At 39.3% G+C, this 57,671-nt stretch carries 59 protein-coding genes, 1 tRNA gene and 1 pseudogene; 50 read left to right on the top strand and 11 right to left on the bottom strand.

Translation table 11 applies throughout. The features are described from left to right. The first annotated feature begins 211 nt into the window (after window positions 1-211). Window positions 212-1,024, top strand: coding sequence for a YheC/YheD family protein (locus tag ACH8E3_RS11880; RefSeq protein WP_458632854.1), 813 nt, complete (start codon window positions 212-214; stop codon window positions 1,022-1,024). A gap of 59 nt (window positions 1,025-1,083) precedes the next feature. Here the strand turns inward: ACH8E3_RS11880 and gyrB are convergent, their stop codons facing one another. The 6 genes from gyrB to dnaA all read right to left on the bottom strand — a co-directional run bounded on the left by gyrB (window position 1,084) and on the right by dnaA (window position 7,407). Further along, entirely contained in the window at window positions 1,084-2,994 is a 1,911-nt protein-coding gene (gene gyrB / locus ACH8E3_RS11875; protein ID WP_458632853.1) for a DNA topoisomerase (ATP-hydrolyzing) subunit B, read from the bottom strand. A gap of 38 nt (window positions 2,995-3,032) precedes the next feature. After that, a complete protein-coding gene (remB, locus tag ACH8E3_RS11870) occupies window positions 3,033-3,284 on the bottom strand; it encodes an extracellular matrix regulator RemB (RefSeq protein WP_458632852.1) in 252 nt (83 codons plus the stop codon). A 17-nt stretch (window positions 3,285-3,301) separates the two neighbouring features. Next, on the bottom strand, window positions 3,302-4,414 hold the full coding sequence (recF, locus tag ACH8E3_RS11865; protein WP_458632851.1) for a DNA replication/repair protein RecF: 1,113 nt from the start codon (window positions 4,412-4,414) through the stop codon (window positions 3,302-3,304). A gap of 57 nt (window positions 4,415-4,471) precedes the next feature. After that, window positions 4,472-4,690: a S4 domain-containing protein YaaA gene (gene yaaA / locus ACH8E3_RS11860; RefSeq protein ID WP_458632850.1), complete on the bottom strand. Its 219-nt coding sequence runs from the start codon at window positions 4,688-4,690 to the stop codon at window positions 4,472-4,474. A gap of 37 nt (window positions 4,691-4,727) precedes the next feature. Continuing rightward, on the bottom strand, window positions 4,728-5,867 hold the full coding sequence (gene dnaN / locus ACH8E3_RS11855; RefSeq protein WP_458632849.1) for a DNA polymerase III subunit beta: 1,140 nt from the start codon (window positions 5,865-5,867) through the stop codon (window positions 4,728-4,730). A 193-nt stretch (window positions 5,868-6,060) separates the two neighbouring features. Beyond that, window positions 6,061-7,407, bottom strand: coding sequence for a chromosomal replication initiator protein DnaA (gene dnaA / locus ACH8E3_RS11850; RefSeq protein ID WP_458632848.1), 1,347 nt, complete (start codon window positions 7,405-7,407; stop codon window positions 6,061-6,063). A 604-nt stretch (window positions 7,408-8,011) separates the two neighbouring features. Between dnaA and rpmH the strand changes: the two genes are divergently transcribed. The 12 genes from rpmH (at window position 8,012) to ACH8E3_RS11790 (ending at window position 19,228) form a co-directional block, all read left to right on the top strand. Beyond that, window positions 8,012-8,146, top strand: coding sequence for a 50S ribosomal protein L34 (rpmH, locus tag ACH8E3_RS11845; protein ID WP_458632847.1), 135 nt, complete (start codon window positions 8,012-8,014; stop codon window positions 8,144-8,146). Between the two features lie 150 nt (window positions 8,147-8,296). Then, window positions 8,297-8,647, top strand: coding sequence for a ribonuclease P protein component (gene rnpA, locus ACH8E3_RS11840; RefSeq protein WP_458632846.1), 351 nt, complete (start codon window positions 8,297-8,299; stop codon window positions 8,645-8,647). Window positions 8,648-8,721: 74 nt separating this feature from the next. Further along, window positions 8,722-9,612 carry a YidC/Oxa1 family membrane protein insertase gene (locus ACH8E3_RS11835; protein ID WP_458632845.1) on the top strand — a complete coding sequence of 297 codons (891 nt, stop codon included), beginning with the start codon at window positions 8,722-8,724 and terminating at the stop codon, window positions 9,610-9,612. After that, window positions 9,609-10,298 (top strand): RNA-binding cell elongation regulator Jag/EloR, encoded by a 690-nt coding sequence (gene jag, locus ACH8E3_RS11830; RefSeq protein ID WP_458632844.1) that lies wholly within the window; start codon window positions 9,609-9,611, stop codon window positions 10,296-10,298. Before ACH8E3_RS11835 ends, jag begins: the two co-directional genes overlap by 4 nt. Window positions 10,299-10,425: 127 nt before the next feature. After that, window positions 10,426-11,802, top strand: a complete 1,377-nt coding sequence (gene mnmE, locus ACH8E3_RS11825) for a tRNA uridine-5-carboxymethylaminomethyl(34) synthesis GTPase MnmE (protein ID WP_458632843.1) — start codon at window positions 10,426-10,428, stop codon at window positions 11,800-11,802. A gap of 64 nt (window positions 11,803-11,866) precedes the next feature. Beyond that, entirely contained in the window at window positions 11,867-13,753 is a 1,887-nt protein-coding gene (gene mnmG, locus ACH8E3_RS11820; RefSeq protein ID WP_458632842.1) for a tRNA uridine-5-carboxymethylaminomethyl(34) synthesis enzyme MnmG, read from the top strand. Between the two features lie 3 nt (window positions 13,754-13,756). Next, window positions 13,757-14,479 carry a 16S rRNA (guanine(527)-N(7))-methyltransferase RsmG gene (gene rsmG / locus ACH8E3_RS11815; RefSeq protein WP_458632860.1) on the top strand — a complete coding sequence of 241 codons (723 nt, stop codon included), beginning with the start codon at window positions 13,757-13,759 and terminating at the stop codon, window positions 14,477-14,479. A gap of 412 nt (window positions 14,480-14,891) precedes the next feature. Beyond that, entirely contained in the window at window positions 14,892-15,710 is an 819-nt protein-coding gene (gene noc / locus ACH8E3_RS11810; RefSeq protein ID WP_458632841.1) for a nucleoid occlusion protein, read from the top strand. Window positions 15,711-15,783: 73 nt separating this feature from the next. Continuing rightward, complete coding sequence (locus tag ACH8E3_RS11805; RefSeq protein WP_458632840.1) at window positions 15,784-16,545, top strand: ParA family protein; 762 nt, start codon at window positions 15,784-15,786, stop codon at window positions 16,543-16,545. Further along, window positions 16,538-17,377 carry a ParB/RepB/Spo0J family partition protein gene (locus ACH8E3_RS11800; protein WP_458632839.1) on the top strand — a complete coding sequence of 280 codons (840 nt, stop codon included), beginning with the start codon at window positions 16,538-16,540 and terminating at the stop codon, window positions 17,375-17,377. The genes ACH8E3_RS11805 and ACH8E3_RS11800 overlap by 8 nt, the downstream gene beginning before the upstream one ends. A gap of 120 nt (window positions 17,378-17,497) precedes the next feature. Then, window positions 17,498-18,652 (top strand): aminotransferase class V-fold PLP-dependent enzyme, encoded by a 1,155-nt coding sequence (locus ACH8E3_RS11795; protein ID WP_458632859.1) that lies wholly within the window; start codon window positions 17,498-17,500, stop codon window positions 18,650-18,652. Between the two features lie 54 nt (window positions 18,653-18,706). Next, window positions 18,707-19,228 carry a DUF4446 family protein gene (locus ACH8E3_RS11790; protein WP_458632838.1) on the top strand — a complete coding sequence of 174 codons (522 nt, stop codon included), beginning with the start codon at window positions 18,707-18,709 and terminating at the stop codon, window positions 19,226-19,228. Here ACH8E3_RS11790 and yyaC read toward each other — a convergent pair. After that, the gene (gene yyaC, locus ACH8E3_RS11785; protein WP_458632837.1) at window positions 19,182-19,787 is read right to left on the bottom strand and encodes a spore protease YyaC; all 606 of its coding nucleotides are present in this window, start codon (window positions 19,785-19,787) and stop codon (window positions 19,182-19,184) included. The two genes, ACH8E3_RS11790 and yyaC, sit on opposite strands and share 47 nt — an antisense overlap. A 133-nt stretch (window positions 19,788-19,920) precedes the next feature. On the opposite strand from yyaC, the gene ACH8E3_RS11780 reads away from it, so the two are divergent. The 4 genes from ACH8E3_RS11780 (at window position 19,921) to ACH8E3_RS11765 (ending at window position 21,440) form a co-directional block, all read left to right on the top strand. Next, window positions 19,921-20,175 carry a DUF3343 domain-containing protein gene (locus ACH8E3_RS11780; RefSeq protein WP_458632836.1) on the top strand — a complete coding sequence of 85 codons (255 nt, stop codon included), beginning with the start codon at window positions 19,921-19,923 and terminating at the stop codon, window positions 20,173-20,175. Window positions 20,176-20,245: 70 nt separating this feature from the next. After that, window positions 20,246-21,067, top strand: a complete 822-nt coding sequence (locus ACH8E3_RS11775; RefSeq protein WP_458632835.1) for a mechanosensitive ion channel family protein — start codon at window positions 20,246-20,248, stop codon at window positions 21,065-21,067. 1 nt (window position 21,068) lies between these two features. After that, on the top strand, window positions 21,069-21,284 hold the full coding sequence (locus ACH8E3_RS11770; RefSeq protein WP_458632834.1) for a DUF951 domain-containing protein: 216 nt from the start codon (window positions 21,069-21,071) through the stop codon (window positions 21,282-21,284). Window positions 21,285-21,349: 65 nt separating this feature from the next. Beyond that, a tRNA-Ser gene (locus ACH8E3_RS11765) sits at window positions 21,350-21,440 on the top strand. Between the two features lie 472 nt (window positions 21,441-21,912). On the opposite strand, the gene ACH8E3_RS11760 is transcribed toward ACH8E3_RS11765, so the two are convergent. Beyond that, window positions 21,913-22,107, bottom strand: a complete 195-nt coding sequence (locus tag ACH8E3_RS11760) for a YjzC family protein (protein WP_458632833.1) — start codon at window positions 22,105-22,107, stop codon at window positions 21,913-21,915. Window positions 22,108-22,312: 205 nt separating this feature from the next. Here ACH8E3_RS11760 and rpsF point away from each other — a divergent pair, with 205 nt between their 5' ends. The 23 genes from rpsF to ACH8E3_RS11645 all read left to right on the top strand — a co-directional run bounded on the left by rpsF (window position 22,313) and on the right by ACH8E3_RS11645 (window position 46,170). After that, window positions 22,313-22,597: a 30S ribosomal protein S6 gene (rpsF, locus tag ACH8E3_RS11755; RefSeq protein ID WP_458632832.1), complete on the top strand. Its 285-nt coding sequence runs from the start codon at window positions 22,313-22,315 to the stop codon at window positions 22,595-22,597. 47 nt (window positions 22,598-22,644) lie between these two features. Beyond that, entirely contained in the window at window positions 22,645-23,130 is a 486-nt protein-coding gene (gene ssb, locus ACH8E3_RS11750) for a single-stranded DNA-binding protein (protein WP_458632831.1), read from the top strand. A gap of 21 nt (window positions 23,131-23,151) precedes the next feature. After that, on the top strand, window positions 23,152-23,424 hold the full coding sequence (rpsR, locus tag ACH8E3_RS11745) for a 30S ribosomal protein S18 (RefSeq protein WP_458632830.1): 273 nt from the start codon (window positions 23,152-23,154) through the stop codon (window positions 23,422-23,424). A gap of 424 nt (window positions 23,425-23,848) precedes the next feature. Continuing rightward, window positions 23,849-25,606: an ABC transporter substrate-binding protein gene (locus ACH8E3_RS11740; RefSeq protein ID WP_458632829.1), complete on the top strand. Its 1,758-nt coding sequence runs from the start codon at window positions 23,849-23,851 to the stop codon at window positions 25,604-25,606. 88 nt (window positions 25,607-25,694) lie between these two features. Continuing rightward, complete coding sequence (locus tag ACH8E3_RS11735) at window positions 25,695-26,657, top strand: ABC transporter permease (protein ID WP_458632828.1); 963 nt, start codon at window positions 25,695-25,697, stop codon at window positions 26,655-26,657. A 12-nt stretch (window positions 26,658-26,669) separates the two neighbouring features. Further along, window positions 26,670-27,593: an oligopeptide ABC transporter permease gene (gene opp4C, locus ACH8E3_RS11730; protein WP_458632827.1), complete on the top strand. Its 924-nt coding sequence runs from the start codon at window positions 26,670-26,672 to the stop codon at window positions 27,591-27,593. 32 nt (window positions 27,594-27,625) lie between these two features. Continuing rightward, window positions 27,626-28,615 (top strand): ABC transporter ATP-binding protein, encoded by a 990-nt coding sequence (locus ACH8E3_RS11725; protein WP_458632826.1) that lies wholly within the window; start codon window positions 27,626-27,628, stop codon window positions 28,613-28,615. Beyond that, entirely contained in the window at window positions 28,612-29,577 is a 966-nt protein-coding gene (locus tag ACH8E3_RS11720; RefSeq protein ID WP_458632825.1) for an ABC transporter ATP-binding protein, read from the top strand. Before ACH8E3_RS11725 ends, ACH8E3_RS11720 begins: the two co-directional genes overlap by 4 nt. 197 nt (window positions 29,578-29,774) lie before the next feature. Further along, a complete protein-coding gene (locus tag ACH8E3_RS11715; protein WP_458632824.1) occupies window positions 29,775-30,776 on the top strand; it encodes an LCP family protein in 1,002 nt (333 codons plus the stop codon). Window positions 30,777-30,895: 119 nt separating this feature from the next. Then, the gene (locus ACH8E3_RS11710; protein ID WP_458632823.1) at window positions 30,896-31,327 is read left to right on the top strand and encodes a CBS domain-containing protein; all 432 of its coding nucleotides are present in this window, start codon (window positions 30,896-30,898) and stop codon (window positions 31,325-31,327) included. A 100-nt stretch (window positions 31,328-31,427) separates the two neighbouring features. After that, on the top strand, window positions 31,428-31,730 hold the full coding sequence (locus ACH8E3_RS11705) for a MazG-like family protein (protein WP_458632858.1): 303 nt from the start codon (window positions 31,428-31,430) through the stop codon (window positions 31,728-31,730). 5 nt (window positions 31,731-31,735) lie between these two features. Continuing rightward, window positions 31,736-32,653: a DUF2232 domain-containing protein gene (locus ACH8E3_RS11700; RefSeq protein ID WP_458632822.1), complete on the top strand. Its 918-nt coding sequence runs from the start codon at window positions 31,736-31,738 to the stop codon at window positions 32,651-32,653. Window positions 32,654-32,664: 11 nt separating this feature from the next. Beyond that, a complete protein-coding gene (locus ACH8E3_RS11695) occupies window positions 32,665-34,659 on the top strand; it encodes a DHH family phosphoesterase (protein WP_458632821.1) in 1,995 nt (664 codons plus the stop codon). After that, the gene (rplI, locus tag ACH8E3_RS11690; protein ID WP_458632820.1) at window positions 34,656-35,099 is read left to right on the top strand and encodes a 50S ribosomal protein L9; all 444 of its coding nucleotides are present in this window, start codon (window positions 34,656-34,658) and stop codon (window positions 35,097-35,099) included. Before ACH8E3_RS11695 ends, rplI begins: the two co-directional genes overlap by 4 nt. A 1-nt stretch (window position 35,100) precedes the next feature. Next, complete coding sequence (gene dnaB / locus ACH8E3_RS11685; protein WP_458632819.1) at window positions 35,101-36,453, top strand: replicative DNA helicase; 1,353 nt, start codon at window positions 35,101-35,103, stop codon at window positions 36,451-36,453. Between the two features lie 245 nt (window positions 36,454-36,698). Continuing rightward, window positions 36,699-37,985 carry an adenylosuccinate synthase gene (locus ACH8E3_RS11680; RefSeq protein ID WP_458632818.1) on the top strand — a complete coding sequence of 429 codons (1,287 nt, stop codon included), beginning with the start codon at window positions 36,699-36,701 and terminating at the stop codon, window positions 37,983-37,985. Between the two features lie 186 nt (window positions 37,986-38,171). Next, window positions 38,172-38,747 (top strand): hypothetical protein, encoded by a 576-nt coding sequence (locus ACH8E3_RS11675; protein WP_458632817.1) that lies wholly within the window; start codon window positions 38,172-38,174, stop codon window positions 38,745-38,747. Between the two features lie 287 nt (window positions 38,748-39,034). Further along, window positions 39,035-40,591 carry a peptidoglycan DD-metalloendopeptidase family protein gene (locus ACH8E3_RS11670; protein WP_458632816.1) on the top strand — a complete coding sequence of 519 codons (1,557 nt, stop codon included), beginning with the start codon at window positions 39,035-39,037 and terminating at the stop codon, window positions 40,589-40,591. A 147-nt stretch (window positions 40,592-40,738) separates the two neighbouring features. Next, window positions 40,739-41,464, top strand: a complete 726-nt coding sequence (yycF, locus tag ACH8E3_RS11665) for a response regulator YycF (protein ID WP_458632815.1) — start codon at window positions 40,739-40,741, stop codon at window positions 41,462-41,464. Continuing rightward, complete coding sequence (walK, locus tag ACH8E3_RS11660) at window positions 41,464-43,290, top strand: cell wall metabolism sensor histidine kinase WalK (protein ID WP_458632814.1); 1,827 nt, start codon at window positions 41,464-41,466, stop codon at window positions 43,288-43,290. The genes yycF and walK overlap by 1 nt, the downstream gene beginning before the upstream one ends. Continuing rightward, complete coding sequence (locus ACH8E3_RS11655) at window positions 43,287-44,579, top strand: YycH family regulatory protein (RefSeq protein ID WP_458632813.1); 1,293 nt, start codon at window positions 43,287-43,289, stop codon at window positions 44,577-44,579. Before walK ends, ACH8E3_RS11655 begins: the two co-directional genes overlap by 4 nt. Window positions 44,580-44,607: 28 nt before the next feature. Beyond that, window positions 44,608-45,354, top strand: a complete 747-nt coding sequence (gene yycI, locus ACH8E3_RS11650) for a two-component system regulatory protein YycI (RefSeq protein WP_458632812.1) — start codon at window positions 44,608-44,610, stop codon at window positions 45,352-45,354. A 9-nt stretch (window positions 45,355-45,363) separates the two neighbouring features. Then, a complete protein-coding gene (locus ACH8E3_RS11645; protein WP_458632811.1) occupies window positions 45,364-46,170 on the top strand; it encodes an MBL fold metallo-hydrolase in 807 nt (268 codons plus the stop codon). Here the strand turns inward: ACH8E3_RS11645 and ACH8E3_RS11640 are convergent. Then, entirely contained in the window at window positions 46,139-46,345 is a 207-nt protein-coding gene (locus tag ACH8E3_RS11640) for a hypothetical protein (RefSeq protein WP_458632857.1), read from the bottom strand. The two genes, ACH8E3_RS11645 and ACH8E3_RS11640, sit on opposite strands and share 32 nt — an antisense overlap. Before the next feature lie 435 nt (window positions 46,346-46,780). On the opposite strand from ACH8E3_RS11640, the gene ACH8E3_RS11635 reads away from it, so the two are divergent. From ACH8E3_RS11635 to ACH8E3_RS11605, 7 genes are all read left to right on the top strand, one after another. Further along, entirely contained in the window at window positions 46,781-48,016 is a 1,236-nt protein-coding gene (locus ACH8E3_RS11635) for a S1C family serine protease (protein WP_458632810.1), read from the top strand. A gap of 99 nt (window positions 48,017-48,115) precedes the next feature. Then, the gene (locus ACH8E3_RS11630; RefSeq protein ID WP_458632809.1) at window positions 48,116-48,283 is read left to right on the top strand and encodes a CxxH/CxxC protein; all 168 of its coding nucleotides are present in this window, start codon (window positions 48,116-48,118) and stop codon (window positions 48,281-48,283) included. Window positions 48,284-48,826: 543 nt separating this feature from the next. After that, complete coding sequence (rlmH, locus tag ACH8E3_RS11625; RefSeq protein ID WP_458632808.1) at window positions 48,827-49,306, top strand: 23S rRNA (pseudouridine(1915)-N(3))-methyltransferase RlmH; 480 nt, start codon at window positions 48,827-48,829, stop codon at window positions 49,304-49,306. Window positions 49,307-49,314: 8 nt separating this feature from the next. Beyond that, on the top strand, window positions 49,315-49,557 hold the full coding sequence (locus ACH8E3_RS11620) for an AbfB domain-containing protein (protein ID WP_458632807.1): 243 nt from the start codon (window positions 49,315-49,317) through the stop codon (window positions 49,555-49,557). 27 nt (window positions 49,558-49,584) lie between these two features. Continuing rightward, entirely contained in the window at window positions 49,585-50,778 is a 1,194-nt protein-coding gene (locus tag ACH8E3_RS11615; protein WP_458632806.1) for a phosphoribosyltransferase-like protein, read from the top strand. Next, window positions 50,775-51,107 (top strand): hypothetical protein, encoded by a 333-nt coding sequence (locus ACH8E3_RS11610; protein ID WP_458632805.1) that lies wholly within the window; start codon window positions 50,775-50,777, stop codon window positions 51,105-51,107. The genes ACH8E3_RS11615 and ACH8E3_RS11610 overlap by 4 nt, the downstream gene beginning before the upstream one ends. 157 nt (window positions 51,108-51,264) lie before the next feature. Then, complete coding sequence (locus tag ACH8E3_RS11605) at window positions 51,265-52,287, top strand: retron St85 family RNA-directed DNA polymerase (RefSeq protein ID WP_458632804.1); 1,023 nt, start codon at window positions 51,265-51,267, stop codon at window positions 52,285-52,287. A gap of 77 nt (window positions 52,288-52,364) precedes the next feature. Here ACH8E3_RS11605 and ACH8E3_RS11600 read toward each other — a convergent pair. Beyond that, window positions 52,365-52,499: pseudogene (locus ACH8E3_RS11600) on the bottom strand (RICIN domain-containing protein); the annotation flags it as partial. A gap of 528 nt (window positions 52,500-53,027) precedes the next feature. On the opposite strand from ACH8E3_RS11600, the gene ACH8E3_RS11595 reads away from it, so the two are divergent. The 3 genes from ACH8E3_RS11595 to ACH8E3_RS11585 are packed head-to-tail and all read left to right on the top strand — an operon-like array spanning window position 53,028 to window position 56,672. Further along, window positions 53,028-54,332, top strand: coding sequence for an SIR2 family protein (locus ACH8E3_RS11595; RefSeq protein WP_458632803.1), 1,305 nt, complete (start codon window positions 53,028-53,030; stop codon window positions 54,330-54,332). After that, complete coding sequence (locus tag ACH8E3_RS11590; RefSeq protein ID WP_458632802.1) at window positions 54,319-54,780, top strand: hypothetical protein; 462 nt, start codon at window positions 54,319-54,321, stop codon at window positions 54,778-54,780. Before ACH8E3_RS11595 ends, ACH8E3_RS11590 begins: the two co-directional genes overlap by 14 nt. Next, complete coding sequence (locus ACH8E3_RS11585; RefSeq protein WP_458632801.1) at window positions 54,777-56,672, top strand: AAA family ATPase; 1,896 nt, start codon at window positions 54,777-54,779, stop codon at window positions 56,670-56,672. The genes ACH8E3_RS11590 and ACH8E3_RS11585 overlap by 4 nt, the downstream gene beginning before the upstream one ends. A 375-nt stretch (window positions 56,673-57,047) precedes the next feature. Here ACH8E3_RS11585 and ACH8E3_RS11580 read toward each other — a convergent pair whose 3' ends face one another. Then, the gene (locus ACH8E3_RS11580; RefSeq protein WP_458632800.1) at window positions 57,048-57,629 is read right to left on the bottom strand and encodes a transposase; all 582 of its coding nucleotides are present in this window, start codon (window positions 57,627-57,629) and stop codon (window positions 57,048-57,050) included. Between the last annotated feature and the right edge of the window lie 42 nt (window positions 57,630-57,671).

Here is a 57,671-nt window from a genome sequence, read left to right as displayed (position 1 = left end):
AACAATTAAACATCATATATAAAAAAGGGTTCATATCAACTAATCCCCACAAAATTAAGTGGTAATATGCCCTGCCTTCTTAAACGTCATAATCATACAATATTTAATAAATGCCTATCTAACAGTATACCATTGTTTTACTGACTTGTCTTATTTTTTGGCTCTCTAAGGAACGACCAATAAAATTATAATAATGAAAGGATGAATATTTTTGGCTATTCAGCGGGTGTCAAGCAAATGGGCCAAAACGAAAGTGCTCATGCAAAATGATTATATATCAAAGCACATTCCTATTACTCATAAATATTCACATGAAACTTTACAACGCATGTTACAGGAATTTTCATTTGTTTTCTTAAAGCCTGAGATTGGTACCTATGGTCGCGGTGTATTATGTATTGAGAAAATTGCTGATAAACCTGAGGGAAACGCCCAATCTAATATTAATATAGCACCGAGTGGATATAAACTTCGTTATGCTAAGGAGACACATACACTATATTCCATTGATGATTTAATCCCATGGCTTGATGTTTATACTGGTAATCGTAGCTATTTAATTCAGCAAGGTATTCAGCTATTACAGTATAAGAATAGACCCTTTGATTTACGTGTTCTTACTCAGAAGAGTCCAAATCAACATTGGGTAACAACAGGTATCATAGGACGTGTCGCAGCACCTCATAAAATTATTACAAACTATCATAGTGGTGGAAAATGTCAAACCTTCGAAACTTTAATGACCCCTTATAAGAAAACGATGGAACAATTCACTTTACAACAATCCATTAAAAAATTAGGGATAGCGGTCGCACAGCAACTTCAAAAGAAATATCCAAATATTAAAGAGATTGGTCTTGATATCGCGATAGATAAAGATGGATCGTACTGGATATTAGAAGTGAATACGCTGCCTGCCATCTTCCCTTTCAAAAAATTCATCCCTGACAAAGATGTGTATCAACGTATTCACCGATATGCCGTCTCTTATGGCAGATTCGCTGCAGATAAAAAAACAAAGTGAACTTTACTTCATTCAAAAAAGGAGAAGCTGCAAAATATGCAACTTCTCCTATATATCTCTTATACATCTAAGTTCTTAACAGATCTTGCATGCTCATATATAAAATCGCGTCGAGGCTCAACATTATCACCCATTAGGGTATCAAACATATTGTCGGCTAGCATTGCATCATCGATGGTTACTTGAAGCATGGTTCGTGATTCTGGATCCATAGTTGTTTCCCATAGTTGGGAAGCATTCATTTCTCCAAGACCTTTATAGCGTTGAATATTTACTTTTACATTTGGACCAAATTCACTAATAATTTGATCTCTTTCAAGTTCTGAATTAGCATACCTAATTACTTTATTACGCTCAACCTTAAATAATGGTGGTTGTGCAATATATACATATCCTGCATCAATTAGCTTTCTCATGTACCGATAGAAGAATGTCAATAAGAGTGTCCGAATATGTGCTCCATCGACATCGGCATCCGTCATAATAATAACTTTGTGATATCTTGCTTTGCTAATATCGAATTCTTCGCCGACTCCAGTTCCCATGGCTGTGATCATATTTCTAATTTCAGCATTGGAAAGAATTCGATCTAATCTAGCCTTTTCGACATTAAGGATTTTACCACGTAGCGGTAGAATAGCTTGGAAATGTCTATCTCTTCCTTGCTTCGCCGATCCACCAGCAGAGTCCCCTTCGACAATGTAAAGTTCACTAATAGATGCATCCTTCGATGAACAATCAGCTAGTTTACCTGGTAATGCGCTGACTTCTAATGCACTCTTACGTCTTGTCAACTCACGAGCCTTACGTGCTGCTTCTCGTGCTCTTGAAGCTTGTAATCCCTTGTCAAGAATCCTCCGAGATACGGCAGGGTTCTCTTCAAGGAACTCTTGCAACTTCTCGCCAAATAGTGATTCAACAATACCACGAACCTCACTATTACCTAACTTTGTCTTCGTTTGTCCTTCGAACTGTGGCTCTGGAATCTTAACAGAGATGATCGCAGTTAATCCTTCTCTAACGTCATCACCCGAAAGGTTAGAATTACTATCTTTAATAACGCCTGTCTTACGAGCATAGTCATTCACTATTCTAGTTAACGCGCTCTTAAACCCGGACTCATGCGTTCCGCCTTCGTGCGTATTAATATTATTACAGAATGAATAAATATTCTCCGTATAGCTATCGTTATATTGCAATGCAACTTCAACTTGAATCATATCTCGTGAACCTTCCACGTAAATAGGATTCTCATGTAGAGCTTCCTTCTTTTCATTCAAATATTGAACGTATTCACTAATTCCACCCTCATACTGGAAGCGATTCGTCACATCCGTCCGCTCGTCATGCAGTGTTAAAGCGATTCCCTTATTTAAAAAGGCAATTTCGCGAACGCGAGTCAGTAGCGTATTATAATCATACTCTGTAGTCTCTGTGAATATTTCAGAATCTGGTAGGAAGGTTACTGTCGTTCCATGCTCGTCCGTATCTCCAATGACCTTCACATCATATTGAGGTGCACCACGTTTATATTCTTGTTGATAAATATGACCTTCTCTTTTCACGGTAACAAGAACCTTTTCAGATAAGGCATTCACAACAGATACACCTACGCCATGTAATCCACCTGATACTTTATATCCGCCACCGCCGAATTTACCACCTGCATGTAGAACTGTCATTACAACCTCTAGAGCAGGTCGCTTCGTCTTAGCCTCTTCACCAACAGGGATACCACGACCATTATCAATAACGGTCACACTATTATCTTTATGAATAGTAATCTCTATGTGATCACATACACCGGCCATTGCCTCGTCAATACTATTGTCCACAACTTCCCATACCAAATGATGCAAGCCCTTTGCACTTGTTGATCCTATATACATACCCGGCCGCTTACGCACAGCCTCCAGACCTTCCAGTACCTGTATCTGACTCTCATCATAATTTGGTTCATTCATAGACATGCCTTCACCCACTCCTATTTATTCTATAACATCAAACATTACACATTAGCATAAAACACATTGACTCTCTTTTTGAGAGTACTCGAGGAAATAGGCGAATAAAAGACTGCATCTTTCGTTACAACGATAGACTTAGAGGCTTCTTCCCCTATAGTAATCAGCACCTTTTCCTCTTTCACATGATTTACATATTGCTTGGATATTTTAGATGTCTTCTCAATGGAAATATCAAAAATAGCAATGAGCTCTGAAGATCGAATAACCTTTTCTCCGCCCAAATGTATATACATCCTGGTCCTCCAGTCTTTTAGAGACCTACCCGACCTGCATTTACGTGGTAGATGTTAGCACCCTTTAATTTATCTGCATTCAGACTCTCTATTCCGGTAGCTGTAATGAATGTCTGTACTTTGCTCTGGAATGTTTCGATCAGTTGAGTCTGACGGTAGGGATCCAATTCTGACAATACATCGTCTAACAAGAGCACAGGATATTCACCGATCTCTTCTTTAATCAGTTCAATTTCTGCTAATTTAAGGGACAAGGCTGTTGTTCGCTGCTGTCCTTGAGATCCGTATGTATGTACTTCTTTACCGTTTATAAAAAAGGTCATATCGTCGCGATGTGGACCCGTAAGTGTCATACCCCGTCTTATTTCCTTTTCCTTCAATTGTTCTAACTTTATCATAAACTGTTCGATTAAAACAGCTTCATCTTCTTCTGCCTCTTCACCAAACGATGGAACATAACGTAATTGTAGATTTTCGCTATTCTTTGTAATCCCTTGATGGATGGCCTCTGCCCACTTTTGGAGTTTCATTATAAATTGTTTCCTATTTTTTATAATTTTAACACCATGTACCACCAATTGTTCATTCCAGACGTCTAACATGACCTGTTGCTTATCTTCTTTTCCCCATAATTGCTTTAATAAGTTATTACGTTGAAGCAATACCTTTTGATATTGTTGTAAATGATATAGATAACTTGGCTGTACTTGTCCAATCTCCATATCGAGAAAGCGACGACGTATACCAGGGGTACCTTTTACAATTTCTAAATCTTCTGGGGCGAACATCACCACATTCAATGATCCTATAAATTCACTTAACTTACGTTGTTCCAGTCCATTAATCTTAGCCTTCTTGCCTTGCGGGGATAACATTAATTCTAGTAACAGTGATCCATATTTCTTCTCTACCGTGGCAGCCACATGAGCTTTTGCTTGTTCGAATGCAATGAGTTCACGATCTTTAGAGGTACGATGACTTTTGGTTAGTGCCATAACAAAGATAGCCTCAAGTAAATTGGTCTTACCCTGAGCATTAGATCCAATGAATAGATTTACATCACCAAATGAGTCCAGATGTAGATGCTCATAATTACGATAATGACTCAAACTGATGTCTTTAACAAACACTTCGTATCCTCCTCATATTCCACCTACTTCAAGAAGTTGTGGTCTTTGAGGTATACTTCATGACTCTTTACTAACCTCAAACGTACCTTCATCCGTTACTTTTACTATATCACCATCATATAGCTTACGACCTCTTCGTTCTTCTAATTCTCCATTAACCAATATCATGCCCTCTTGGATTAAAGCCTTAGCCATTCCACCAGTCGATACGCAGTTGGATAACTTTAGAAATGTATCCAACTTGATATAGTCACTTTTTATAATAATTTTATTCATGTGATTATCTCCTTCTCTTTACAGATCCACTTAAGCCTTAGTTATTCGTACGATATGGCAAAATGACAAATAGACTTTGGCTATCATCCATTGGTTTAAGCACAATTGGACTCATCACTCCTGTAAAAGCAATCATTAATTGTTGACTTTCGACTACTTTTAATACATCGAGCATATATTTCGAGTTAAAGGAAATACGAAGTGGATCACCTTTAAAATCTACAAGTTCAAGCTCTTCACGTACTTTACCTAATTCTGTTGAACTAGATGAGATCTCAATACCACCTTGCTCTAGTGTTTGTAGTCTAACAATGTTTGTCTTTTCTTCTTTTGAGAGCAGATATGCTCTGTCTATAGATTCACTTAATTTTTTTGTGTCCACAATTAGTTCTGTTTTATAGGTTGTTGGAATAATCCTAGAAGTATCAGGATATATCCCCTCTAAGATACGTGAGTAGAAAAGTACATGGTCAATTTTGAACAATACTTGATTATCAGATACAACGATATCCACAAGCGTATTCTGATCAGGAACAATCTTACTTAACTCATTAAGTGTCTTACCTGCAATGACGACATTGTTGAATTTAATATCAGCTGCATTTAAATAAGCTGAACGTGTCGCAAGGCGATGACGATCGGTTGCAGTAAATTTCAACTCGTTATTCTCTAAATTCCATAGCACGCCTGTAAGAATAGGTGTCGTTTCATGTGTAGATATTGAGAATCCTGTTTGCTTAATCATATCTTTTAATAAGTCACCAGGGATTGATACGGTCTGATTACCCTCTATAGCTGGCAAAATAGGAAATTCCTCTGGATCTAGACCTACCATTTGGATCTCTGTTGCACCTGATGAGATAAGGGTATGAAATTGCTCCTTCACTTCCATGTGAATATCTTGAGAAGGGAGCTTCTTAATAATCTCTGCAAAAAACTTAGCTGGAAGCACTACACTGCCTGTTTGTTCAATTTGTACAATGATACCTTTATCATCTTCTATTGGGATAAAGGATTGAATTGAAATATCTGTATCACTGGCTGTTAGTGTCACGCCTTGATGCGTTACATCAAGTTTAATACCACTGAGAATAGGTATGGTTGTTCTGCTTGATATCGCTTTATGCACCTGTTGAATGGATTCATTTAAATAATCTTTAAGAATTTTAATTTTCATTATTTCACTCCTTAGCAAATTAGGGAATTCGGTCAAAGGAATGAACCTTTGTAACCCTCTGTAATAGATGATTATTCTTTAAATCTTTATTAGTAATAGTAATAGGCGCAGTGGATATGTGTATAAGTGTGATTACCTTAATGAGGACAAGCCTATCCACATGTGTATAGATTGTGCATAGGCTTGGACTTGTTCAGGATGGATTCTTGATAGTATCAATGAGGTTATTAACCACTTTAAAGAGTTCCTGATCGATCTTCAGTAATTGTGTTATTTTCTCATGCGCATGAATGACAGTCGTATGATCTCTACCTCCAAAGGCATCTCCGATCTTAGGTAAGGAGAAATCGGTTAATTCTCTGGATAGATACATCGCTATTTGTCTAGGGAAGGCGATAGCTTTGGTCCGCTTACGTGCCTTAAAGTCTTCCATTCGCATATTGTAATACTCTCCAACCTTCTGTTGGATATCTTGTATTGTAATCATCCGAGGGCGGCTCGATGGAATGATATCTTTAAGCGCTTCTGCTGCCAGATGTGTCGTTACATCTTGATTGGTCAGCGATGAATAGGCTACTACACGAATTAGTGCACCCTCTAATTCACGTATATTTGTGTCTATTTGATTTGCAATATACATCATGGCTTCATTAGGAATATCCAAGTTCTCTGCTTTTGCCTTTTTACGCAAGATAGCTGTTCTTGTCTCCAGGTCAGGTGGTTGTATATCCGTAATCAAGCCCCATTCGAACCGCGAACGTAGACGTTCTTCCAGAGTTGGAATCTCTTTAGGTGGTCTATCACTGGAAATAATAATCTGTTTACGTTCTTCATGCAGTGCGTTAAATGTATGGAAAAATTCCTCTTGTGTTGATTCTTTTCCTGCTAGAAATTGAATGTCATCGACTAAAAGTATATCTACACTACGATATTTATTACGGAACTGTTCCGTACGATTATCTCGAATAGAATTAATAAATTCATTTGTGAATTTCTCGGAAGATAAATAAACGACCTTACTATTTGGGTTATGCTCTAGAACATAATGTCCAATAGCATGCATTAAGTGTGTCTTTCCAAGTCCAACACCACCATATAGAAACAATGGATTATAAGCTTTTGCAGGAGCTTCAGCTACAGCTAATGAAGCTGCATGGGCGAAGCGATTACCTGATCCTATAACAAAGGTATCAAAGGTATATTTGGGATTAAGCATATGAGTAATGGAGTCATCATGAGAAAATTTAGGTTCTGCAGAAATGACATAAGGTAGAGGCTCTTCAATTTTGGCCTCTTCGATAACAAATTTAACTTCCAGTTGTTTACCGATAACTTCAAATAGAGTTGTTCCGACAAGCTTTGTATACCGGCTTTCGAGCCATTCAACAGCAAATGTCGTTGGAGCAGAAATAACAATGAATTGATTATCCATTGAGGTCGCTTTTGTCGCTTTAAACCAAGTGTCGAAACTAGGCTTACTGAGCTTGGTTTGTATGATAGATAAGATTTGTTGCCATATGTCGGAAGTATGGCTTTCCACAGATATAGTCACTCCTTTAAATCATCCAGTTATAGCTTTAGCCAAGAGGGGAAATGTCGAATTAAAAAGAATTGATAGTGATTTATCCCCAGAACTCAGAGGTGGGAAATAATATTATAATGGATAAATTTGAATTGTTCACAACCTTATCCACAGCTTGTTGATAATATTTGGACATTTCACATGTATTCACATCAAAAAGTATTACTATCATAGCAAAAGAATGGCATGATTTCAATGATTGTTGCTATTTTATCCACAAACTCAATAACTTGTGTATAATTTTAATCCACACCACAAGATATTGTTTATATCATGTTTAAATTTCGACAGCATTGTATAAAACATAAATATACTTATGCACAAGTTGTGCTAAAAATAATCGAATATTATATTATTATGAACAGGTGGATAACTTTTTATAATGTCATTTCAACAAAATATGTTGTGGAAAACTCTAAATTGGTTTATTTCATTATATGTAGCAAATAGAAGGATCAAGTTGACATCTACGTATCAACATGGTTATAATATGTAAAGGCATTTTCGTGAGTAATGAGAATGGTAAATCGATGATATAAATTCCTGTTAGGGGGTGCAATACATGGGACCGACTTTTAAACCAAATGTAAGCAAACGCGCTAAGGTTCATGGTTTTCGTAAAAGAATGAGCACGAAAAACGGCCGTAAAGTTTTGGCTGCTCGTCGCTTAAAAGGCAGAAAAGTATTGAGTGCATAAAATTGTGCTTGCATGGGACCACTGCGGTGGTCTTTTTTTTCTTAAATAATTTAAATGAGTAAGGATCTGTTGTGATTATGTGTTCTGAACACTGCCTATAATATAAATATGAAGTTCAATTATAAATTGAAGTGAAATTGGGAGAGACTCGTGCGAAAAAGTCTACGTTTACGAAACCGCGCTGACTTTAGTCGCGTATATCGTCATGGAAAGTCGTTTGCCAATCATCAATTTGTTGTGTACTGGTTCCGCAAAAAGGATGTTGAGCAGTTCAGAGTAGGTATCTCCGTTAGTAAAAAGGTAGGAAATGCGGTAGTTCGAAATCGAATGAGGAGAATGGTGAAGGAAATTGTGCGCCATCAAGAGACTACTTTAATAGAACATATTGATCTCGTATTTATCGTTCGTAAGGGTGCTATTCATATGAATTATAAGGATATGGAAAAGAGTATCCTGCACGTGTTACGAAAAGCGTCAATTGTTAAGCTTAAGAAGCATTGATGTTATATTTATTTGTCCATTGGAATATGTTATGATTCACTATGAAATGTAAGCGTTAAGAGAGGGGTTATCGAGTGTCACGACTGAAGAATAGAAGAGGAGTTAAATGGATCCTCCTCAGCATGATGATATTTGCAATGACTATATTATCAGGGTGTGGAACATCTGGAGCGGCTGCTAAGACGACAGATCAACTTCTTCAAGGTGGGTTCTGGCAAAGAAACGTCGTTTACTGGTTTGCAACAGCACTTGATACGTTTGCTGATTGGTTCGGCGGTCAATATGGACTAGCTGTATTGATGATGGTGATTATTGTTAGAACACTCATTCTACCATTAACGATCAAGCAAGTTAGAAGTTCAAGAGCTATGCAAGCGATTCAACCTGAACTAGCCAAACTAAAAGAGAAGTATAAAGATAATCCAGAACAACAACAGCAAGAAACAATGAAATTATTCCAAGAGAATAAGGTAAATCCATTGGCAGGGTGTTTACCCCTAATTGTACAGATGCCAATATTTATCGCACTATATAACTCTATATATGGAAATGAGTTACTACGTCATGGTGAATTTCTATGGTTACAACTTGGATCGCCAGACAAAACATTTATTCTACCATTACTTGCAGCGATAACAACATTCTTGCAGACCAAAATGATGATGAAGATGAATCCGAGCCCGCAACAAGGGGCTATGCAATTTATGATGATGGTATACCCAGTCTTGATATTCTTTATGTCTTACAATTTCCCAGCAGCTTTACCTCTTTACTGGTTCTTCAGTAACTTGTATACATTAATTCAGAATTACTTCCTATATCGCAATAATCCTAATACGGCTACAGTATCTGGAATTACTGATACAGGTTCTAGTAAATCAAACATTAAGAGTACTAAAGGTAAAGGCAATTCAAATCATAAACATTCCGGGAAAAAATCTAAGGGGGCAAAAAAGTCTAAATGATAAACGTCATTGCTACAGGGAAAACCGTTGAAGATGCTGTTAATAAGGGACTTTCCAAACTCGGGGTTAGCCAAGACCGTGTTACGGTGAATATACTTTCGCAGCCGTCAAAAGGATTCCTGGGCCTGATTGGTGTCAGGGAAGCGAAGGTAGAAATTGCTTTACTTCAAGACGAAATAACCCCAATCGTAGAGATGCCAATATCTAAATCTTTCTCTGGTCAAGATGACTTGGTAGAGGAAGATCCCTATGCAATAGCAGTACAATTTATTATTGATGTTGGTAAAAGTATGGGGTTAGACGTACAGGTGAAAGTGCAACATACGAAGGAATATACGACACTTCATATTTATGGTCCAGATTTAGGACTCATGATTGGTAGAAGAGGTCAAACGTTGGATTCCCTTCAGTATTTAGCAAATATCGTTGCCAATCGAGCTTCAAATAGTTTCATAAGAATAATCCTTGATGCTGAGAATTTCAGAGAGCGTCGCAAGAAGACGTTAGAAGAATTGGCAGATCGTCTAGCAGGACGTGTTATTCGTTCTCGTAAAGAGGTTGTTCTTGAACCAATGTCTTCACATGAACGAAAGGTCATTCATGCGAAGCTTCAAGATCATAAGCAAGTAAAGACGTATAGTAAAGGTGAAGAACCAAACAGGCGCGTAGTTATTTCGTTAAGATAAACGAATGAATGGGATAGATTGAACGATATTTATATCAATGGTAGTTCAATCTATATAAATGCAATGACTCTCTGCTAAGCGTATTAGAGTCATTGCTTTTTATATTTTATAGAGAGAGGTGACTTTATTGATTAGTGATACTATAGCAGCAATTATCACCGCTGTTGGAGAAGCAGGAATTGCAGTTATCCGTGTAAGTGGTCCAGATGCTATTATAGAAGTCGAGCGAATATTTAAGAGTAAGATCAAATTAACACAAGCTGAATCCCATACGGTTCATTATGGATATATTATAAATCCCAACACGGGAGAACAAATTGAAGAAGTACTCACGACGGTAATGCGGGCACCTCGCTCTTTTACAATGGAGAATGTCGTAGAGATTAGTGCACATGGTGGCGTCATTTCCGTTACACGTGTAATGGATATATTATTGCAACAGAATATTCAACTTGCTGAACCTGGTGAATTTACAAAACGGGCATTTCTAAATGGACGAATTGACTTATCCCAAGCTGAGGCTGTTATTGATCTTATTAGATCCAAATCGGATAGAGCATTCTCCATTGCATTGAAACAAGCCAAAGGTGACTTATCTGAACAAATCAAAAAGCAAAGATTTACCTTAATTGAGACTATGGCTCACATTGAAGTGAATATTGATTATCCAGAGCATGATGTAGAGTCACTAACCTCTTCATTTATTATGGAAAAGTGCAGTACTGTGATGGATGGGATTACAAAGTTATTAAAGACTTCTGAAGAAGGTAAGATTCTGCGTGAAGGAATAACAACAGCTATTGTAGGACGACCGAATGTAGGCAAGTCTTCCTTATTAAATACGTTAGCACATGATAATAAAGCTATTGTAACAGATATCCCTGGAACAACTAGAGATGTCATCGAGGAATTCATTACAATCAATAACATACCGCTGAAGCTATTGGATACGGCAGGTATTCGAGAAACAGTTGATATTGTTGAAAAAATAGGTGTAGAACGATCTAAGAATGCTGTAAATGAGGCAGATCTTATATTGCTTGTACTGGATGCAAGTCAGCCACTTCACGAGGATGAATTGGTATTAATGGAACAAGTCCGTGGTAGACAATGTATCGTAATTATGAATAAAATGGACTTACAACCCATGATCGATATAGATGTAGTGAAACAATACTTCGCTGACGATGCTATCGTTAAGATGTCTGTAAAAGATCAAGAAGGTATTGATACATTAGAGAAAGCTATTTCAACGTTATTCTTTAGTGGGCAATTGGAATCGAACGATTTGACTTATGTGAGTAATGTAAGACATATTGCTTTATTGAAGTTGGCTTATAAGTCATTACAAGATGCTTATGAAGCAGCAGATCAACTCATTCCAATAGATATGATTCAAATTGATGTTCGTTTGGCCTGGGAACAGCTGGGTGAAATTATTGGTGATACAGCAAGCGACTCTTTACTTGATCAAATTTTTTCACAATTCTGTTTAGGTAAATAGCATCAGTGGTAGGTCTTATATAATTATAAATGAATGGGTGAAAATAGATAAAGGGGGTATGACCATGGGCTTTGTTGGAGGAACTTATGATGTAATCGTGATTGGCGCAGGACATGCTGGTGTTGAATCAGGCTTGGCTGCTGCTCGAATGGGTTGTAAGACTTTAATGGTAACGATTAACTTAGATATGGTGGCATTTATGCCTTGTAATCCATCAATTGGTGGACCGGCTAAGGGACATGTTGTTCGTGAAGTGGATGCACTTGGCGGCGAGATGGGAAAGAATATTGATAAGACCTATATTCAAATGAGAATGTTAAACACGGGTAAAGGTCCAGCTGTACATGCCTTACGTGCTCAAGCAGATAAATTCGCCTATCAGCATACGATGAAGGAGACTATTGAAAAGGAACCCAACATCACCTTACGCCAGGCTATGGTAGATGAATTAATTGTTGAGGATGGTCATTGTGTGGGTGTTATTACAAAGACTGGAACGGAGTATCGAGCTAAATCTATCGTGTTAACGACAGGTACTTATCTGCGAGGCAAAGTAATTATGGGTGAGTTAGCATATGAGAGTGGACCCAATAATCAACAACCTTCTGTTAAATTAGCTGAGAATCTACGTGAACTTGGATTTGAACTTACACGATTCAAAACAGGAACTCCGATGCGTGTCCATCGCGATACAATTGACTTCAGTAAGACTGAAATTCAGCCAGGTGATGATAATCCTAAGTTCTTCTCATATGAGACGGAATATGCTGATAATGTGCAACTCCCATGTTGGTTAACGTATACATCTGCTGAAACACAAAACATTATTATGGCTAATCTGGATCGTGCTCCAATGTACTCTGGTCTTATTGAAGGAACAGGACCGCGTTATTGTCCATCCATTGAGGATAAGGTTGTGCGATTTAGTGATAAAGCAAGACATCAGATCTTTTTAGAGCCAGAAGGTAAGAACACAGCAGAATATTATGTTCAAGGATTGTCGACAAGTATGCCTGAAGATGTTCAACTTGCCATGGTACGTTCCGTTGCAGGTCTAGAGAACGCTGAGATTATGAGAAATGGATACGCTATTGAATACGATTCTATGGTACCTACGCAATTATGGCCTTCACTTGAAACGAAGCGAATGCCAGGTCTATTTACAGCGGGTCAAATTAATGGGACATCGGGGTATGAAGAAGCAGCGGCACAGGGTGTTATTGCTGGAATTAACGCTGCGCGTAAGGTACAAGGCAAAGAGCCTATTATCCTAACTCGTTCCCAAGGGTATATAGGTGTATTAATCGATGATCTAGTTACGAAAGGAACGAATGAACCATATCGTCTATTAACATCACTCGCGGAATATCGCTTATTACTGCGTCATGACAATGCAGATTTGCGTCTTACACCGATAGGTCATGAAATAGGATTGATCTCAGACGAAAGATATGAGAAGTTCCTTAGCAAAAAGAAACTAGTTGAACTTGAAATTGAACGATTGGGAATAGAGAAGGCTAGACCTAGCGAGGTAAATACTCTTTTAGAACAATCAGATTCTACTCGCATTCAAGATGGCACTAACATGCTAGCTCTATTGCGTCGACCAGAGATAAATTATAGTCATATTGAACAATTATCACCTTCTCCTTATGAATTAACTAGTGAAATGAAGGATCAAGTTGAAATTCAAATTAAGTATGCTGGTTATATTGAGAAACAAATGTTGCATGTTGAGAAATTACTCAAGATGGAAAAGAAAAAGATGCCGGAGACCATTATATATGAGGAAATCAAGGGATTATCTATTGAAGCCCGTCAGAAGTTAGCCAAGATACGTCCACTCTCAATTGGTCAAGCATCACGTATTGCAGGTGTATCACCTGCGGATATCTCTGTTCTACTTATCTATCTTCAGCATTATAATCGTGTTACTGCGGCAAGGGGTTAGATGATGGATTCTACACAACAACTATTTATGAGTAGGCTGCAACAACACGGTTTAGAATTAAATGAAAATCAGTTGAACCAATTTGAGATATATTTCAATGAGTTAGTAAGTTGGAATGAGAAGATGAACTTGACGGGAATAACAGAGAGAGAACAAGTATATACGAAGCACTTCTATGATTCGGTCTCCTTATCATTCTTTATGGACATGAAGGGTGTAAGAACATTAGCGGATATTGGCTCTGGAGCTGGATTCCCTGGAATCCCACTTAAAATTTGTTTTCCAGATTTAAAACTGACTATTATTGATTCATTGAATAAAAGAATAACGTTCCTTGCGAATATTGTCGAAAAATTGGAGCTTACAGATGTTGAACTGATTCATGGAAGGGCCGAAGAGTGGGGCCATAAGCAAGGGTACAGAGATCATTTCGATATAGTAACTGCTAGAGCGGTGGCAAAGTTAGCTTTACTGAATGAATTCTGCCTGCCATTTGTGCGCGTGAATGGTACTTTTGTTGCCATGAAGGGTAACGACCCGAGCGAAGAGATAATGGAAGCATCATACAGTTTTAAACAATTAAAAGGTAAATTGAATAAAGTCGAGCGATTTGTACTGCCTGTGGAAGATGCTGAACGCCATATTATTTTTGTCGAGAAAAGGTCCTCAACGCCTCAGAAATACCCGAGAAGTCCAGGTGTAGCATCAAAGACTCCCTTGGTATAAAAGAATTATAATGTTTCACGTGAAACATTATGAATATTTTCAGAATATACCCTTATTGTGGGGGTATATTTTTTTTGTAAAAGGTGTTTAATTAACAAATGTAATCTAACGATAGTATAAGCCTACAAATAGCCATAACCTATCAAAAAATAACAATTAATTAAAAATAATGATAAGGTTACAATATGATTATACGATAGAAAGTGATAGAATAGATTAGATAGAACTTACATGTTATTGCATGCGGAAGATTGACTCTTACAAAAAAGTAGAATGTCCATAAACATACAAAGGATACGGAATTGTTACTTTGTATAGTGTTTAGAAGGTACTGCAGACGTCGTGGTGGTAAATGAGTAGGTTAACTCACGAAGAATCAGTACTATTATGAAACTAGGTGGTAATATACGGAATGAAAGAACAATTTTCTAAATTATTTGGCCTAAATGAGCGTAGCAACGGAGATGAAGTTAGACAAATTCCAGTTGGTGATATCGTCTCGAGCCCCTTCCAACCGCGCACTATTTTTGATGATGAGAAATTAGATGAACTATGTCAGACGATTAAGACATTGGGTGTTATTCAACCTATTGTTGTTCGATATCGAAATGATAAGTATGAACTAGTAGCTGGGGAACGTAGATGGAGAGCTGTAACCAAGCTTGGTCTAGAGACGATTCCAGCAATTGTACGAGACTTCAACGATTCACAGGCGGCTTCTATCGCATTAATTGAGAACCTGCAACGTGAAGGGCTGACATCGATAGAAGAGGCTGTAGCTTATCAGAACCTTATCGAATTACATCAATTAACGCAAGAGAGTCTTGCACAACGGCTTGGTAAGAGCCAGTCTACCATTGCTAATAAGGTGAGATTATTACATCTTCCTGAAACAGTAAAGTTAGCGTTAATGGAACGTAAAATTACTGAGCGACATGCACGTGCTTTGCTTGGTCTTCCAACAGAAGAGAAACAATTGAAATTACTCTCTGAGATTATTTCTAAGGAATTGAATGTTAAGCAGACAGAAGCCAGAGTTGCTTATTATAAAGAGTCGACAGAAATTAAGAAGTCAAAACGGATCTCATATTCTAAAGATGTTCGACTTGCATTAAATACAATTAGACAATCCATTGATATGGTTTCTGGATCGGGCATGTCTATTAAGACAACTGAAAAGGATCATGATGATCATTATGAAATTGTAATTCAAATACCCAAAAGATCATAAAACAGCATACTAAATGCATAAAGCGCATTTCATAAACAACATGTTGAGACCAATATATATAGAGGTGAATTAAGTGTCCAAAATTATTGCCATAGCAAATCAGAAGGGCGGGGTTGGAAAGACTACAACATCCGTGAATTTAGGCGCTTGCTTGGCTACGTTAGGCAAGAAGGTACTTCTTGTAGATATAGATCCGCAAGGAAACACAACAAGTGGTGTAGGAATTAATAAGGCTGATGTAGAGAATTGTATTTATGATGTTATTATTAACGAAGTCCACCCAAAGGATGCTATCAACCCTACCAATGTAGAGGGTCTGCATATTATTCCAGCCACTATTCAATTAGCTGGCGCAGAGATAGAATTGGTACCAACCATCTCCAGAGAACAACGACTAAAGAAATCATTGCATTTAGTCAGAGATATGTATGATTATATTCTGATTGATTGCCCGCCTTCTCTTGGAATTCTAACAATCAACTCACTTACAGCAGCCGATTCTGTATTGATACCTATTCAATGTGAATTTTATGCGTTAGAGGGTCTAAGTCAACTGTTGAATTCAATTAGACTTGTTCAGAAGCATCTTAATACTACTCTAAAAATTGAAGGCGTTTTGTTAACGATGTTTGATGCGCGAACGAATCTTGGCATTCAAGTGATCGAAGAAGTGAAGAAGTATTTCCAAGACAAGGTATATCGTACCGTTATCCCAAGAAATGTGCGTTTAAGTGAAGCTCCTTCGCATGGTCAATCTATCATTACGTATGATCCTCGTTCCAAGGGCGCGGAAGTATATCTAGAGTTGGCGAAGGAGTTGATATCATATGAGTAAGCGTCTTGGTAAGGGGTTAGATGCATTAATTCCCTCGCTTTCGATTAATGATGATGACAAAATTGTAGAAATCCCATTAAGTCAATTACGAGCAAACCCGTATCAACCTCGTAAGGAGTTTAAAGAGGAAGCGATCCATGAATTAGCTGAATCTATTCGTCAACACGGTGTTATACAACCTATTATTGTACGAAAGGTTCTAAAAGGCTTTGAGATTATTGCTGGTGAACGCCGATTTAGAGCGTCTCAATATTGTGATAAGGCGACGATTCCAGCAGTAATACGCTCCTTCACGGATCAACAAGTGATGGAGATTGCATTAATTGAGAACTTACAACGAGAGAACCTAAATGCTATGGAGATTGCTGTAGCATACCAAGGATTAATGGAACAGTATTCATTAACACAAGAGGAACTTTCGTTAAAAGTAGGAAAGTCCAGATCTCATATTGCCAATTTTTTGAGGTTATTAGCTTTACCTGAAGAAGTGAAAGATTATGTTTCACGTGGAACATTATCTATGGGCCATGCCAGAGCTATCGTGGGAATTAAAGATACCAATACCATTATAGAATTAGCTAAGCAATGCGTGGATCGTGAGTGGAGCGTCAGAGAATTAGAAGAGACGGTAAAACACTTAGATCGCAAACCCACTGAAATTCAAAAACCAGTGGCTAAGAGAAACGATCCATATATCGAACATGTAGAGGAATCCCTCCGTGATAGATTCAAAACAACCGTGAAAATCAAACACAATAAAGATAAAGGTAAAATCGAATTAAATTATTATAGCAAGCAAGATTTAGAACGTTTGATCGAATTGTTGCAATAGAGACCAAGCATACATGTTGAATGATTGCAGATAACGAAATGATGTAAATGTGGAAAGACGTATCTTGAAATATTCCTATGAGGTAGGAAGGGATATGTTTTTCTGCGTCTTAAGGGGTGGATTCAAATCATATATTTAGATCATGCAGCCACTTCGTGGCCTAAACCATCAGGTGTATTAACTGCCATGCAAATAGCGATGGAGGAATCCGCTGCTAATCCAGGTAGAGGAAGCCATACGATGGCAGTGAAAGCTAGCCGTGTTCTTTTTGAGTGTAGAATGGAATTGGCGAAGTTATTTCGTATTCATAACCCAAATGACATTGCGTTTACTAGCAATACAACTCATGCACTAAACATTGCAATTAAAGGCGTCTTGCGAGAAGGTGATCATGTGATTGCTACCATGGTTGAACATAATTCTGTTCGAAGGCCACTAGAGTATTTAAAGAGAACAAAGGGTATAACAGTTGAGTATATTACGGTTGATGATAAAGGTCAGTTGAATCTTGAGGAGTTAGAATTAGCATTAAGAAGACCCACAAGATTAGTCGTCTGTACACATAGTTCCAATTTGTTAGGAAGTATCCTTCCAGTTGAAAAGATTGGCATGCTTGCACATCAATATGGGGCCTTATTCTTAGTTGATGCCGCACAAAGTGCAGGTATACTTGATATAAATGTGAATCAAATGAATATGGATATGATGGCATTTCCTGGTCATAAGGGATTGCTAGGACCTCAAGGTACGGGTGGGTTGTACATTGCAGCACACATAGACCCTGAGCCACTAATACATGGAGGAACAGGCAGTCAATCAGAAGAGAAGGAACAACCCTCTGTGCGACCAGATCGTTATGAAGCTGGAACACCTAACACGATTGGTATTGCGGGTCTAAAGGTAGGCATACAGCAAGTGGCCGGGCTTACCGTACAGTCAATATATCAACATGAGTGGGATCTTACCCAACAACTTATGGGGGGCTTGATGGATATTCCGGGGATCACGCTGCTAGGGCCGGAGTTAGGTTGTCCACGTACAGGTATCGTTTCATTTGTCCTAGATAACTATGAATCATCGGAAATAGCCTTTCGACTAGATCGTGAATATGATATTGCTGTTCGGGCAGGATTCCATTGTACGCCCTTAGCTCATTATGCTATGCGCACAGATCAAAGTGGGGCAGTACGTGTAAGTGTAGGTGTGAATACGACAGATTGTGAAGTGGACCTTCTGATTAAGGCGATGCAACAAATGTATAGATTGAACCAATAAGTTATATTCTATAATAATTATTAATTTCAAGTCATCGTAAAGGAATGAACATCAATGGCAGATCTCAACGCTTTAATTATGGAACACTTAGCAATATATATTGGAATCATTATTTTTATTGTGTTTGTATTATTAATCTTAATGTTTACCCAACTATTTAAGTTGAATAAGCTACGTCGCAGGTACGAACAGATGATGTCTGGCAATGGTGTCGATAATCTAGAGAGCCTTCTGATTAATTTAAAGATACAACTCGATCGATTAGAAGATGACCATGATCAGCAAAAGAGTATGTTAGAGGACACTGTCCATAAAATACAATGTGTAAAGGGAAATGTCGGTCTGATTAGATATAATGCATTTGAGGAACGAGGAAATGACCTCAGCTTCTCTATAGCAATGATAGATGACCATTCAGATGGTGTTGTTTTAACATCCATCTATAACCGAGATAACTCGTATATTTATGCCAAACCCATTAAACAGGGTGATTCAACACACTCGTTATCAACAGAAGAGAAAAGAGCAATTACTCTTGCAAAGCAAAAATTGCTGAACGGGACTTCCAATCCTTAATTGCTGTGTATAAACTGAATGAAATGATATCAGATAATCGCATAACTAGACTTAATCTAGTGTTCTGCAATACGAAGTATTCCATGAAACCGCCGACGTTAACGATTCCAGTTAAATGGATATCGCCAACAGGCGGCAATTTTTTATTCACGCCAGTTCCAGGAGATAATGGACCATCGATCACCTGGATACAACCAATACTAGTTGATTGTCCCAAACAAGCATCAATAGCGATGACAAATGGCTGATGATAGGTCTTATAAATGTTGGAAATGGAATCTTCTAAGTTAACAGCATGAACAGGATTTTCTAAGGTACCGTAAATGTGAAATAGACGGCTTCTGTAACGAGATAACGAGGTGCCTACAAGTGGACCCAGGCTATCTCCAGTAGAACGATCGGTACCAACACAAATAATAACAATAGGTTGTTCTTCCTTTACCTGTGAAAGATGAAAAAGCAATCGGTGCTTGAGTACTGAATGGATTTCCGGATTGGTATATGGTACTTTTAAACAAGTAGGTTGTTGGTTTGATAACGTTTTGGACAAAGAGTTCATAGTATCTCCCTTTCACTGCTAAATAGTATTATCTAGTATATGGATGGAGAGGGTTAATTATACGTTAGATTCATCGAATCTATTGGATATCCTGAACTTAAGTATTATCATGATGAAATAGGAGCAAATATCAATGGAAGAATACCTCCTTATTGCATTTGATTCTACACAACAAGCTTTGAGAGCTGAGATGTTGCTAGAATATGCAGATATTGAGATCGACTTATTTCCCACGCCAAAAGATGTAACAGCGGGTTGCGCATTATCCATTGTTTTTCCTAGTAATCAGTTGGTTGTAGTACAAGATATTATTGAACAAGAGAAGGTTGAAATAAGGGGCATATTTATGAAAAACAACTTAGATCAATATGAAATCATCCGTGAGTAAGGAGAATAATATTGCCTTATGTAGAATTAAAAAGTGAGAGACTGAGGCTGTCATATTGGAGGCGCTGCAATTGAAGGATAGAATATGGAACTGGTTAAGCGATGTAGACATGTGGACGTCTGTACTCGTTGCAAGTGTAAGATTAATTATTATCTTTTTACTTAGCCGGTTGGTCATTCGCATTGTATACAAAGTAATTGATCGTTCTCTAATTCATCAGGGAAAAAGTAAACTAAGAATGAATTCCCGTAGGTTAATAACAGCAGGTGGCTTATTAAAAGATGTCACATCTGTTATGTGTAACTTCATCCTAATTCTGATTGTATTGGGTGAATTCAATTTTGAATTAGCCCCTTTACTTGCAGGTGCCGGAGTGCTGGGTCTTGCCATAGGATTTGGCGCACAGAGCCTGGTTAAGGATGTTATAACAGGGTTCTTTATTATATTAGAGGATCAGTTCGCGGTCGGTGATGTCATTCAGACAGGTACGTTCAGAGGTACAGTTGAAATGATTGGACTTCGGACGACGAGACTTGTGAGTCACACTGGAGAAGTCTATATTCTACCCAACGGTGGCATAACAACAGTGACTAATTATTCTTTATCTAACGCACTGGCTATCGTAGATATTCCAATGAAGAATGAACATCATGTGGAAGCTACCATTGCATTCATTCAAGAAACATTAAAGGATCTAAATGAACAAAGTATTCAAATGATTGCATCACCAGATGTACTTGGAGTACAAACATTAAATGCAAATGAATTTGTGGTTCGTATCGTAGCGGACTGTTTGCCAAATACTCGTGATGAGGTGGAGCGTCAAATCCAAATGGCCCTAAAGCGTGCTTTTGAACAAACGCCATTAAAAATAGACGCAGAGGAGGGTTAAAGTGGAACGTAAGGTATTTCAATTAGGTGATATCGTACAAATGAAGAAACAGCATCCGTGTGGAAGTAATGAAATGGAGATCATTCGCATGGGTATGGATATTCGAATTAAATGTGTGGGTTGTAAACACAGTGTGCTTGTTCCACGGTTGAAGTTCGAGAAGAATTTGAAGAAGGTTCTTCGTTCCATAGCGCCCTCTACCGATATCACGCAATAAGTTGTCTGTCCAAGCTATGAAAGGTTGCAAATTATTGATGATCACGATATAATAAATTCTGCTGTGGAAAGGTACCCAAGAGGTCCAAGGGGGCTGACTCGAAATCAGTTAGGCGTCGCAAGGCGTGCGTGGGTTCGACTCCCACTCTTTCCGCCATGAATATATTGTAAACAAGGACCCAGTCTACGATATGTAGCCTGGGTCCTTTTGCTTGTAATCCGAAATTTATCTACCAATAATGCGAAAATATAGTGAGTGAAGGGGGAAGTTCATGTTCATGCATTGAACGATCATCGTCTATACGCCATAATGCCAAAGAAGAGTCCGTGAGGACCCTTCTTGTGACCGCGGTACGTGTCGATTTGGAATTCTTAAACATTCACATTTTAAGTGAAACATTAGACTTCCGGTGATTTGTCTGTAACTCAAGAAAAGCTAAACCTAGGCTAATTCTTGCTTATATTTCTCACAGAAACGAATGTCATCCTAATGAAAGGCTGATATCGTTACTGCTTGACCTATATAGTCCAACGGAACCACACCTCTCTCATGCACCGCGTAATTGTATTATGAACAGGTAGGTCCAATGTTATACATCTAAATTGAATGTGTTTAATAATAATTTAATTTAATGGGACTTGCCTTTGTCTTTCATCTTCCATTTGCGGTTCTGGTTCGTCGTATTAGGAAATCGCTCTCCCTTTTGAAGTTTAGCGTGTTTAGGGTTCAAGATAGCTGTATCAATGCCAATCTCCCCGAACTCCATATAGTGTCCATTGTTCGGTGCTTTATCTCCAGTTCTAAATTCTGTATGTTCACCCATGACCTCATCCTCCTTGAATTGTTATTGAATTACCTCATTAGTGTGTGCTCATTACAGATAATCATGTGTCCAATGATTGGAGTGTTAAAGAATAGACTTGCAGTTAGTATAGGAATCAGATATAATGTTTAGGTGCGAGTTAAAGCTCGTTCCTTGCTCCTGACATTTGATCGGGGGCCGTGAGTCCATGAGGAGGTGAAAATATATGCGCAAATATGAAGTGATGTACATTATTCGTCCTGACATCGAGCAGGATGCAGTCACAGCTGCAGTCGAAAAATTCCAAGGCATCATCTCCAATGGTGGAGAAATTACAAAGCATGATGTAATGGGTAAACGCCGTCTTGCGTATGAGATTAAGAAATTTAATGATGGTACTTTTGTTCTAGTTAACTTCAACGGTACACCTGAAGTAATTAACGAACTTGAGCGTCTTATGAAAATTTCTGACGATATTATTCGTTATCTCATTACTAATGACGTAGCTTAATTCATTTGCGGTTTTGTAATTAAATCGCTTGAGGGAGGGGACTTAAATTGTTGAATCGTGTCATTCTGATCGGCCGATTAACGAAGGATCCAGAATTGCGCTACACTCCTACAGGAGTAGCTGTAACGCAATTTACGCTTGCTGTAGATAGACCATTTACGGCTCAAGGCGGGGAACGCGAGGCGGATTTCATTCCGATCGTAACCTGGAGACAACTTGCCGAGACTTGTGCCAACTATTTGCGTAAAGGCCGTCTGACGGCAGTAGAAGGACGCATTCAAGTTCGGAATTATGAGAATAACGAAGGTAAACGTGTATACGTTACTGAGGTTATTGCTGATAATGTTCGTTTCTTGGAGTCATCCAACCGCGAAGGCGGTAGTGGTGGAGGTAGTAGTGCAACGCGTGAAGAACCTTCTTATGGAGGCGAGGGACGCGGTAATCAAACCTCGCGCAATAAAAACAACATTCAAGATCCTTTTTCCGATGACGGAAAACCGATAGATATATCGGATGATGATTTGCCATTTTAATTATGGAAAGGACTGACTAGCATGGCTTTTAAACCAAGAGAATCTTCTGATAACGATAAGAGACCGGCACGCCGTGGCGGACGTAATAAACGTAAAAAGGTATGTTTCTTTACTGCTAATAAAATTACTCACATTGATTATAAAGATATTGATTTGCTTAAGAAGTTTGTTAGCGAACGCGGTAAGATCTTGCCACGTCGTGTAACAGGCACTAGCGCTAAATACCAACGTGCTTTGACAATAGCTATTAAACGCTCACGTCAAATCGCATTGATGCCTTATACTACTGAATAGTAGTATATTGCATGTTATAAGAAGAGGTAGCTATTAACGTAGCTACCTCTTCTTTATGTTTAATTTAATAGACTAATACAATCAATAGGATGGAGGCGAAATAAGGCATAATAAAATGTATACCCTTACAAAAAAGAGTTGACGAAAGATCCTATAAGATTGTATGATTACATAAATTTAACATTAAAGGTAAGTTGCAACGCTATTATTGACCATTGGTTTATTATGCATTACAGCTTTAATACGTTATCGCGATATTGCGTATATGTAATGGGGCAGATCATATGACATCATGAAAAACATCTATAGAAGTCTGGATTTACTAATTCAAGATGACTCTAGGAGGTTGATCATTTAAAATGTATCCTTTTTTCTGGATTGTAACATGGTTATAGTTCTTAAATAATCTATAGGGGGATTTACTTTGAAGAAGAAACTGTCAAGTATGATGCTAATGATGTTAATAATGATGATGATAATTTCAGCTTGCTCCGGAGGGAATACAGCTGAGCCTACAAAGGACACGCCGCCAGCTGCGACGAATGAGACTACACCTGAAGTACCAACGGAACCAACAGCAAACGACGAGGGAAAGAATGATGGGGTATTCCCAGCTAGTGACAAGTCACTTAACCCGGCACAAGCATTAAACCGTGCGGACACTTTCATTGTAGGTATGCCAGCACCGAATGGTACCTTCAATCCATTGTTCTGGTCGACTGCTTATGATAGATATGTTGTTGAAACCCTATTTGATAGTTTCCTTCAAGTCCAAGGAGATGGTACTTATAAGGAGAACCTTGCTGAAAGTATTGATGTCTCTGAAGATGGACTGAAATATACATTTGTATTGAAATCAGGTGTGAAATATAGTGATGGAACACCAGTTACAGTGAACGATTATCTATTCGCTCTTAAGGTCCTTCATGATCCTACATATGATGGAGAGTCTGATATTCTGTCATTGAAAATTGCTGGTGGGCAGGACTTTTTTGATGGAAAAGCTAAAGATATCTCTGGTGTTAAAGTCACAAATGATAATACCATTGAAATCAATGTAACTGAGAAAACGGCATTAACCAAAGACTCATTGGGTGATATTTCATTCATGCCAGAAGCGTACTACGGCAAAGGGTATAAGTTCGGTAAGCTAGATTCCATTAAGGAACTAAACGATAAGCCCGTTGGTAGTGGTAAATATGTTCTGAAGAGTTATGCGGCAGGGCAAGAGGTTGTGTTTGAAGCGAATCAGGATTACTTCAAAGGAGCTCCAAAGATTAAGAACTTAATCTTCAAAGCAACAACAGAGGATACGAAGCTAGCGATGTTACAAGCTGGTGAGATCGATATGGATATGATTACAGTTAATGAGGATAACGTTGAGGAATTGCAATCCTTAGGATTCCTAGATGTACACATTTACCCGACAAATGGTTATGGATACGTTGCGTTTAATCATAAATTAGATAAATTTGCTGATGTAAAAGTGCGTCAAGCACTTACCATCGGTCTGAATCGTGCAGAAATCGTTGAAGGTATCTATGGTAAGTACGCTGATGTAATTAACGTTCCTGAATCTAAAGTGGGCTGGGCGTACACAGAAGAGGGGGTTGAAACGTATGACTTTGATCTCACGAAGGCGGCATCACTTCTGGATGAAGCAGGTTGGGTAGTTGGATCAAGTGGTGTTCGTGAGAAAGACGGTAAGAAGCTTAAAATTGAGTTCTCTGCAACAGCAGATAATCCAGTTGTAGATGCATTGCTTCCGATTATGACAAAGAACTATAAAGAGTTAGGTATTGAGATTTCTGCAGAGACGCTTGATTTCAATGCGATTATGGCTAAGAAGGATTCGGGGAATTTCGAAATGTTCTTCGCAGCTTGGGGCTTGACTCCTGATCCAGATAATACCGTGTATATTACAGATGGTTCACAAAATGATATTGGTTACACCAATGCTAAAGTGGATGAGTTAATGAAGAAAGGTAAGTCTGAACTAGATCAAGAGAAACGTAAATTAATTTATAAGGAAATGTATCAAGAGCTCAATGCGGACCTACCTTATATCTACATGTACCAAAGAAGAGATATGTGGGCAGTTAACGCTAGAGTTAAAGGGTTCGATTTAACCCCGTATAAGAACTTTACGAATAGCTTAGACACAATAGAAATTGCAAAGTAATAATAAAAGTAAGATGAAATGAATAATAGTAGATATGCTCAGCCTATGTGGGCTGGGCATATCCCATTATAAAGGCAGGAGGAATTATATGAAGCAGTACATATTCCGAAGACTACTACAAATGATCCCTACACTCATTGGTATCACGATGATTGTATTTGCGATATCACGGTTGGTACCAGGGGATTATATTACAGCTAAAGCTTCTCCTAATATGACTGCAGCCAAAGAAGCCCAACTACGCGAGATATACGGACTAGATAAGCCGGTGGCAAAGGCTTATATAGATTGGGTAGGAAATATGGCAATGGGTGATATGGGTGAATCCTTACAACATAAGAAACCTGTCACGAAGGTCATCAACACGTATGTTTGGAATTCGGTTATTATTGCATTTACAAGTCTTATATTGAGTTGGATTATAGCTATATTTGCTGGTGTGTTCTCAGCGAAATTCCAGCATTCATTCATGGATAAGATGATTACGCTATTCATATTCATATCCATGTCGTTACCCTCATTCTTCATAGGACTCCTATTAATATTAATAGTTAGTCTAAATCTTGGGATTACCCCCGTAGGCGGTATGACCACAGCAGGACTTGGGGCTACGGGATGGGACCATATCATGGATGTAGCTCATCATATGCTTCTCCCCACTATTGTGTTGACGATGATTAGTACGGGCAGTCTGACACGTTACTTCCGCACCTCGATGCTCGATGTCATCCGTCAGGATTATATAAGAACAGCACGTGCTAAAGGTCTCAAGGAACGGACTGTTATTTTCAAACATGCTTTGCGTAATGCCATGATTCCGGCAATAACCTTACTAGGATTTGAACTTCCTGCGTTGTTCGGGGGTGCAATTATATTGGAGAAGGTATTCATTTGGCCGGGTATTGGGCAAGTGTACTTAGGATCCATCAGTATGAGAGATTATCCATTCATGCTAGGGTTCATTGTATTCCTTGCGGTGCTGACACTACTAGGGAATTTACTATCGGATGTTTTATACGGCGTGGCAGATCCAAGAATTCGCTTAAAGTAGGGGGAGATTCATTTGTCGGTAAATACAGCACAATTAGAAACAAAGGCACAAGTTCAAAACAAAGCACCTTCTTCTCCTTGGCGAGTAGCGATGCACCGCTTTGTGAAGAATCGATTAGCATTAATGGGGTTGATTTTACTCGTTTTTATGTTTTTACTTAGCTTTGTAGGTCCGCTGTTCTCCCCCTATACAGTAGAAGATTATAGCATTGCCGATAAGAATCTCTCACCACGAGCAGAACATTGGTTAGGAACCGATAAGCTAGGAAGAGATATTCTGTTAAGGGTCATGCTTGCAGGGAGAATCTCCTTGACTGTTGGATTGGTAGCTACCTCCATATCGGTTACGATTGGGGCAACATTAGGCGCTATCTCAGGCTTTTATCGTAAATGGGTAGATGTCATTATCATGCGTATTGCCGATATATTTATGGCACTACCAACACTACCTATTCTAATTATTCTGGGTGCCGTTCTATCCGATCTAAAGGTGGACTCTAGTCATCGAATTTATTTCCTTATGCTCATTATTGGTGTGTTGGGTTGGACAGGATTATCACGACTGGTTCGTGGACAGATATTATCTCTTCGAGAAATGGAATTTATGCAAGCGACGGAAGCGTTAGGGTTACGTGATCGTCGTAAAATATTTCGTCATTTGATTCCTAACGTCGTTCCCATCATTATTGTGTCAGCAACGTTAGGTGTAGCAGGTGCAATCCTAGCTGAATCCGCATTAAGTTATCTGGGGCTTGGTGTAGTGCCTCCAACACCATCATGGGGGAATATGATCTCAGCAGCCAATAATATGATCGATTTTCGTAAAAGACCATGGCTATGGGTTCCTCCAGGTGTATGTATACTTACAACAGTGGTTGCAATTAACCTTATCGGAGAGGGCCTTCGTGATGCCCTGGATCCAAAAATGAAGAAATAGGGCATACGGATGCTTAAGATAGGAGATGCGATATGGCTAAAGTATTAGTAGAATTTCGTAATTTAAAAACGCATTTTCATACGTCAGAAGGAATTGTAAAGGCAGTCGATGATGTAAGCTTTACAATCCGTGAAGGTGAGACGGTGGGTGTCGTTGGTGAATCAGGATGTGGTAAAAGCGTTACAGCCATGTCTTTAATGCGTTTAGTTGAAATGCCACCGGGAAAGATAGCTGGTGGGGAAATCCTATTTGAAGGTAAAGATGTCTTAAAGATGAGCAAGCGTGAGATGAGCTTCATTCGAGGCAACGAGATTTCCATGATCTTTCAAGAACCGATGTCTTCTCTTAATCCAGTATTAACGATTGGTGAGCAAATTACGGAGCCTATTATGCTTCATCTAAGCATGAATCGTAAGAATGCTAGGTTGAAGGCAATTGAACTGATAGATATAGTCGGTATTTCACGTCCAGACAAAATCTATGAATCGTATCCACATGAATTAAGTGGAGGTATGCGTCAAAGAGTTATGATCGCGATCGCTCTTGGTTGTAACCCTAAGTTACTTATTGCTGACGAGCCAACGACAGCGCTCGATGTAACCATACAAGCACAAATATTGGATCTAATGCGTGATATTAAGGACAAACTTAAGACGTCTATTATGCTGATTACCCATGACTTGGGTGTTGTAGCTGAGATGGCTGACTATGTAGTGGTGATGTATGCTGGAAAAGTGATTGAAGAGGCGCCTGTGATAGAATTGTTTAAAGAGCCGAAGCATCCATATACGCAAGGACTCCTCAAAGCAAAGCCGATAATGAATAAAGAGCAGGATCGGTTATATTCTATACCTGGTCAGGTTCCCAATCCAGTAGACTTAGCAGACAATTGCCACTTCCATGAACGCTGTGAGTTCGCTATGGATATCTGCAGAGCGCAGCAACCACCGTATCACTCCCATGCCAATGCCAATCATAAAGTAGCTTGCTGGTTATATGAAGAAAGGGGTGAAGTACAATGAGCCAACCATTACTAGAAGTGGATCAACTTAAGAAGTACTTCCCCATATCGGGTGGCGTATTCTCTCGAACGGTGGGCCACGTTAAGGCGGTTGATGATGTCTCCTTTCATATTAATAAGGGAGAGTCGCTTGGTCTTGTAGGGGAGTCCGGTTGTGGAAAGAGTACGATAGGGCGTACAATTCTTCGTTTACAAGAGAAGACTGCGGGAACGGTGTTATTCAAAGGAGAAGATATTTACAATCTACCAAAGGATAAATTGCGTAATCTTAGACCGAAGATCCAAATCATCTTTCAAGATCCCTACAGTTCGCTAAATCCAAGAATTAAAGTCGGTGACGCGATAGGTGAGGCTCTGTTAGATCATGGATTGGTTAAACGTTCTGAACTTAAAGAACGCGTTCTGGAGACTATGAATATCTGTGGGTTATCTAGCTATCACTATAACCGCTATCCCCATGAATTCTCTGGTGGTCAGCGGCAACGTATAGGTATTGCACGTGCACTTATTATGAATCCAGAATTTATCGTTGCGGATGAACCTGTATCGGCTCTGGATGTATCTATTCAGGCGCAAATCATTAACTTACTTAGTGATCTACAGCGCGATAAAGGCCTTACTTATTTATTTATCTCCCATGACCTAAGTGTTGTAGAGCATCTGTGTGATCGTGTCGGCGTGATGTATCTTGGATCAATGGTTGAGATGGCTCCTAAAAGAGAACTGTTCAGAAATCCGCTACATCCCTATACCAAGGCCTTGATGTCAGCAATACCGATTCCTGATCCGACATTGAAGAGGGACCGAATTGTTCTGAAGGGCGACATACCTAGTCCAGCCAATCCTCCTTCGGGTTGTAAATTCCATACCCGATGTCCCATCGCAGCGGATATTTGCAAACAGCAAAACCCGGAATATCGCTTAGTAGGTATTGAGCACTTCGTTGCTTGCCATTTCGTTTGATATATAATGAACACATGGCAAGGATATAAATAAAACCGACAGAGGAAAATTCCCTGGTCGGTTTTTTTGTCTGATCAAGTTGTAAAGATTAGGGCAATTGTGATTTTCCAGTTTCATTTTATCTATATTAAGTTTACAATAGTTTGGTATGCACACGAATTAGCTTTCAATGACACAAGATAAGAAGGAACATAAATATGGATGTAAGAACAAAAAAAATTGCAATCATGGCCACGATATTATTGCTGATTATTGTTGGAACATTTACCTTTCGGAAATCTTTGGCTGTGCTAGCCTTTGACCTATTTCTATCGGATCAAGTAGAGAGTACGTTGGAAGATAAATCATATAAACCGCTGAAAGAGGATGTTACCACGCCAAGGATTGAGCCGATTGCGGTTCAGAGTAAGCCATTCTCTGTGTTACTATTAGGTGTAGACCAACGTGATAATGAACCTGCTCGTTCAGACACGATGATTTATGCAGTAGTTCGGCCAAAGGAATCAAGAATATTGTTGATATCCATCCCACGGGATACCTACACAGAGATTGTAGGTAGGGGGAAGAAGGATAAGATTAACCACTCGTATGCTTTTGGCGGACAACAGATGGCTAAAGACACCATGGAGATGCTACTAGATCATTCGATTGATTATTATACAACCATTAACTTCATTGGATTAAGAGATGCTGTAGATGCGTTGGGTGGCATTGAGCTTCCAATTCAAAAGGATATCGTAAACAAGGCCTTCGATCATGAGAAGTTCACGATTAAAGCTAACCAGTACGTGTATAACGGTACAGATGCATTAAATTATGTACGGTATCGTGAAGACAGTGACTTCAATCGCACAAAGAGACAACAAGTATTCCTAGATCAAGTGGCTAAGAAAATGATGAATGTGAACCAAGTGACTAATATTCCTAAGTTGTTAGATATTATGGGAACTAATCTTCAGACCAATATGCAACCGAAGTTCATCATTGATCTAGCCAAACAGCTGTTAACTGGAAGTGATGTACAAATCTCAAGTTACACAGTGATGGGCGAGGATATGCGTAGGAATGGAGTCTACTACGAGAAAGCCAACGAAGATGATCTTCAATTTGCACAAGACTTAATTGATAATTGGATGAGTAACCAGACAACCAGTCACGCATTGTTGATGCCAGAGGATCAGCAAACGACAAGTAAATGATTTCAATCAGCAGCCCCACCGAGTAGGGCTGCTGATTTAGCCTCTATTGGAACATTTGATTAATATAAACGTATAAGTAGTGTGAACATTGTACCAAGATCAGGGAGGATCACATCATTATGAACATTGCATTTTTTCTGCTTCCTAAACAAGAAGTAGTATGCTTGACTGTTGAATCAACATTAAGGCAGACCTTAGAACGGATGGAATATCATCGGTATACTTCTGTACCTATGTTAGAGAACAATGGGGTCTATGCTGGAACTATTACAGAAGGTGACTTACTATGGTATATGAAGAACTCTGAGGGGAAGGTTACGTTTGAGAATTCCTCAAAGATCCTATTGAAGGATATACCTATAAAGATGAGTAACAAGACAGTCTCAATCAATTCCAACATGGAAGATTTAATTAATTTAGCTAAAGTCCAGAACTTTGTACCTGTAGTGGATGATATGAATCGTTTCATTGGTATTGTTCGCCGCAGTCAGATCATTGAGTATTGCGAGAAGTTTGTATCCAAGGATTCGGTCGAAGTTAATCATGTCTGAGTTGTGATAAAGGTTGCTACCAAGGGCTTTTAGTGTAGAAAAATAAGGTTTGTGATATAATCAAGAATAAAGCTTTTTCTGGGAGGTTAACGTGTCCAATATGCCTAAAGATTTAGATGTCGCCAAACGTGCTAAAGTGATTGAATGGCTAAAGACAGAAGTAGTAGACCATGTATCCCGATTATTTAAAGCGCTATGGGAAGGTAGTACAGCACGAGTTGGTGATAGCATAGCTAGCTTGATTATGAGCTCCTATATTCTAGGGCGAAGGCTAGGTGTACCCTACCGAGAGATTGACGAGTTGTTAATTGACAAACTTAAAAAACATAAGCAAGAAGGACATCAATTGGAGGAGTGGTACCAAGATATCTCCACACTTGAAGAGCACTTGCGTAAGAGGTGAGCCCATTGAAGTTGAACTGGAAACCGTTAGCATGGACGGGTGTTTACTTGCTCCTAATTCTTTCTTTGCTAACTAATTTATCGATGATAACGGCATTCCTTTTGATTGTGCCGACGATTGTATTATTTAATATGTTAAGTACAAAAGGTTTCTTACTCCATGTGATTCCAGTCTGGCTTGTTGCCCTTCTGATTCACCCGGTTTATTTACTGTTAGCCTTGTACTTTGTTATTCCGTCCATTTTTATGGGCAGATGTTTCAAAAGACGGGCATCAGCAATCCGAACGATTGTTGTTGGTGGTGCAACGATTCTCACAGAAATGCTAGTAATTCTTTTTATGGGTACAGTCTTATTCCAATTCGATCTATCTGGGTATATTCAAGATGTCGTGAATGTTACGATGGGACCCCTTCAAGATATGTTAGCGAATAGCACTATTTCAACAGACCTTCAGTTGACGGATGAGAATATGAACATGTTAATGGAAATGACCGTACAAAGGATACCTTCGGCATTGATCATAAGCTCATTTGTGATGTCCTTGATTGCCTATGCCATTGTCCGTCCTATTCTGACAAGTATGGGTCACACCACATCTAGACTTGCCCCTGCGAGGGAGTGGAGATTACCTAAATCATTGATATGGTACTATTTACTTGGGGTCATTATTGAAATGATTGCACTGAATTCAGATAGTGGGTATCTAACAATGATTTCAGCCAATCTCGTTCCCGTGCTAAATGTATTGTTCTGTATTCAAGCGATAGGCTTTTTCTTCTTTTTGTCACATAGCCGCAAATGGCATGTCGTGGTTCCCTTTCTAATCGCCATTCCTGTCATATTATTTCCGTTTATGGCCATTGTGGGTATTATAGATATTGCATTTCCATTGCGTCAGTTAGTGACTAAACCAAAAGGATAAGGTGGGAAGTCATGCCTAAATTTCTAGAGAAACGTTGGCACGGCTACAATAGCGTATTGGCTTTCATGCTACTATTGCTGCTTGTTATTTTTGTATCGTGGTACAATTGGCCACTTGGAATAGTCTGTATGTGTATTGTGGGTATTCTAAGCTATATGATGTTGAAAAGAGAAATGGCATTTCGCAGAAATCTACTTGAATATATAAATGGTCTTTCTTTCCGAATTAAGCGGGTAGAAGCAGAAGCTGTCAGCATGTTGCCGTTCGGTATTATATTGTACAGTGAGGATCGTATCATTGAATGGAATAACCGGTATGTGGGCGATATATTTAAACGTAAGTCAATGATTGGAACGCCATTGCAGGAACTCTTTCCTCAATTCATCGATACCCTTGGAGAAAAGAAAGAGAACAGTAAGGAATCTCATCATAAAGAACATCAGGTGGAATTACAGCATGAGGATCGGTATTATCAGCTCATTCTTATTCCGGATGAAAGGCTTATCTATTTACATGATATTACGGAACTTGCCGGACTTCGATCTCGGTATGGTGATGAGAGGTTAGCTATAGGCTTAATATCGTTGGATAACCTGGATGAGGCTTCACAAGGCATGGATGACCAACAACGGACATCACTTATCGCTAAAGTAGCGAATGAGATAACGTTCTGGGCAAAGACATATGATGTATATCTTAGACGGCTTTCTTCAGATCGCTATCTTATGATGTTAAACTATAAATCACTGCAAGAATTAGAAAAGAGCAGATTCGTCATCCTAGACGAAGTTCGTGAGATGACCGCTGATCTGAAGGTACCAATGACCTTAAGTGTTGGACTCGCCTTTGGTCCGGTTAATATATCCGAATTGGGTGAACTTGCTCAATCAAGCTTGGATATGGCTCTAGGACGTGGAGGTGATCAAGCTGCGGTCAAAGCTGGCAAACGCTTGTCCTTCTATGGAGGTAAATCGAATGCAGTGGAGAAGCGGACTCGTGTTCGTGCAAGGGTGATTGCACATGCGCTTCGGGATCTCATGCAAGAAAGTGATAAAGTATTTATTATGGGTCATAAGTTGCCCGATATGGATGTCATAGGGGCATCCATCGGAGTGCTCAAAGCAGCTCAGATGTATAATGTAGAAGCCTATATTGTGTTATCTGGTAATAACCCTTCTATTGAACGTATGTTAGTACAAGTAGAGAAGGACGAGAGCTTAGTTGAACGATTTATCACACCAGAGCAAGCCTTGCAAATGTTAACGGGTCATAGCTTGTTGGTTGTTGTAGATACGCATAAGGCATCTATGACGATGGAGCCAAAGCTCGTTCAAAATGCTTCTCGCGTTGTTGTGGTCGATCATCATCGTCGGGGTGAAGAATTTATTAATGAAGCTGTTCTTGTCTATATGGAACCTTACGCATCTTCAGCAAGTGAATTAGTGACAGAGTTATTGCAGTATATCCATGAGAAGATACAACTTACGCCCATTGAGGCAACCATGCTATTAGCTGGTATTATTGTAGATACGAAACACTTTGCACTTCATACAGGTTCACGCACATTTGAAGCAGCAGGATTCTTACGACGTAGTGGCGCGGATACAGCAATGATTCAAAGAATGCTCAAGGAAGATCTTCAAGAGTACCTGGCTAAGGCGGAGATCATTAAAAAGGTAAAGATGGTGCATCAACAGATTGCACTTGCGGTAACGGAGCCGAATGTAGTTATTTCGCAATTATTAATTGCACAAGTGGCAGATACGCTCCTGACCATGACGGGTGTAGTAGCCTCATTTGTGATAAGCGAACGACCGGATGGACTAATCGGAGTTAGTGCTCGTTCGCTAGGTCGAATGAATGTGCAAGTCGTGATGGAAATGCTAGGTGGAGGAGGTCACTTAACGAATGCAGCTGTGCAACTAAAGTGTACCGTTTCGGAAGCTGAACATAAACTCATGGAAGTGTTGGATCAAATTAAAGAGAAAGAGGGTTTGTTTGAATGAAGGTCATCTTTGTAAAAGATATAAAGGGTCAAGCAAAAAAGGGAGACGTCAAGGAAGTATCTGAAGGGTATGCAGCCAACTTTCTTTTCCCACGCGGGTTAGCACGTCCAGCAACAGATGGCAATATGAAGACGCTAGATAATCAGAATTCGGCTGAAGAGAAACGTAAACAACAAGAGAAGGATGAAGCGTTAGCTCTTGGGAAGAAGCTTGAGGAAATGACCATTGAACTAGTAGCAAAAGCTGGTGAGGGTGGTCGTCTGTTCGGTGCTATTACCAGTAAGCAGATTGCTGAGGCGATGGCGAAAAAGGGTGTAAAGATTGATAAGCGCAAAATTGAGTTAGGTGAACCTATTCGACAGTTAGGTGTCACACCGATTCCTGTGAAGCTACATCCAGAAGTAAAAGCAACACTTAAGGTTCTTGTTGTGGAGGGCTAAAATGGGCGGAGAGCAGTTCTATGATCGGATTCCGCCTCAGAACCTAGAGGCAGAGCAAGCTGTGATTGGTGCTATATTATTGCAGGATGAAGCTCTAATTACCGCTATGGAACGGGTAAATACGGAAGACTTCTATGATAAGCCACATCAATTAATCTTTGAAGCGATGTTACAGTTGGGTGAGGATAATGAACCAATCGACTTAGTCACGCTAACGTCATTGTTACAAGATCGCGGTCAATTAGAGGATATTGGTGGTGTGAGTTATTTAGCTAGATTAGCTCATTCCGTACCTACGGCAGCCAATGTAGAATATTACGCGCAGATTATCGAGGAGAAGTCCATGCTGCGCCGTTTAATTCGTACAGCAACGCAGATTGTTAGCGAGGGATATACTGGCGGGGAAGACGTCTCTGGTATGCTTGGTGATGCAGAGCGCAAGATATTGGAGATCTCCAATCGACGTAGCGGGAGCGGATTCGTACTGATTCGTGATGTATTGATGGAAGTGTTCGATCGTGTTGAGATGCTACACGAGAATAAGGGCGGCACCTCAGGAGTACCAACAGGTTTTGTTGATCTAGACAAAATGACGAATGGATTCCAGAAGAATGACCTTATTATCGTAGCAGCAAGACCTTCTGTAGGTAAGACCGCTTTTGCATTAAACATTGCTCAGAATGTGGCAGTTCGGGCGAAAGAGACTGTAGCTATATTCAGTCTAGAGATGTCCGCGCCACAGCTAGTGCAGCGGATGATCTGTGCGGAAGCCAATTTGGATGCCAATGCCATGCGTACAGGGGAATTCAAAGATGATGATTGGGCAAAACTCACGATGGGCATATCCTCTCTTTCCGAAGCGCAGATCTATATCGACGATACCCCGGGTATCACGGTTGCAGATATACGTTCGAAATGTCGTCGGCTGAAGAAGGAGAATGGACTGGGAATGATCGTTATTGATTATCTTCAGCTCATTCACGGCCGTGGCAAATCTGGGGAGAATCGTCAGCAGGAAGTATCTGAGATCTCAAGGACGTTGAAACAGATCGCACGTGAGCTAGAAGTGCCAGTAGTGGCACTATCACAGTTAAGTCGCGGAGTAGAGCAACGACAAGATAAACGACCGATGATGAGTGATTTGCGGGAATCAGGTTCCATTGAGCAAGATGCGGATATTGTATCTTTCTTATATCGAGACGATTACTATAATCAGGATTCTGAGAAGAAGAATATCATTGAGATCATCATTGCCAAGCAACGTAATGGACCTGTAGGAACCGTAGAGCTCGTGTTTCTCAAGAACTTCAATAAATTTGTTAATTATGAAGGTGCTCAGACAGATCCTTTTTAACGAAACATAAGATAATAAATAAGGAATCTGTATTTTCCACCATAATACTGCTTAAAAGGCGAACAATCAGGTCTAATGCGACTTGATTGTTCGCCTTTATATTTGACACACAAATAATGTACTGTTAAAATATTGTTGTTACTTTAGTGTAATACAGTGTATGGGATACCTACTCTTGCCATATGCTAAGCCCAAAGACTGAAGATTTCAATAATAGGTGCTAAAGCGCCAAAAGGGGAATGAGTATGTCAACAGTAGTGGTTGTGGGAACACAGTGGGGAGACGAGGGCAAGGGTAAAATTACAGATTTCTTAGCAGAGAGTGCTGATGTGGTGGCTAGATACCAAGGCGGTAATAATGCAGGTCACACGATTCTGATTGATAATAAAAAATTTAAGCTAAGTCTAATTCCATCGGGTGTGTTCTATGAAGACAAGGTATGTGTCATTGGAAATGGCATGGTTATTAATCCAGCTGCACTCATTGAGGAAATAAAGTATATTCATGATCATGGATTTACGACGAACAATCTGGTTATTAGTGATCGTGCACATGTTATTATGCCATATCATATCCTTATAGATGCACTGGAAGAAGGTCGTAAAGGTGAGAACAAGATTGGAACGACACAAAAGGGAATTGGACCTTGTTATATGGATAAAGTGTCACGTAGCGGTATTCGCATTGTAGATCTAATGGATGCGGAGGAATTCGAAATAAGGTTACGTCACATGATGAATGAGAAGAATGTTGTGCTTCAGCAGATCTATGGGGTAGAGCCACTTGATATAGAGCAAGTACTGAAGCAATATCTTGAATATGCTGACGTGATCCGCAAGTATGTAACAGATACATCCGTTGTACTTAATGATGCGATTGATGACAAACGTAAAGTATTATTTGAAGGTGCCCAAGGCGTAATGTTAGATATTGATCAAGGTACCTATCCATATGTCACTTCTTCTAATCCTACTGCTGGGGGCGTATGCGTTGGTTCTGGTGTAGGGCCATCTAAGATCCAACAAGTGATTGGTGTGGCCAAGTCCTATACGACTCGTGTTGGTGACGGGCCCTTCCCTACAGAATTAGATAACGAGATTGGTGACTATATACGTGAAACAGGACATGAATATGGAACGGTCACAGGACGTGCTCGCCGTGTGGGTTGGTTCGATAGTGTTGTTGTTCGTCATGCTGGTCGTGTTAGTGGGATAACGGGGTTATCCCTAAATTCGCTTGATGTTCTATCAGGTCTAGAGACCGTTAAGATTTGTACGGGTTATAAATACCGCGGAGAAGTTATTCATGCATACCCAGCTAGTCTAAAGATGCTTGCAGAATGTGAAGCCGTATACGAGGAGTTACCTGGTTGGAAAGAGGACATCACAAGTGTGAAGACGTTAGAAGAGCTTCCGGAGAATACGCGTAACTATGTGAATAGGGTCGCTGAACTAACTGGAATACCGATTGCTATTTTCTCCGTGGGACGTAACCGTGAACAGACGAATCAAGTGATTCCGATCTATTCATAAATTTCAGTCAAAAGATAACCATCATTTGAATAAGCTTGTCTGCCATAACTATGGTAGATAGGCCTTTTTTATTGTGTGAATAGCAGAATGTGAGGCAAGTGCACAGATTAAATCCTATTCTTCTTGTCAATACTGATGAAAGGTTATGAATACGGATATCAGATCATGGGCTGTAAAGGAGGATGAATGATGAGAATGCTGAGATGGGCTAGTAAAATACTCCTGACGGTAGTATTAGTAAGTATATTAACTATATTTACAACAGGTTATATTGTGAATACTTATCTGAAATCGATGTTAGAAAGCTTTAATATACAACTTCCTAGTGGATCGCTTACGATGGGCAGTATATTGCAAGGCATGATGGGTATTGTCTCTAAGGATGAGAAAGTGCCTCAGAAGGATCAATCAACAATCGAACCTGATGAAGTGGAAGACACAGAGGATCAGGAAGCACCGGTTGGTGCATTACCAGTCATGGGAGAGTCCTACACAGAAGAAGCGGGATCAATAGATCAGGATACGCAGGTCATCATTACACCTGACGAAATGGTTCGTAAGAAGGATGGCTTGATTGATAAGGATAAGGAAGAGATATTTACAATATTAATGACCAAAGTACCTCAAGATAAGATTCAAGAGATTACGGTAGCTATGGAGAATGGGTTAACCGAACAAGAGTTGAAGAACGTTGAGGCGATATTATCGAAATATCTTAATAAAGATGAATATGACAAGCTCTTATTACTGCTTAAAAGATAATGACATTTGGCAATGTCACCTATTTGTCATTAATTCTAGACAAGCTGAATATAGATAAGAGTGATAGACCTGCGTAATAGCAGGTTTTTTTTGTTATTTTGTAAGAGTTGAATTGATTGCAAAAGTTATGTTAAAGTGATTAAGGGGTAAAAGGTTAAGAAATTGAAACCTTTTATCTAATTACTGGAAATGAATACTTAATATTAATACTTGGGAAGTATAAGGACTTGGAATGAGTAAACATTCCATGGAATGAAATATAGAATAGGTTGCAAAGGAGATAAATCATGAAAGGTTTCAAGAGTATGGCTTGGGTAAGGAAGATATCAATGCGTGCGAAGGAGTATATTCTTCCTTTAGAAAAGCCGGTTGAAAACAAGAAGAAGTCAATGATGGACTACTCCCAGAAGGGTAAGAGTTCAAGTATGGATAAGAGAAGAAGTATATTACTCGCATCCATGGCCCTTATTGCAGTCACATGTGTTGCCGTATTCGCAAGTAATCAATATGTGGAAGCGAACAAAATCGCCTACTATAACGTCTACGTCAAGGATGAAATGATTGGGAGCGTGGATAACCCTACGCAAATCGAACAATTATTTAGTCAAAAAAGTCAGGAATTGAAGAATGAGTATCCAGAGGTCGATATGGTGTTACAGACGAAGGATATTACGACGAAGGCTGAAATAGCCTTCAAAGCTGAAGTGGATAGTGAGTCAACGCTGAAAAAGCTAAAAGGTATGCTGGTTGCAGATGCTAAAGGTGTAGAGATGAGAATTGATGGTAAAGTGGTTGCTATCGTTAAGGATCAGCAAACCGTAGATGATATATTAAGTCAAATCAAGAATCAGTATTTACCGAAGGCTGAGAAAGAAAGAATTCAATTTAAAAAGATGAGCCACTCTGTTCCAGCTTCTAGTATAAGTGTGGCAAGTGCACCAGAGTCTAATGTGAAATCAGTTGATATTGTGGAGGATGTTAATGTTATACCAATTCAGACAACGCCGGATCTTATCCTTAGTTCAGAAGAGGTAACAACATTACTTACACAAACGAATGAAGCGCCCATCGAGTATACAATAGAAGAAGGCGATACGCTAAGCTCGATTGTATCGAGATTGGGCATAACGGAGAAGCAGATTTACACCAATAATCCTCAAATTAAAGAGAAGTATCTCCAAATTGGAGATACATTAAAGCTTACTGTTCCCAAGTTACCAATTACAGTCACTACGCTTGAACAAGTGTCGGAGGAGATTGTGACGGCACCTCAAGTTGAGATTAGAAAGACAGATCAGCTTGAAGCTGGGAAGTCAAAGGTTGTACGTCCTGGACAAGAAGGGCTCAAAGTGATGGAATACTTAGTGACGAAAGAGAATGGCCAACTTGTCGATGAACAGTGGATTGGACAAGAGGTTATTCAGGAATCAATCACCGAAGTCGTGTTGCAAGGTACCAAGATTGCTGGTCAGGGTTCTGGACAATTTGCATGGCCAGTCAGTAGTCCCACTATATCGAGTACATACGGTGCAAGATGGGGAAGGCAGCATAAAGGCATTGATATTGTATCAGGAAACCGTACGATTATGGCATCGGATGAAGGTGTTGTCACCTTCACGGGAAATATTAATGGATATGGTAAAGCTGTGATGATCAATCATAAGAATGGATATACAACGTTGTATGGACATTTAAATAGCTATTCTGTACATCAAGGACAGACCGTATCCAAGGGAGGCAGCATCGGCATTATGGGTAATACAGGCCGATCAACGGGTACACACTTACATTTTGAGATCCTAAAGAATGATATTGCCCAGAACCCGATGAAATATTTGAATTAATAAGTGACATAAGAGCATTCTCCCTATGTGGAGAATGCTCTTATTACTATAGATGAACAGTAATGATAGTGTGGCAGACTAACGGATGTGCTAAAATAGGTATAGAACAAATAACTGATTTCTTGAATTATGAGGTGGGATACATTCATGCAGGGAACTATTCTAGTCGTTGATGATGAACAACCCATTGCTGACATATTAAAGTTCAACTTAGAAAAAGAGGGTTATGAGGTCATATGTGCATTCGATGGCATTACGGCCATAGAATTAGCGCTATCTAAGAAACCAGATCTAATGCTACTTGATCTCATGCTTCCAGGGAAAGATGGTATGGATGTGTGCCGTGAGATTAGGGCGGCACAATTATATTTCCCGATCATTATGCTTACAGCAAAAGATGGGGAAATTGATAAAGTGCTAGGATTAGAGCTAGGTGCAGATGATTATGTGACCAAGCCATTTAGCACGAGAGAACTATTAGCCCGGGTTAAAGCACATATGCGTAGGATGAACAAAATGGCAGAAACATCTGAGGAAACCGTAGATGAAGAGAAACAAGGTATCGCCTTCTTCGATTTATTTATTGATACGGACATGTTCTTAGTATTTAAGAATGGTGAAGCTCTTGATCTTACACATCGGGAGTATGAACTTATGGTGTATTTAGTGAAGCATGCAGGTAAAGTCATGACGCGTGAACATTTACTTCAGGCGGTATGGGGCTTTGAATACTTCGGTGATGTACGTACAGTTGATGTAACCATTCGTCGCCTTCGTGAGAAGATTGAAGAGAATCCAAGTAAACCAGAATATATTTTGACACGCAGGGGACTTGGCTATGTTATGCGAAGCCTTAGGAGTGGTGGTCTGTAATGAAGGTGGCTTCAATATTTCGTACCGTTCAAGCAAAGCTTATCATTGTATATATGCTCTTAATTCTCATTGCCATGCAATTGATTGGCGTGTATTTCGTGAGCGCGATGAAGAATTCACTAACGAACAACTTCACCAATGACCTACAGGAACAAGCAGAACTATTATCGGTGATGGCCGCAGAGAAATTGGGCGGTGAGGTCGATGCCGCTAAGAATTCGGTTGAAGGTCTGGGCGTCATTATTAACAATCTATTTAATCTAAGTGGCGTAGAGATTCAGGTCCTAGATACCAGTGGAAAGGTATTGATTACTTCACTGTCTACCCATGAAGATTATGTAGGACGTAAAAACACGCAGACGGTTGTTAGCCGAGCGCTCCAAGGCATTAGTGATAATGAGGAATATGTCATTGATGAGGATAATGAACGTAAACGGGTAGTTGCGAAGCCAGTGATCTATAATAGCAAGATTGTAGGAGCCGTATATATCGTTGCATCTATGAATGAATTGCATGATACGATTGGAAGAATTAATAATATTTTTATTTCTGGTATGTTGATTGCACTGTCCTTAACAGCTATTCTCAGTATCATTCTAGCGCACACGATTACCCAACCGATTAAACAAATGACACGACATGCTACAGCGGTTGCAGAGGGTAGCTTCGATCAGAAGATGCCCGTGTTAGGTAATGACGAAATCGGACAATTAAGTGAAGCCTTTAATTATATGACAAGTCGATTAAGAGATGCGCTCTTGCAGAATGAAGAGGAGAAGGATAAGTTAGCTTCTATTTTAACGAATATGAGTGACGGTGTGATTGCAGCAGATGATAGAGGCCAGGTCATGCTTCTCAATCGCCGAGCTGCGGCGATGTTAAGTATGGATGACGAAGAACTGGACAATAGCGATATTACACAACTGCTAGGACTAGATTCGGAGCAGACGAGATCCTTCGAAGAAGGATCTATTCGAACGACATTACTCGATATGAGTTCAGAGGATGCAGCTAGTTCTTACAAGGTACGAGTGACTTTTACTCCGATTCACCGACGTGAATTCGGCAGAGCAGGTACCATTGCTGTATTACAAGATGTCACAGAGCAAGAACAATTGGAGGCCTCTCGCAGAGAGTTCGTGGCGAATGTATCTCATGAATTAAGAACACCACTTACGACCATTAAGAGCTATACGGAAGCTTTAGATGATGGTGCGTTAGAAGATGTGCAATTAGCAGGGCGATTTGTGGGTGTGATTCAGAATGAGACCGAACGAATGATTCGATTGGTAACGGACCTACTCCACTTATCCAGACTTGATAACAACGAGTCCTCATTACGCAAACAGCCAACAGATGTGCTTGAAATGTTAGAGGAAGTGACTGATCGATTTTCTTTTCAAATGCAACAAAAACATATTACATCTAAAATCACGGTGCAAAAGGGTATTGATAATATCTTGTTTGACCGTGATCAAATTGACCAAGTATTAGATAATCTCGTGTCGAACTCTCTAAAATACACACCAGAGGGTGGTATTGTAACAATAGAAGCCATGTTGACGGATGATGGGCAACTCGCCATTTCAGTACAAGATACCGGTATTGGTATCCCTAAGAAAGATTTAGATCGTATATTTGATCGGTTCTATCGCGTAGATAAAGCACGATCACGGAATATGGGTGGGACGGGACTTGGGCTATCCATTGCCCGGGAAATTGTTAGCGCGCATGGAGGAGTAATGGCACTGCAATCTGAATTCGGGCATGGGACGAAGGTTACCTTCACGCTCCCTATAGTAGGAGACAGGGGTGTGGTGAAATGAAGGAAAGGCTGAAATCAATCTTATTGGTCTTATTGGTTGTGGGGAGCCTAATCGAGAGCTACTATCTCATGTATCGTCTTCCAGGAGGAGACTCCGTTATTAAGTCTGCAACGCAGTATCTTAAGGCTGAGAATATGGGACCTGAATCGAACGTAGAGCGACTAATCTTCCCTGATAAAATGATCATTCATATGGGTGACAATAAACATACGCTATTCTATCCGAACTCGACATTTTATAATTTGATATACTCTCGTCTGGAGGGTAGGATATTTGATAACTTCCAACGGCGAACGATTCAAGATTTGAATGTTACAGAACTTAGAAATCAGAATGCTGGGATTGAATTGACGTTTGGGGCTGGCGTTCCGGTAACATTATTACAGCGTGTTATGCAGATTCATCCAGATGCTCTATTCCAGGCGGAGCAAATTGATCGGATATTAATTTACAATGTTAATAATGAGTCTAAGGCACATGCATTGTTCTTCAGTACGGAAGGTGATGTTGTGTATGAAGCGGGTAAAGTTGACCTCACCGTTCAGGATGTTCAGCAACATGTGGACTTCGGTCTGACATGGACGCCATATACATCACATAATGGTCAGTACTACATTCCGGAGACCAAGATGGAAATGGTAGAAGTGACACTGAATGTAGATGCGTACACAACAGAACAAATGCAACGCAACCTATTCTTCGATCCTAGCATTACCCGTTATATTCGCGAAAAGGATGGTTCAGAGATCTATACGGATAGTAAGCGAAGCCTTCAGGTGAGGCAAGAGCAAAAATGGATGCGGTATACAGACCCTGCAGCACTACCAGATGGTCAAATCGATATGGATACGGAAGTGTTAGCTGCTGTGGACTTCGTGAACCAACATGGAGGCTGGAATGGCGATTACCGTTTAAGCCTTGTAGGTGGCGGGATTAACCGTAACGAAGTGGTATTCCAACAATATTATGGTGTGTATCCCATTCTCCAAACACCACAATTCAAATATGGAACCATCCATGTTAACTTGAATCAAGGAACCGTATCAACGTATGAAAGATCTCTAATATATGTACGATCTGAGGATACGAAAAGAGAGATAAAGATGTTGCCTGTAGGGGATGAACTGAGGGAGCAACTGAAGGCCATTCCTAATCAAAAGGCTGTCATGGATTTATATCCTGCTTATATACCTTCACGTAGTGAAGAGGGTTTAAAGCTTACACCTACATGGGCTGTGGGACTTAAATCTGGTAAGGTAGTGGTACTCAATGAGCATATGCAACCTTAGTAATGACAGTAGATAAGGAGGTTAAAGGATGGATTGGGGACGAGCTAAAAATGTATTGATTTATGCCTTTTTGTTGCTAAATCTTGTGTTGGGTTATCAATTATGGAGTGATGTCAGGGAGCAAGCTAGCACCAATGTGGATTACACATCACTGGATGTAAATACCCAGAGAATCATGCAACAGAAGAATATTCAGTTACTATGTCTGATCCCATCGCATACCCCAGTACTTCCTAAGATTAATTATCACTATATTGATGAACAGAACATGGATATTGTCAAGTTAGAGAAGCCTGTTGATAGCAAGCTAGTCTTCATGGGGAATGAGCTAGTAAAAGCCTTGGACAATCAGATCCCTAATTTTAAGTCGTATCGTTATGACTCCATGGAGAGTGAAAGCGGGGAATTTGTATTCCATCCATTAGTGGATGAGAAGTGGCCACTATTTAATGATCAATTAAAGTTAAAATTATTATACACGGATCGAAAGATCATCTCTTATCAGCAATCGCCTATTGAAATGGCTACATCTAATGAAGAAGAACAACATAAGGTACTAACAGCAGTAGACGCTTTAGCTACATTAATTAATAAATATATTGCACCTAATTCCGTAGTGAAGGACATCCAATTAGGTTATTATGGTGAGATGTTCAACTCGGAGAATCAGGTGGCAGCGCCAGCTTGGCGTTTTACCCTTGAGACTGAAGTGTATTATGTACAAGGTATTAGTGGGGATGTTATTAGCTCCAAGACAGAGAAAGTAAAGGAGTAGAGAAATGGTATGGGAATATCTTTTACAGTGCTATCGAGTGGCTCTACTGGAAATGCAACAGTAGTCACAAACGGCGACGCAACTCTGTTGATCGATGCAGGATTTAGCGCACGAAGACTAGATGAGTTATTGAAAGAACGTGAGTTAACCGGGGATCAAATTGATGGCATTCTGGTTACACATGAACATTCGGATCATATTAAAGGGTTAGGCCCGATGGCTCGTAAATATAATCTTCCCATCTACGCGAATGAGAAGACGTGGGAAGCGATGAATAAATCCATTGGCACGATTGCTGAAGAGAATCGGCTGGTTATGGATACTGGGCAAGTCAAAGACTTCGGAACACTAAGAGTGGAGTCCTTCGGTATTTCGCATGATGCAGCGCAACCCGTAGCTTATAATTTCTATGATGGCGATGAGAAGCTAAGCGTAGCGACGGATTTAGGTTATGTGAGTGATAAAGTGAAGCATGCTATTTCTAACGCCGATGTATTGGTGTTAGAAGCGAATCATGATATCGAGTTGTTACGAATGGGTCGTTATCCATGGAATACGAAACGTCGTATTCTCGGCGACAAAGGGCATCTCTCTAATGAGTCGTCTGGAGAAGCCATGAGCGAAATTCTTACGGGCAATACCAAACGAGCGTATCTAGCGCATCTGAGTCGCGATCACAATATGATGGATTTAGCCAAAATGACTGTGCGTGATGTAATGGAAGAACGCGGATGTTTTTTCAAAGAGTCTGAGTTTCAATTATGCGATACCTACTATGATCGACCTACTCCATGGGATAAGGTGAGCAAGCGATAAATTGATCTAATTCCTCGGCTTTTATAGCCAATTCCTCACGGGTAACCAATCCCTTGTCTACAAGCAACTCGATGATCGTGCTAATGGCAAGGGTATTACGATAATGATCATCTTTCATATCTCCTAATGAGGCCATCACGTGCATGATATCCAATGAAATATTGTGATGTGTCATCTGTGTATCACTCCTTTTTTTTAAGTGCATAATCAACCCAACTCCTCCTAGTAATGTCCAATATGAAAAGATGATGCTAGCACGTTATATATGTTACAATGAACACTACGAACACAGCCTAAAAGGCTCTATGAAGATATGAATCTAGAAAGAGTAGCATATGATTAGTATAGTCCGGACATCTCATATTTATTCCAATTTCAATAGACTTCCATATTGTGACCCATTGTATATCGAATACCTATTCATAATGACGTAATTTGGTGATATATAAATTAAAGTTAAAATATAATGCAACTTTTATGGTGTTCAAGGTGTTATATACTATGAAGAAAGATATTGGTTGAGCATGACATGGATCGAAACGTACCATATGGCTGATGAAGTCATTTTGATCTTATTCATACAGGAATGAACAGAGGGAGGGTATTTACTATGGGGTTGTTCAGAGATGAATTCTATTCAACCAAAGTACGAAGACAGAGCAAAGAGCATACCACAGTAAAACCCCATTCTGGAGGGTGGTCTAAAGCTCCTCGTAAGGGGATGTCTACATTACAGATTTCTGCGATTAGTTCGGTCATTAGTGCCGTAGTCGCTGTTATTCTGTTCAGTTGGATAACGGAAGCCCCCTTGGATATCCCTGAAGCAACGGCGGTTAGCACATCGCCAATTACGAAGGAATTGGATCCGTTTGAGAGATTAATTCAAGCGGCAGCTAATGTACGTCCAGCTGTTGTTAGTATTTCAAATTTTAAGGACTTAAAGAAGGATGTACCAGACTTGGATGAGTCTGGCCTTGGATCAGGGGTCATATTCAAGAAGGAGAATGACCTAGCGTACATTATTACGAATAATCATGTGATCTCTGAAGCAGATGAACTCGAAGTGATGATGACAGATGGAGAAGTGGTTCCAGCTAAAGTCGTTGGTACGGACGTCGTAAATGATATTGCTGTTCTTTCTATTGATGGCAAGAATGTTCATACGATCGCCGAGATGGGTGATTCGGGGAGCTTACGTCTAGGAGAGACCGTCATTGCTATTGGTAATCCGCTTGGATTAGGCGACACAACGACATCGGGTATTGTGAGTAATGCGAAGCGGGTTATTCCAGTGTCTATGAATAAAGATGGCGTATACGATTGGGAGCAGGAAGTGATTCAGACAGATGCCGCGATTAATGAAGGTAATAGTGGTGGAGCTCTCGTTAATCTAAGTGGGCAAGTCATTGGGATCAATACGATGAAGATATCGGATACAGGCGTAGAAGGGCTTGGGTTCGCTATCCCAAGTAATTACGTGATGCGTATCGTTGATGAATTAATGTTGACAGGCACGATCACACGTCCATACATTGGCGTATATACGGTAGATCTGAATAATTCATTTACGCCACTGGATGCAGAAGAACGCAAGAACTTAAAGTTACCGACTGACGTGAAGGAAGGCGTGTTGGTACTTGATGCGGTAGGACCTGCTCTAAATGCGGGGCTAAAGCTCAATGATGTCATCACAAAGCTAGACAATGTGTCTATCAGCTCTACCTTGAAGTTGCGTAAATACTTGTATGATGAGCGGAAGATTGGCGATGTGCTGGAAGTTACCTTTTATCGTGATGGTATACTGAAAGTTGTGAAGTTAACGCTTAGCGATAAGCCAGTGGAGTAGCCGGTAGTCTTGGACTATTAATGATGTTTTTTTCACCCCATTCAGGTTATAATAGATGAAACATCAGCAGAGTGTAAGACAGAAAGGATGCTTTCATTCATGTACGTGGTATGCAAAGAACATGTAGAAATGGCGATTGACAAATTCGTTGACGAATTTGAAGATGCACCTGATATCGTTGATTTGAAGGAGACTGAATTCTCCGACTGGGATCCGCCAGTGAAATGTATTGAATGTGAGCAAGCTGCACAATATTTGGTGGTGTGAGTGGAAGGGCGTGAATGTGGCGCCCTTTTTGTGTTTGTAGGGGTGACCTTTGGAATAGTCCAGGACCAATCCCTATGGGTGAGAGAAGAAGGATGATGAAGGAAGGCATAAGGCATAAGGCATAAGGCATAAGGAAGCTGAATGGTGAAAGAAAGTAGTGAAATGAATAATGAAAGAGATTAGTAAGCCGAATGATGAAAGAGCCGTGGGAACGAGGTAGTGCTTAAACAACACTTAAATTAGTAGAAAGAGTTGGATAGTAAGGAATAAGTGCATAGATGACAGTTAGAAGCTTGCGAATCATGGAGAATGGGGACTTTTGAGAAATTAAGTGTCATTTGAACATCTAAAATGAGCTAGAGCGGAATAATGGTGGATCTAGGGGACAAATTTGCAACTAGGGTTGGCTACTCTTTATTACATAGGTAGGCAAGTACAGTTGTTTAATACATAAAGATGCGATAGAGAGAAATAGATGCCAAAGTGAGATAAGCGTTAGGTGGAGTTATGGCATTATACATACAAGTGGAAAGAGGGATTAAGATGTTTATTCAGATTATTGGCGTTGGCAAATTAAAAGAGAAGTATTTGGTCTTAGGCATCCAAGAGTATGCGAAGCGACTTACACCCTACATCAAGTTCCAGATGGTGGAGGTCGCGGATGAGAAGGCACCGGACACCTTAAGCGAAGCAGAGGTGTCCATTGTGAAAGAACGCGAGGGCGAACGTATCCTCGCCCATATTAAGAGCGAGGCGCATGTCGTTGCGCTCGCGATCGGCGGCCAGCTATGGAGCTCGGAAGAGCTGGCCGCTGAGATCGACAAGCTCGGTACCTACGGTACGAGCCATGTCGTATTCGTCATCGGAGGAAGCCACGGGCTCTCCGATGCAGTGTTGCGTCGCGCCCAGCAGAAGCTTAGCTTCGGGCGCATGACGCTGCCGCATCAGCTGATGCGGCTGGTGTTGACCGAGCAAGTGTATCGCGCGGTGAAGATTAATCGGGGGGAACCGTATCATAAATAGGGCGAAATTTGAGAGTAGAATCAGCTACAGCTGTACAAAAGGCTCGCCAACGTTCCGGGCTTGACCGATACGAGCAAGTTTCGATCCAGTCATACAATTACCTGACGCGCTATATTAGTTATTATAATTACGAGCTGCGAATCGATCCGATTTCTAAACAATGGAATAACAGAATGCGACGTTCAAGCAAAATCAAAGTTAATGGGAAGCAGACTAGCCGATTGAAATCGGTTGGTCTGCTCTTTTTTTGAGCGAAAATAAAGGGGAATTATCGTATTTTGTTGAATGATAATACAACAAGAGTCTTTATGGATAGAGAGAAGCGTGTTACTATGCCCAAGAGTGCGGTAATGAATCATATCCCTCAAATCAGAGATAGTGTTTGCGATAAATGGGAAATAGGGTGTCCACAAGAACGGCAGAACATAGAGAATAAAACCCGGGCTTGGATCGAGCCCGTTCAATCGGATGAAATAGTAGACCTCTTGTTAGAGCTTCTTCAGCATTTTGTCTATTACGATTCTAATCAAGTGACTAAGCAATTTGATAGATTATATAGAGACGATCTTTTGAGCCAATTTAGTTCGGAAGGGCAACTGTTTTTAGACTCTCGGTTTTTTCCGGTGACTAAGGACAATCGAAAAACGAGCTCTCACGAGATTTATTACAGTAATTTCACGATGAAGTTAAGCAAGAGCGTTTGTTTAAGCGATGTTTTTACCTTCTTTGAGAAACAAAAGCGGCAATTGCCTGAGTTTGAAAAAAAAATCATGGCTTTAGATAAAGTTAAGCGTCAGAAAGATAATTTAATCTCTCAACAAACAAATACCTCAGATCTTTCTGCTCAGAAATCGATCAATAAAAAAATTGATGAACTGAAGAAGCAAGAGCAATCGTTTAATGCTCGAGTCGACCAAATCTTAGAAAAGTTTCATTTGACGCAAGTATCGAATTATATTTTTATAGACGATATGATTGGGACCGGGGAAACGATGGAGAAGTTTCTGAAGAAATTCGTAGTCTCTTTTCCAGATAACCAGTTTATAAAACTAAATGAAATCACGATCTATTTAATCGTACTTGAAGCATGCGAGGAAGGGGTATTACGAATCGATGCGTTCCTTCGGAGCCATAGCATAAATTTTTGCTTGATTAAGAACAACGATCATCGTAAGGCATTCAAAGCCGAATATGTGTACGATGCAACTTGTTGTGGTATTAATAAAGAGAAAATTAGAACATTCGAGAGTGGTTTTATTCGATCTAAGTATCCTTTAGGCTACGAGGAATCTGAAGCATTGATGGCTTTTTATCATAATACGCCGAACAATACGTTGAGCTCATTCTGGCATGAGAGCAGCCAATGGAGAGGAATATTCCCGCGTAAGAAGCATCTGAAGCCAAATAATAAAGAGAAGAAAAATGCAGCCAAAAACGTAGCGCTCGAAAGGGTGAGGTACTTTAATCCATGAAATTGAAGGACGAGCTTATTCTCATTTATACGAATACTGTACGTGAACAATTTTTTTTGACGGAGCTTGTCCATATTTTAGGCATGACGTACGAGCAGGTGTTGGATATAATTCAGGCTCTTGTTCACAATGGTTTTCTTGAGTATACTGATAATCAGTTCCCTAGATTATCGGAACAGGGGATGGCGTATTTGGATACAGTCGGTCTGTCGAATGCGGACATTTATTCGTTATACAACGAAAGGACTGTACTGCTAAATATTACTCATCCTTCCAAGTTGGTGTATATCCCTTCGAATTTTAATATGAAGTTCAAGGGTTATAGATAATAGCCGAGGTATTTCCAGAACCTACAGGGATGGCGAGTCGCCATCTGATATCAAAGTCACAATCTTGTGATCCTAGAAAAGCGAGCAATGATTTCAATAACAGCTGAACTCTTTGTGGAAATATCTCGGCAACTAATTTTTCAGAGGACAAATTAATATGGAGAGTAATTATTTAGACGAGCTTAAACAAGAGCTATGTGATAATGGATTCGATGATGCGTATATTAGACTCTGCTTAGACTATTCGGAAAGATTGATCGCAAATCGATTGCCGGTCATCTTCGATAAAATTCATTTGTCCATGTTGTTCGGCATGGAAGTGAAAGAAATCACAGTGCTTGTGAAAAGTATTGAAAATGAATATACAATCAAGAATATTCCGAAGAAAAGTGGTGAAACCCGTGAGTTATACATACCTTCGCCGAAATTAAAAGAAATTCAAAGATGGATTTTGGATGAAATCTTGTACAACATCAAGGTATCGCCACATTGCACGGGATTCGTGAAAGAGAAGTCCATTCTTGAAAACGCGCGGCTTCATGAAAACAAAGCGTGCGTGATGAATCTCGATATCCGAAATTTTTTCCCGTCCATTCGCTTCGAAGCCATATATCGAGTGTTTTATTATCACGGTTATACGAGCGAAGTTTCTTATTATCTTGCGAGGTTATGCACCGTTCATAGTTTTCTTCCCCAAGGTGCGCCGACGAGTCCGTACTTGTCCAATATCGTATGCCTCCGGCTTGACAAGAGATTATCCTCGCTCGTTTCAAAGTACGATGCTAACTATTCTAGATACGCGGATGACATTACATTATCCGGAAGAAGTTCTAATATCGTCCCTCGGCTACCGCTGATTAGGAAAATTTTGGACAGCGAGGGCTTCGAGATTAACTACAAGAAAGTTAGAGTCCAAAAACAGCAGGAACGTCAAATGGTTACCGGCTTAGTCGTTAACAACAAAGCCCGGGTACCCAAAGAAGTCGAGAGAAAGTTAAGACAACAAATTTATTACTGTAATAAGTTCGGCGTATACGAGCATTTAAAGAGAACGAAGAAAAACAAACTCTCAGGATTTAAAGAGCACTTATATGGATTGGCGATGTTTATAAAGATGATCGATAGTCGTAAGGGCGAGAAATACGTATCTGATCTAAATGAAATTCCTTGGGATTATTAAGTTTATTAGCAGTTACTAAGAGCCGGGCAGGGATCAACCTTTTCGGCTCTCTTTTGTATGCACCGCTAAAGGCAGGATTAGTTAACACCTACGAGTACCCATTGCTGATTGGTGCTGCTTTCGCTAGCGTATTGTCTGACATCGCTGCAGTTCGTCGTTCTGCTCATACCGTCCATATACAAGTTAGTTGCCGCGTTACGAATTTCGACATATGTCGCTCCGCCATTTACGTCGTCCTAAGCATAATGGAGCCGATCGAATCCGGATATGCGAAAGTGGTCCGTTAAAATAATGTGCAAGTCGAGTATATGCCGCTGGATCAGTTTGTAATGGAATTGCATGGTCACACTTCGTCGACTGTATCGCAATTATGTTGTGACCATTATTTTGTTATTGTCTTTCGCCTCACTTATGTTACGGTTAACCGTAACATAAGTGAGGCGAGTATTTTTATGTGAAGCCTTGAGGGGCATACATACTGCTAGTTAATGAACAAATTTTTCAATTAGGCTAGGGTTTTCTCGAACAAAGAGAAAGCCCTTTATTTGTTTGTTCAGCATAAGGGGCAATAAAATTAGTTTTGATTTTTATTGAAGACAAGTCTAGGACCAACCTTAAATAAGCTGCATAAAGGATATGTCTTCCATAATTGAAGGGATATAAGGAATTTAGTCGAATAGTAATATTATTTAGTTAAATTGAACTAGTTTTTTTTGTATAGGTGTACGAGGAGGGTTCGAATGGTTAGTCATAACATAGCACAACTTAGAAAAGTTTATTCTTTAGGACGTTTGGTACCGTTCATCGGTGCAGGATTATCTGTTCCTTTCAAAATTCCAAGCTGGGCAGATTTAATTACTGAATTATCATCTAATGTACTACCTCAATTCCAACCAGTAATACAATTTGAACTTGAACACAAAAATTATTGGGATGCAGTGGATTGTTTAATTAAATATGGTGGATACGATGAACGACAGATCCAAGAAGAGATCATTCGTTTAATACAAGCGAAGCAAGTTAGGTGTCAGAACGAAGATGAGCATAATTATTCTGATATAGGAAAATTAGATTTCCAACGCATACTAACTACAAACTATGATCAATGGCTATTTGAGTATTTACAAGGAGAACGGCTATACCCACAAATCTTAAGCCAATCTTCCGTTAGTTCCCATGAGCTAGTTTTAGATCCATCTCCAAAACGAATATGGCATCTTCATGGAAATATAGCTGATACGAGATCGCTTGTACTTACAAGAACTAAGTATAAGGAAGTCTATTCTCAAGATAAATATAAGAGACTTTTCTCACTACTTTCGGGCAGTTGCGTTTTGTTATTTATAGGGTTTTCTTTTGATGATGAATATATTAGACAACTAATGCAAGATTACAACGAAACATTTCAAGCGCGGCATTACATTTTATTGGATCGACCAACTGCAGAAATGATTACTGACTTAAAGAGCAAGTATAGACTGGAAGTGATTCCGTATGACTCAACTAATTCCAGCCACGTAAAGGAGATACGTAGAATACTAAATGAAATTGCGGAATCAGAAATACCCCCGTCATCATCGATGGAAGAAGATGAACTGTTTGTAGAATCTCCCGATGCAGAAACAAAAAAAGATTTAAACAGCAATTTGTTTAGCAAAAAAATACAGTTAGAAAAAATTGACGGTGAGACCTTTGAACAAAGTAAAGATTTCTTCTTTTTTGCTGATAAATATATAAGGAAACTAAGAAAAAAGCGGTTCGATGAAAGAGTTATTGGAACTATTTTAACAGTATGTGCTATGAGATATGCAGATATTAAGAAGCATAGCTATGGAAGTCATTTTGACAGTCAAATGTTTATTGATGAAGTTCATAGTCAATTTGGTTGTCTTGAATACGGACGATTAACTAAGGTAATTGAAGGATGTCTTCCATATGATTTTGAGAACAAGGGATTAATACACGTGTTAGCAAATGATTGGGAGAAGGATATTTGGTGGGGCAACAATAGAATAAGTAAGGAGGAGTATTATGCGGAACAATAGTAACCTGCCGGCTTCTCTAAGGCTGCTATTTAATAATCCTTATTTAGAAATGATGAATGTACTTTTCATTATCAATTCCTTCAGTAAAAGGTCAGGATTAAGTATCAGGCATTTATTGTTTTATTATAGTCTTACTGTGTCGGGTAATGAAACTTTATTGCTCAATAAAAATCTTAAGGTATACGATTTATCAGATAGCGAGAATATATACTTTGATGTCCAAAGGTTGATAAAAGATATACTACTAAACTTATATTCGCAGGGCTTTATTACTATTGAGAGTGATAAAAGTGATAACTTTAAATGTTATATTACATCTGAAGGAAAAGAGATCTTATCACAGTTAGAAAGTTCATATTACAAGGAACTGCAAGCAAAAATTGAGGTTATCAAGTCAACTAAATATTCAGTTGAAGCAGAAAAAATGATTATGGGAGTAAAAAAATGAACCAATTCATAAGAATCAACAAGTTGATTGTTGAAGGAGACTATTACAAAAGAACGTTTCCTTTTGATTCGGGGCTTAATATTATATCAGGAGATAGTTATAGTGGGAAATCACTAATTTTAAAGTTGATTGATTATTGCCTCGGCGATAAAGAGAAAATTAATTTAAAAGTTCAAAAAGAATTAGGCCAATTTTGTGATGATGTGTTTTTAGAATTAGTAATCATGGGTAGGACGTTTACATTTAAACGAGAACTAAAACAAAACACAACAAAAATTCATGTTTACTATACTGACGCAGAGGAGTTATCTTCGTTTATTCCGAAAACTATTGATTATCAGGATTTATCAAGATTTATTCTTGATGTACTAGAAATACCGGAGTTTAAGAGAATTAAGAATAAGGCTCATGAGACTACAAAAACAACGGAGTCAATCTCATTTAGAGACATACTTAGATTTGTATATATAAATCAGCACGAGTTAGGAACCAAGAATTTTTTGAATAATGAAAATCATTTTGTCAGACCCAAAAACAAACCTACTTTCCAATTGCTTCATAAGTTAATTAATCCCGATTTGGATGCTCTAATTCAACAGATTGTCGATAATGAAAATAAAATTAAGTTGTTGGAGAGAGAAATAGAAAGTTTAAATCTATATCTTAAGGAACGTGATGCGGAAGATCAGTTACTTTTGCATAGTAAGTTAAATGAGTTGGAAAATAAGATAAAAGAGAAAAAGTTAGAGAAGGAGCGATTATTACAACAAATAAATAATAAAAAAAGTGAAAATAATAAATTGTATAACGAAGTTAAGCTAGAAGTTATTAATCAAGCAAGAGAGCTCGCGAATATGGAGGAATTAAGTAGAAGTATTCAATTTTCACTAGGTAGCAAGAAGAATCTCTTAGATGATTATAATAAAGAATTAGATGAACTGATTGCAACAAAGGAAGCCTTCTTCCATTACAAATACGAGAACCACGAACATCATTGCCCATTATGCGATTCAATGATTAAAATGAATCTCCCCGTAGAGAGTCAAGAAACTATAAATCAAGCAATTATTCAATTAAATAAAAAGATATCTACTTTAACAGCCTCTATTCTGCAGAATGAATCTACTTTAAATGAGGCTAATGCTTATATTGAACAAGTAAAAGGGAGAAAGGATATCTATGATATCGCTTTTAGAAAGTTTTCAGAGAATATCGAAACTCCATTTCTCGCTGAAATAGAAGTTCTTAATAGTTTCATATCTTCTTTTCAAAACAATGAAAACTTAATAAAAGAACTTGTACGTGTTCACAAAAAGATTGAAGAAAAAAATATAACAATTAGTTCTGCATTGAAGATGTTAGAACGATTGAGAGGTCAGGAACAAGGCTTACGTGTCGAGGAGAATGTTGAGGAGGATATTCTAACTTTTTTAAATAAGGAATATAGAGTTTTGTTAGAGAGCTTCAACTTCTCAACAAACCATTTAGTAGATTACATTCATCCCGATACTTATATGCCATACTATCATGATGCAAGTGTTTTTGATCATGAGAGTGGTGGTTTGGTAATGTGTATTCAAATTGCTTATCTTGGAGCAATATTGAAGCTTAAAATTGACCAGCCTGAATTAAATCATCCTGGATTACTTATGTTCGATACTGTAAGTAAGTACTTGGGAATCAATTCGAATGTTGCGGATGATGAAAGGTTAGATCCTCAAAGCTATAGAGCAATTTATAGTTTCCTTATTGAACTACAAGATAATATTCAAATAATTATTGTAGATAATACTCCGCCGGAGATAGCATCTGACTACGTAAAATATGAGTTCTATAGAAATGACCTAAAAGGATTTATCAGTATGGATTTGAATGAAAAAAGGAAGGCATAAAGAGGATTGCAAGATATAATGTGAAATGACTACCGATTAAACAATTTCGGTGGTCTTTATCGCACTCTTTAGACTGACCCTAAGTAATTGTAACTTGTACTAAGTGAAACAACGAAGACAAGATCGGTATTTTCCCAGTTAGTTGTCCATGCATAAAAATTTCGTCGTTCGGGTGATACCGTTAACCGCATTAAAGGTGATTCGAAGTATTTGGTGTCAATCGCTTGAGTCTAACGTGAAATAAAATTTACATCATAAAGTGAGTTTATACCATAAATACCGGTTAAACTCCCTTATGCAGGACAGCGTACCTCTTAACCAATATCTTGCTTAGAATATCTTCAAATTTCTCTGATTTAATCCGTTTTTGGAGATTTAAACTCTAATTTGCTTCGGTATTAATAGTTGTTTCTCTATCGAATCCATATATTCATAGGGTGATAGATCATAGATGCTACCATGAATCCGCTCTTGATTGTTATGTTGAATAAACTTGGTCACAACCATGTACGTCTGTGGATAAGTATCAAATTCATTGCGCTGGTAGCATTCTAATTCTAAAATCGAATGAAAGGATTCAATGTGTGCATTCTTATTTGGTGTCTTAGGCGGAATGCGTTCATGGATCATCCCGTAAGAAGCACAAGCGTCTTCAAATAGATGACTAATGAACTGTGGACCATTGTCAGAGCGTATAACAGGCTTGTCTGTCTTGCTAAACTGCTTCCGCTTCATAAGCGCTTCCTGTGTGATTTGAACCAAGTGTTTGGCCTCACAAGTCAACCCAATATGGTAGGAGATGATGGCGCGATCAAACACATCTAAGATACACATGATGAAGAAGAAACGTTGTTCTCCAGTGACCCAACCATACTTAATATCCGTTTCCCACAGTTGATTAGAGCCTGTGATCACGCGGTTGTTAGCTAGTACTCTGGGATGTTCCCCCTGTGTCACAATAGTTGTCGTACCTCTCAATAGAATATACAGTAGTTAAAA

The sequence above is a fragment of the Paenibacillus sp. CMAA1364 genome, from assembly GCF_054373195.1.
The sequence above is the reverse complement of the archived record's forward strand: the minus strand, read 5'-3'. Positions and strand labels throughout refer to the sequence as shown.

Bases quoted from the DNA above. Each gene is read 5' to 3' on its own strand.
- gyrB (WP_458632853.1), bottom strand. From the start codon at position 2,994: ATGTCTATGAATGAACCAAATTATGATGAGAGTCAGATACAGGTACTG.
- remB (WP_458632852.1), bottom strand. From the start codon at position 3,284: ATGTATATACATTTGGGCGGAGAAAAGGTTATTCGATCTTCAGAGCTC.
- yaaA (WP_458632850.1), bottom strand. From the start codon at position 4,690: ATGAATAAAATTATTATAAAAAGTGACTATATCAAGTTGGATACATTT.
- dnaN (WP_458632849.1), bottom strand. From the start codon at position 5,867: ATGAAAATTAAAATTCTTAAAGATTATTTAAATGAATCCATTCAACAG.
- rpmH (WP_458632847.1), top strand. From the start codon at position 8,012: ATGGGACCGACTTTTAAACCAAATGTAAGCAAACGCGCTAAGGTTCAT.
- jag (WP_458632844.1), top strand. From the start codon at position 9,609: ATGATAAACGTCATTGCTACAGGGAAAACCGTTGAAGATGCTGTTAAT.
- mnmG (WP_458632842.1), top strand. From the start codon at position 11,867: ATGGGCTTTGTTGGAGGAACTTATGATGTAATCGTGATTGGCGCAGGA.
- rsmG (WP_458632860.1), top strand. From the start codon at position 13,757: ATGGATTCTACACAACAACTATTTATGAGTAGGCTGCAACAACACGGT.
- noc (WP_458632841.1), top strand. From the start codon at position 14,892: ATGAAAGAACAATTTTCTAAATTATTTGGCCTAAATGAGCGTAGCAAC.
- ACH8E3_RS11800 (WP_458632839.1), top strand. From the start codon at position 16,538: ATGAGTAAGCGTCTTGGTAAGGGGTTAGATGCATTAATTCCCTCGCTT.
- ACH8E3_RS11790 (WP_458632838.1), top strand. From the start codon at position 18,707: ATGGCAGATCTCAACGCTTTAATTATGGAACACTTAGCAATATATATT.
- yyaC (WP_458632837.1), bottom strand. From the start codon at position 19,787: ATGAACTCTTTGTCCAAAACGTTATCAAACCAACAACCTACTTGTTTA.
- ACH8E3_RS11780 (WP_458632836.1), top strand. From the start codon at position 19,921: ATGGAAGAATACCTCCTTATTGCATTTGATTCTACACAACAAGCTTTG.
- ACH8E3_RS11760 (WP_458632833.1), bottom strand. From the start codon at position 22,107: ATGGGTGAACATACAGAATTTAGAACTGGAGATAAAGCACCGAACAAT.
- rpsF (WP_458632832.1), top strand. From the start codon at position 22,313: ATGCGCAAATATGAAGTGATGTACATTATTCGTCCTGACATCGAGCAG.
- rpsR (WP_458632830.1), top strand. From the start codon at position 23,152: ATGGCTTTTAAACCAAGAGAATCTTCTGATAACGATAAGAGACCGGCA.
- ACH8E3_RS11735 (WP_458632828.1), top strand. From the start codon at position 25,695: ATGAAGCAGTACATATTCCGAAGACTACTACAAATGATCCCTACACTC.
- ACH8E3_RS11725 (WP_458632826.1), top strand. From the start codon at position 27,626: ATGGCTAAAGTATTAGTAGAATTTCGTAATTTAAAAACGCATTTTCAT.
- ACH8E3_RS11720 (WP_458632825.1), top strand. From the start codon at position 28,612: ATGAGCCAACCATTACTAGAAGTGGATCAACTTAAGAAGTACTTCCCC.
- ACH8E3_RS11715 (WP_458632824.1), top strand. From the start codon at position 29,775: ATGGATGTAAGAACAAAAAAAATTGCAATCATGGCCACGATATTATTG.
- ACH8E3_RS11710 (WP_458632823.1), top strand. From the start codon at position 30,896: ATGAACATTGCATTTTTTCTGCTTCCTAAACAAGAAGTAGTATGCTTG.
- ACH8E3_RS11705 (WP_458632858.1), top strand. From the start codon at position 31,428: ATGCCTAAAGATTTAGATGTCGCCAAACGTGCTAAAGTGATTGAATGG.
- ACH8E3_RS11695 (WP_458632821.1), top strand. From the start codon at position 32,665: ATGCCTAAATTTCTAGAGAAACGTTGGCACGGCTACAATAGCGTATTG.
- rplI (WP_458632820.1), top strand. From the start codon at position 34,656: ATGAAGGTCATCTTTGTAAAAGATATAAAGGGTCAAGCAAAAAAGGGA.
- dnaB (WP_458632819.1), top strand. From the start codon at position 35,101: ATGGGCGGAGAGCAGTTCTATGATCGGATTCCGCCTCAGAACCTAGAG.
- ACH8E3_RS11680 (WP_458632818.1), top strand. From the start codon at position 36,699: ATGTCAACAGTAGTGGTTGTGGGAACACAGTGGGGAGACGAGGGCAAG.
- ACH8E3_RS11675 (WP_458632817.1), top strand. From the start codon at position 38,172: ATGATGAGAATGCTGAGATGGGCTAGTAAAATACTCCTGACGGTAGTA.
- ACH8E3_RS11670 (WP_458632816.1), top strand. From the start codon at position 39,035: ATGAAAGGTTTCAAGAGTATGGCTTGGGTAAGGAAGATATCAATGCGT.
- yycF (WP_458632815.1), top strand. From the start codon at position 40,739: ATGCAGGGAACTATTCTAGTCGTTGATGATGAACAACCCATTGCTGAC.
- walK (WP_458632814.1), top strand. From the start codon at position 41,464: ATGAAGGTGGCTTCAATATTTCGTACCGTTCAAGCAAAGCTTATCATT.
- ACH8E3_RS11655 (WP_458632813.1), top strand. From the start codon at position 43,287: ATGAAGGAAAGGCTGAAATCAATCTTATTGGTCTTATTGGTTGTGGGG.
- yycI (WP_458632812.1), top strand. From the start codon at position 44,608: ATGGATTGGGGACGAGCTAAAAATGTATTGATTTATGCCTTTTTGTTG.
- ACH8E3_RS11645 (WP_458632811.1), top strand. From the start codon at position 45,364: ATGGGAATATCTTTTACAGTGCTATCGAGTGGCTCTACTGGAAATGCA.
- ACH8E3_RS11640 (WP_458632857.1), bottom strand. From the start codon at position 46,345: ATGACACATCACAATATTTCATTGGATATCATGCACGTGATGGCCTCA.
- ACH8E3_RS11635 (WP_458632810.1), top strand. From the start codon at position 46,781: ATGGGGTTGTTCAGAGATGAATTCTATTCAACCAAAGTACGAAGACAG.
- ACH8E3_RS11630 (WP_458632809.1), top strand. From the start codon at position 48,116: ATGTACGTGGTATGCAAAGAACATGTAGAAATGGCGATTGACAAATTC.
- rlmH (WP_458632808.1), top strand. From the start codon at position 48,827: ATGTTTATTCAGATTATTGGCGTTGGCAAATTAAAAGAGAAGTATTTG.
- ACH8E3_RS11610 (WP_458632805.1), top strand. From the start codon at position 50,775: ATGAAATTGAAGGACGAGCTTATTCTCATTTATACGAATACTGTACGT.
- ACH8E3_RS11605 (WP_458632804.1), top strand. From the start codon at position 51,265: ATGGAGAGTAATTATTTAGACGAGCTTAAACAAGAGCTATGTGATAAT.
- ACH8E3_RS11595 (WP_458632803.1), top strand. From the start codon at position 53,028: ATGGTTAGTCATAACATAGCACAACTTAGAAAAGTTTATTCTTTAGGA.
- ACH8E3_RS11590 (WP_458632802.1), top strand. From the start codon at position 54,319: ATGCGGAACAATAGTAACCTGCCGGCTTCTCTAAGGCTGCTATTTAAT.
- ACH8E3_RS11585 (WP_458632801.1), top strand. From the start codon at position 54,777: ATGAACCAATTCATAAGAATCAACAAGTTGATTGTTGAAGGAGACTAT.